Here is a 56573-nt window from a genome sequence, read left to right on the forward strand (position 1 = left end):
TCAGTGACAATCAAACTGCTCGGCTATCTGCTGTGATCAGCTGAGTCCCCGCAAACTCAACTGCCAGAACCATGGCAGTTACACCACTCGGTGGGACACGATCCCAGTGCCTACAGCGCTGGCGAGCAATGTCTATTGCAATGCCAGCTACCCCAGTTGCTCCGTACCCGTTTCCTCCCTTGCCAGATTGCTGCCCTAGTTGTCGCCCAACCTGCGAGTTCAACACAACGATTCGTCGCCCTAGTGGTGCGCGTCAACGACCAACGCCTGCAACGCTTCGCGCGGGACCGGCTGCAAGGGCTGCGAATGCCGGTCGTGCACCGGCTGCCTCTGTCGGAATGGGCGCGAGCGCACGAGCTGAAGGAGCCGGGCGGGGGCGGCGCCATATCCTCGCTGGCGGCTCTTCCCTTACTGACATCACATGCAAGGAGTTGTCATGAACAGTGCTTTCCTCGGCCAGATAGACCAGATCGGCTATCTCGTCGATGACCTGGAACAGAGCATCGGACGCTGGCAACAGCATTTCGGTGTCGGGCCATGGACCGTCTTTCGGAACGTCTCCCTGGAGGGAAATTATCGCGGTGAACCGGTGACGGTCACCATGGATGTCGGGCTCGGTTATCAGGGCGCGATCCAGGTCGAGTTGATTCAGGTGACCAATGCCGCGAAGTCACCCTATCGGGACGAGCAAGGCCGTGTCCTTCATGGAATGCACCATGTCGCCTGGATCGTCACCGATATCGACCAGGCGATAGCGCGTTTGACGGCCACTGGGCTTCGAGTGGTTCTCGAGGCGAGCAACCCGGCGACGCGCGTTGCCTATCTCGAAAACGACGCGGAGCCGGGAGTGTTCTACGAAGTCATCCAGGGCACCGGCATGCGCGAGCTGATCCAGCAGGGCATCGAGGCCGCCAGGACCTGGGATGGTTCCGACCCGATTCGTGTCATTGATACCGCTGTGTGAGAGAACTGCATGTCGAAGCGATTGGAAGGTAAAGCAGCCTTGGTGCTGGGGGTTGCGCCCGGCAATATCGGCGAGGCCATCGCCCGTCGTTACGTCGAGCACGGGGCCCGGGTGTTGGTGTCGGGGCGTCGCCCCGATGCGCTGTCGGCCGTTGCCGATGCCCTTGGCGTCCCCTGGCGGGTTTGCGATATCACTTCACAGGCCGAGGTCGCGGATCTCGTTGCCCGGAGTGAAGAACGGCTCGGCAGGCTCGATATCGGTGTCAATGCCACCGGTTGGGGCCTCCTGAAGCCCTTTCTCGAGCACAGCCAGGAAGACCTGGACAGGATGAACGCGGTCCAGTTCACCGGACCGTTCCAGTATTTCCAGGCGCTGCTGCGCCACATGCCCGAGGGCGGCTCGATCATCCAGGTTTCGTCGGTGACCGCCAGCATCATGTTCGACGACCATGCCGCCTACATGGGGACCAAGGCAGGCATCGACCATGTCATCCGTTGCATCGCCCACGAATTCGGCCAGCAGGGTATCCGTGCCAACTCCATCGCCCCGGGTGGCGTGGCCGACGCGCCGATGTCGGGGGGCGGCCTGATGCATCCCGCCATTGCCGCCCTTTATCACCGCGAGATTCCGCTGCGGCGTAGCGGCATCGCGGCAGAGGTCGCCGATGCCGCGCTCTGGCTGGCGAGTGATGAGTCCAGCTTCGTCACCGGTCAGGTCATCCATGTCAGTGGCGGCCAGACACTGCGTCGCAACCCATCCCTTGCCGAGGTATACGCTGCCGCGTCCGGCGCACCGCAGGCCAGTTGAAACCGCAGCGAGAAGAGGAACATGGGACGGCGGCCGGGAGTACCGGCCGCGCGTTTTCGATTGCATCGAGCAATACCTGGCCTCTCCCGGTTGATCCCCTGACCCTACAACCACTCCAGAATCTCTTTCTTGCCCAGCTCCTCCTTGAACAATTCGATCATTCGTTGGCAAACGGGGGAGAGGTAGCCCTGGGCCCGCGTGACGATGCCGACGCGCCGATCGAGCTCAAGTTCCCCGGGCCTCAGATCGATTGCCGCCAACCCTGTCGCCAGGAATCCACGTCCATAACGTGCCAGCGTCAGAAGCCTTGTCCCTTCAATCAATTGATAGAGCGTCTCGCTACTGAAGTCCGCCTCGGCCCGCCACAATGGCGAAGGCAGTCCGCGTTGACGGCAGTGCTCCTCGAGCATCTGCCGGACGCCCATGTTCCCGGCTGGCAACAACCACTCTTCCCCATGCAGTTCCGAGAGGGTGATCCGTTTCCGTGTGGCCAGCGGGTGACTCGGGTCCACGGCCACCACCAGGCGATCTTCATAGAGGAGCTGCGTGCTGAACTCGGCGCTGCTTGCCGATATGGGAACGAACGCCATATCGATGTCTCCGGCATCCAGAGATTCCAGTAGCTCCTTGGCCAATCGCCAGTGCAGACGAAGCTTGGCGGCGGGCCGTTCGCGCATCAGGCGGCGGCTGGCCGCAACGACCAGCGCATCGGGGAATGTCGGGGAGTAGCCAAGTCGCACGATCCCCTGCTCGCCCTTGCTGATGCAGCGCATTTCCGCAAGCGCGTCCTCGAAGTCACGGTGCAGGTGCTTTGCCCGCTCGAGAAACAGTGCACCAACCTCGGTGGCCCGCACGCCCTGCGGGAGACGCTCGAAGAGTTGAATCCCCAACTGCTGTTCGACCCGGCGTAGCGCCTTGGTCAGTGCCGGTTGGCTGATCCCCAGGAGCTCTGCGGCCTTGCCGATTGTGCCGTGCTTCTGGATGCAGACCATGTATTCGAAGTCGCGGGTGTCCATGGCATTCCAGATGGTTATGGGTTTTGCCTGTTTGGTTCTTTGTGTTTATGTCTGAATCTCTCACAGACTGGCGCCGCACCACAACAGTCGTGATCTGCCCGGGAATTGATCGTGGCAAGGTCCCGAACTGCCCGGACCACACCGTCGGACACAATAACAATGAACAACCAGCCAACTTTGATCACCGCACCATTCAAACGTGTTGCTTCTGCCTGTCTGTTGCTCACCGGCCTGGGTTTGCAATCCGCGTTCGCGGAAGGCGGACTGGACGTCATGCAGGGGTTCCCGCCGCCTGCCGAGCAGCGAGTGACCAAGGCCAATGCCTTTCAATCCCCCTACCTGCGCTGGGCCACCAGCCATGCGCGAGAGTTGTCGCCCACCCGTAACGTCGCCCGGGCTGAATCGCCCCTGGTGTTGAAGAATGGCGAGCAGCAGGCACTGGGCGATCTGGCCTTTTCCGTTGGCGAGCAGACACTGACGCTCTCCCGATATCTGGAAGAGACCACCACCGATGGCTTCCTCGTCCTGCACAAGGGGAGGATTGTCTACGAGCGCTATCTCGACCGCTTCACTGCGCGTCAGCCGCATATCTGGGCGTCGATGACCAAGTCGGTCACGGGCCTGCTTGCAGCGCAGCTTATCGCCGAGGGCAAACTGGATCCGAACGCACGGCTTTCCAGTTATGTACCCGAGCTGGTCGACACCCCCTTCGGCGACGCCACGCTCCAGCAGAACCTGGATATGGCGGTTGCCGTCAGCTATCCCAGCGACGTGCCCCCGGACATCGGGCTGTTCGCTGCGACGGGCATTGTCCCTCGCAAACCCGGCATGCCTGCCAGCATCTACGACTTCCTCAAGGTGACGGGTAGCGATGCGGCGCAGGCGGGCAAGCCGCTGTTCTTCTACCAGAACGGCTCGCCTGAAGCGGTCGCCTGGGCCATCAGCCGTGTCACCGGGCAGAGCTGGAGCAAGCTGGTGTCGGAGCGGATCTGGTCGCGGTTCGCGGCAGATGACGCCGACATGCTGGTGGATGAGCAGGGCATCGAGATGGCCAGTGGTGGGTTGAGCAGTAGCTTGCGCGATGCCGGACGCTTTGCCGAAGCGGTTCGCCTCGCACTCGGCGAGGACTCCCGGAAAGACCCGTTCGCGCGAGCCGTGCAGCTGAGCTTCGCACCCCACGACAATCGGGACCTGGTTGCCGCGGGCAGCAGGTCCGGAGAGCGCTCGGGCTACTCCTACCGCAATTACTGGTACCAGAAGAACGACGGCAACGGATCGCTGGAAGCGGCCGGTCGTTTCGGCCAGAAGATCTACATCAATCCAGCCCGCGAACTGGTGATCGTCAAGCTGGCCTCCGCCATGGACCTGGCACCCCGCGCCACGCAGTCCGGAGCCCGTCAGGCCCGAGGCCCCAGGCCGGTTGATTCGCAGAAGGCGTTCAACAATCTGGTCACCGCCGTGCTCCGCGTCATGCCCGACTAACCCCAGGGCGGGGACTGGCAGTCCGTCCCTGCACTCGATCCGGCCAACTTCCCCTGAAGCTCGCGCCATCGCTGGCGTGGATCGGGTTCGCTCGCGCCGGTTTCAGGCCAATCGAAAACCTCACAGAACAACTAATAAGAGGGTAGCGTCATGATTCACCAACAGTCCCGCCGTCACCGACTGGTACGGGCCTCGCGGGTCCTTTCTCCCCTGGCCCTGGCAATCTCGATGGGCAGCGGGGCCGCCGAGATCCAATGGGGCGAGGTGAGTGGCCGTGCCAACGGCAGCCTCAGCATCGGTGCGATCTGGAATGCTGAAAAGCCTGACAGTGACAGCATCTTCCAGGGGAACGCCGACAGTATCGGTTATGGCGCGCCCGGCCAGTTCAATCCCAGTGGCGGGCGTACCGGCGACGATGGCCGCCTCAATTTCCGCAAACGCAACCTGGTGTCGTCGCCGGTCACCCTGCTCGGCGAGATGGAACTGAACTGGCGCAACTATGGCGCCTTCATCCGTGGAAAGGCCTGGTACGACTACACCCTGAGCAATCGCGAGGTGGATTTCGGCCATTCGTCCAATGGCTACCAGCCGAACAGCAAACTCGACGACAGCCACTTCGACGAGTTGGCCAAGTTCCAGGGCGTGGCCCTGCTCGATGCCTATGTGTTCGGTGATTTCACCATCGGGGACCACCCACTGCATGCCCGAGCCGGTAACCAGGTGGTCAACTGGGGCGAGGGCCTGTTCTTCCAGAACGGTATCAACGCGGCCAATCCCATCGACGTGGCGGCGCTGCGCCGACCCGGTTCGCAGCTCAAGGAAGCCCTGCTGCCGGTGCCCATGCTTTACGGCAACCTCGGCCTGACCGACGCCTTGAGCCTGGAGGCCTTCTACCAGCTGGAATGGAGGCGGACCGTGCTGGAGGGCTGCGGCACCTACTTCGCGACCAACGATTTCATCTCCCAGGGCTGCTTCGGCGTTCCGCGTGGCGGTGCCAACGACCCGGTCAGCTTCGGCAACGATCAGATCATCCGCCGCGCGGGGGACAACGAACCGTCCGACGCCGGGCAGTTCGGCCTGGCCTTGCGCTATTTCGCCGACCAGATCGGCACCGAGTTCGGTGCCTATGCGCTGAACATCCACTCGCGCACGCCGTACTCCAGCATCCTCACCGATCTGCGCCCGGGTGCGGGGGCCGGCTGGCTGCCGGGCAAGCAGGACACCAACGGACGCTATTTCGCCGACTTCCCCGAGGACATCCGCATCTTCGGCCTGAGCTTCTCCACCAATCTCTGGGGCACCTCGATATTCGGCGAATACAGCTACCGTCCGAATCAGCCGGTGCAGTTGGCCACCGGTGACCTCATTCCTGCGTTCGCCGGCAACCCCGGGGCGACGGCCGCGGTGATCGGCCAGGATATTACCCTCGGCCAGGACGCCATCAACGCCACGCCGGGCTCGGTCTACAACGGCTATGACCGCCGCGAGATCTCGCAACTGTCGCTCGGCTTCATCAAGTCCATTTCCCAGGTGTTGGGCGCCGACAGCCTTGGCCTGACCGGCGAGGTGGGCATGAAGTACATGCACGATCTGCCGGGGCTGGACAAGCGCCGCTACACCAAGGGCGACCTGTACGGTTCCGACCTGGCTGACGGCAACGCTGCCGGTTGCCTCGTAGGCGCCGCGGCGCAGTACCGGAAGTACGCCTGTTCCCGGGACGGCTATGCCACGAAGTTCTCCTGGGGATACCGCGTGCGCGCGCAGCTCAATTACCCGGCGCTGTTAGCCGGGGTCAACGTCTCGCCCTTCGTCGCCTTCGGCCAGGACGTCCAGGGTTGGTCCTACGACGGCAACTTCGTCGAAGACCGTCTGCTGGGCTCGGTCGGCGTCAAGGCCGACTACCTGCAGAACTACTCCGCCGAACTCTCCTGGTCGGGCACGGGCAATACGCCGTTCGGTGCCACCGACCGCGACTTCATCGCCCTCAGCCTGCGCATGGGCTTCTGACACCCGAGGTAACTGCCATGAACAAGCATCTGTTCTCCGCCGCCGTGCTCGGCGGTTTGCTCAGCCTTGCCAGCGAGATCGCCCTGGCCAAAGCGAGCGCCGAAGAAATTGCCCGCCTGGGCAAGGATCTGACTCCCACCGGTGCCGAGAAAAGCGGCAATGCCAGCGGCAGCATTCCAGCCTGGAGCGGCGGCCTTGCTACGCCACCGGCCGGGTTCGACGCCAGCAAGGGTTATGTCGACCCCTTCGCGGGTGAGAAGCCACTCTTCACCGTCTCCAAGGCGAACATGGCGCAGTACGGCGACCAGCTCAGCCCGGGCTACCGGGCCCTGTTGGAGCGGTACCCGACCTACCGCATGAACGTCTATCCGAGCCACCGCACGGCGGCCTTGCCCGCGACCGAGTACACCCAGATCGCCCGCGAGGCCGCCCAGGTGGACTTGGCCAACAACGGCAACGGCCTGGTCGATTATGAAAGGACCAGCGTGCCGTTCCCGATCCCGAAGTCGGGGATCGAGGCGATCTACAACCACCTCGTGCGTTACCGCGCCGGCGGCTACCTGTACTACCCCACGGAGATGGTGGTGCAGGCCAACGGCAGCTTCACCCCGGTACGCAGGGAAGTGAAGGCCGTGATGGCCTCGGCCATGGGCAATCCGGAGCCGAACCGGCTGTTCTACTACCTGGGCAAGGTCACCTCTCCGGAAAGTGTCGCCGGCGGCCAGACGCTGATTCACGAACCGCTGGATCAGACCCGCGAGAGTCGCCTGGCATGGGTCTACAACCCCGGCCAGCGTCGCGTGCTGCGCGCCCCGGAAGTCTCTTACGACTCCCCGGTCAGTACCTCCGATGGCCTGCGCACCAACGACATGATCGACCTGTTCAGTGGCGCACCGGACAAGTACGACTGGAAGCTGGTCGGCAAGCGCGAAATGCTGGTGCCCTACAACACCTACAAGCTGGCCGACCGTTCGCTGAAGTACGGCCAGATCGTACAGGCCAACCACCTGAACCAGGATCTGGTCCGCTACGAGCCGCACCGCGTCTGGGTGGTCGAAGCCACGCTCAAGCCCGGTGAGCGGCATATCTACGCCAAGCGGGTGTTCTACCTCGACGAGGACAGCTGGGGCATCCTCGCCGCCGACCTCTACGACGGCCGCGGCGAACTGTGGCGCGTACAGGAGGCCCACAGCCTGCAGCGCTACGACGTGCTCTCGGCCATCCATGTCAGTGAAGTCGCCTATGACCTGCAGGCCCGACGCTATGTGGTCTACGGCCTGGAGAACGAAGAGAAGCTCACCCGCTTCGGCATCCGCGCCACCCTCAAGGACTTCAGCCCCGCGGCTCTGCGCCGCTCGGGCCGCTGAGGTCGCGCGCAGGGAGAAACCATGAAGACGACTATCCGTCCGAGGCTTTGCCTTGTAATCGGCCTGGGCGCCAGCATCCTGGCAGCGTCCGCGTTCGGCGCCCCTCTCGCCGACCGCCTGGAGCGGCCGGCGCACCTGTCGACCAATACCGGACACCGGCTGCTTACCGATGTGCAGCGAGTAGGGGAGCGGCTGGTTGCGGTCGGTGAAAGCGGCCACATCCTGCTACGCGAGCCTGATGGGCGCTTGCAGCAGAGCAGCGTGCCAGTCGACCTGCTGTTGACTGCCGTGCACTTCGTCGGCGAACGAGACGGCTGGGCGGTCGGCCATGACGGCGTGGTGCTGCACAGTGCCGATGGCGGCAGGACCTGGAGCAAGCAACTCGATGGCCGCGCCATCAGCCAGTTGATGGTTTCCTGGGCGGAGGCGGAAGTCGCCCGGCTCGAGGCCGCCAGCGCGGCCGCACCGGGTGATGCGGCACTGGAAAGTGCTCTGGACAACGCCAATTTCGCCCTGGATGACGCCAGGGCCGGCGCCGAGGCGGGTTCCTCGCGTCCGCTGCTGGATGTCTGGTTCCGCGATGCGCAGGAAGGCTGGGCGGTGGGCGCCTACGGCATGATCGTGCACACCCGCGATGGCGGAAAGACCTGGGCCTTTGTGCCCGGTCTGGAAAACCCTGACCGATTGCACCTCAACGCCGTTCTGGGACTGGCCGCTGGCAACCTGCTGGTGGCAGGGGAGGGTGGCCACCTGTACCGCACCAACGATGCTGGCCGGCATTGGCAGAGGATCCAGCCCAGTACCCCAGCCTCGCTGTACAAGCTGATGCAACTTCGCGACGGCCGTGTGCTGGCTCTTGGTTTTGGCGGCACGCTGCTGTCCAGCCAGGACCAGGGCGACAGTTGGCAGCAGGTGCCCTTGCCGGTTCGCGCCGGGCTTTATGGGGGCGTCGAGCTGGACGACGGCAGCCTGCTGCTGGCCGGACAAGGTGGCGTGCTGCTGGCCAGCCGCGACGGCCAGCGCTTCAGACCCTGGTCATCTGCGAACAAGGCGGCGCTGCTCGGTGTCGCCGCAATCGACCCCACTCAATTGGCACTGGTCGGTGGCAGGGGACTGCAGGTCTTGCCCATGACGGAAATCCGGGAGCAGTTGCAATGAATGCGGCGATGCCACACGAAACACTCAAGGTCGGCAGCCGGTTGACGCGCCTGGTCGGTTACACCGAACGCACCCTGTTCCACTACCGTCCGGCAGTGCTGGCGTTCTTCATGCTCGCCTTCCTGCTGCTCGGCTGGAAGGCCCTGGAGCTGCGGCCCGACGCCAGCTTCACCCGGATGATTCCCACCAGCCATCCCTATATCCGGAACTACCTGAAGTTCGAGGACGTGCTGCGGCCGCAGAGCAACGTGCTGCGCGTACTGGTGGAGAACCCCGAGGGTGAGATCTTCACCCGCGCGTTCATGGAAACGCTGCGGGAAGTCAACGACAAGGTCTTCTATATCCCCGGTGTCGACCGCGGCAACCTCAAGTCCCTGTGGACGCCCAACGCCCTCTGGAGCGAGGTGACCACCGAAGGCCTGCGCGCCGGCCGGATCATCCCGGATGGCTACGAGGGCAGCCCGGAGGCGCTGGCCCAGGTCAGGCAGAACATCCTGCGTGCCAACATGCTCGGCAGCTTCGTGGGCAACGATTTCCGCTCGGCGATCATCCGCGTGCCGCTGCTGGAGAAGGATCCGGAGACCGGCCAGCCGCTGGACTACGGTCAGTTCGCCCTGGTGCTGGAAAAGGAGGTGCGCGAGCACTTCGCCGGCCAGGGCGTGCACATCCGAGTGATAGGTTTCGCCCAGATCATTGGCGACCTGCTGGCCGCCGCCGGCGACATCGCGTTCTTCTTCGCTCTTACGGTCGGCCTGATCAGCCTGTTGCTGCTTGCCTACTGCCGCTGCTGGCGCAGCACCGCGGTGACAGTGCTGACCTGTCTGCTCACCGTGGTCGGCCAGCTCGGCTTGCTCAGCCTGCTGGGCTTTGGCCTGGACCCGTACTCGATCCTGGTGCCCTTCCTGATCTTCGCCATCGGCATCAGCCATGCGGTGCAGAACATCAACCTGATGATGAGCGAGATGGGCAGCGGGGCCACGCCGCTGGAGGCGTCCCGGCGCACCTTCCGCGCGCTGTTCATTCCCGGCTCGACGGCGCTGCTGGCCGATGCCGTCGGTTTCATCACCCTGCTGGTGATCGATATCGGCGTGATCCAGCAGCTGGCCATCACCGCCAGCATCGGCGTGTTCGTCGCTATCTTCACCAAGATGTTCCTGCTGCCGGTGCTGATGTCCTATGTCGGTGTCAGCCCGCACGGGCTGCGCCAGCAGCGCAGGCGCGCCGATTCTTCCTGGCCGGTGTTCCGCCGCCTGAGCCGCGTGGTCGAGCCGCGCATCGCCGTGCCGCTGGTGCTTGGGAGTTTGCTGCTCCTCGGGTTCGGCTACCACGCACGGCAGGACCTGAAGATCGGTGACCTCGCTGCGGGTGCTCCGGAGTTCCGCCCCGAGTCCCGCTACAACCAGGACAACGCCTACCTGCTGGATCACTACAGCACCAGTACCGATGTCTTCGTGGTGATGTTCAGGACGCCACCCGAGCAATGTGCACGCTTCGCCGCCGCCGACCTGGGCAACCAGCTGGAACGCCACTTGCTGGAAGTGGAAGGGGTGGAGTCGGTTCAGTCGCTATACGGCGCCATGCGCTTCGGCATCCTCGCGCGTAACGAGGGCAATCCCAAGTGGGCCGAGTTCTCCCGCGACCCCTACGTGATGAACAACGCCCGCGCCGGCGCCTCCTCGGAACTGGTGGATGCCAATTGCAGCGTGGCGCCCGTCAGCGTCCATCTGGCCGACCACAAGGCCGAAACCCTGGCCCGTGTGACTGCTGCTGCAGAAGCCTTCGCCAGACAGTACCGAGGCGGCGACTTCGAGGTACTCCTGGCAGCCGGCAATGCCGGCATCGAGGCCGCGACCAACCAGGTCATCCAGCGTTCGGAAAAACAGATGCTGATGCTGGTGTTCGCGATCATCTCGCTGGTGGTGCTCTGGGAGTTCAGATCGCTCAAGGTCACCTTTGCGCTGATGGCGCCGCTGTACCTGTCCACCGTGCTCTGCGAGGCGGTGATGGCGCAGATGGGCCTGGGGGTGAAGATCGCCACCTTGCCGGTGATCGCCCTTGGCGTCGGCATAGGCGTTGACTACGGCATCTACCTCTACAGCCGCGTGGAGGCCTTCCTGCACCAAGGCCTGGCGTTTCGCGCGGCGTTCTTCGAGGCCTTGAAAACCACCGGCACCTCGGTGGCCTTCACCGGCATCACCCTGGCCCTCGGCGTCGCCACCTGGTCGCTCTCGGCGCTGAAGTTCCAGGCCGACATGGGCCTGCTGCTGGTCCTGCTGTTCATCTGGAACATGGTCGGCGCGCTGGTCCTGCTGCCGGCCATCGCCTCCTTGCTTACCCCGCAACGATCCAAAGAAAGGAAACACCCATGAGAGTCTCTGCATCGAGGAGCAGCCGCTTCATGGCGCTGCTCAGCGCCATTGCGCTGCCTGTCTGCGCCCAACCGAGTCTCGCACCCCAGGCAACGACGGACGACACCTTCCTTGCCAGGCCGACCGCAGAACGGCCGAACCAGGAGCCGGCCATCGTCCGTCCCGCCCAGGAGAAGGTTGCAGCCGAACGCCTGGACGAGTTGAGAAGGCGGTTCGGCCATGCGCCGAACATCGTCGTCGTGCTGATGGACGATGTGGGTTGGGGAGACCTCGGTGTCTATGGTGGCGGCGATGCCGTCGGTGCGGCCACGCCGAACCTGGACCAGATCGCCCACGCCGGCCTGCAGTTGACCAATACCTACTCGCAACCGTCCTGCACCCCCACACGGGCCACGATCATGACCGGCCAACTGCCGGTGCGTACCGGCCTGCTGCGCCCGATGCTCCCCGGCGAAGGCGCGAACGGCCGTGGTCTGGACGCGAAAACTACCCTGCCGCAGAAGCTCAAGGAGGCCGGTTATGTCACCCGGGCGGTCGGTAAATGGCACCTGGGCACCTTCAAGGAGGCCCAGCCGCAGAATGTCGGTTTCGACCACTACTACGGCATCCTCACCTCGTCCGACGACTACACGGCCTGGCGCGAGCCCTGGCGCAACCCCGACCTGGTCGGCGATCCTGTGCGCAAGGCCTGGGCCGCCAAGGGCGAGACCATGGCCATTGTCGAAGGCAGCAGCGGCGAAGAAGCGAAACCGGTGTTCCCGATCGACAACGACTCGATCCGTTTCGTCGACGAGAAGCTCACCGAGCACGCGGTGCGCTTCATCGAACAGAGCACGGACGCCAAGCAGCCATTCTTCCTCTACTTCGCCACGCGCGGCGCCCACAACGACAACTATCCGCACCCGGATTTCGCCGGCACGTCGCTGGCCAAGTACCCGTACAAGGACGTGATGGTCGAACTGGATCACCGCGTCGGCGAGATTCGTGACGCGCTGGAGCGCAGCGGCCAGTTGGAGAACACGCTGATCTTCATCACCAGCGACAACGGTCCCTTCGCCGAAGCCTTCCCCGACACTGGGCACACACCGTTCCGCGGCGCGAAAGGCACCGGCTACGAGGGCGGGGTGCGCGTCCCCGGGATCGCCTACTGGAAGGGCACGATCAAGGAGGGCCGCGTGTCGGCCGGACTGTTCGATCTGACCGACCTCTATGCCACCGCACTCACGCTTGCAGGTGCAAGCGACAAACTGCCCGGCGACCGTTTCATCGACAGCATCGACCAGTCATCCTTCCTGCTGGCCGACAGTGGCGCCTCGCGCCGACGCACCCAGTACTACTGGGCAGGGAACGCCTTCATGGGCCTGCGTATCGCCGAGTTCAAGGTGCTGGTGCGCGACCAGGTCTATCAGCACGACGATACCTGGCCGCGCAACAGCCCGTTCCAGAGCACGATGCAGGGTTCGATGTATGGCGGCAAGCTGTTCAACCTGCTGATCGACCCCAAGGAAGAGCACGCGATGGCCCCGCTGAAGCAGCCGCACATCCCGGTCCTGCTGCAAGCCGCCAAACAGCACGCAGCCACCTTCAAGGCCTACGCCCCGCCGGTGCCGATCCAGCTGCAGTAGCGACGCTGAACCCGCACGGTTGCCTTGATGACGGCAGGTGGAAATAGCCGGCAGGAAATTCCGCCTGCCCGTCTTCCATTTGCAGGCAGGACCGAATCGACGCGTCCGGGAAATTACCTGGTGCCGTCAGTCGGAGCCCGACTGCGCTCGGGGAACCGTCGTATCAGTAACGCGGCAGCTGCGGGTCGCGGCGCATGAGGATCCCCTCCGTGCGTGCCTTGAGCGCCTCATCGAGCAGTTCCGGTTGGGGCAGCAGCCAGTAGCGGCCTTCATTGATGCCGGCGAAGACTCGCTGGGCGAACTCGTCGGGAGACAAGCCGTTTTCCCGCAACATACCGCGCAGTTGCTCCACGAAGCCGCGGACCGCCGGTTGCTCGGGGGCATCGCCGAAGGGGTCGTCGAAGATGCCGCTCTGCACCGGCCCGGGCGCCAGCAACGAGACGCCAATCGGTGCATCGAGCATGCGCAACTCGCCATGCAGCGATTCGGTCAGCGCCACCACGGCGAACTTGGTCGCCGAGTATGGGGACATCAGCGGGCTTGGCAGGAATCCGCCGATCGAAGCCGTGTTCACGATACGGGAGCGGCTGCCTTGCTTCAGCAGGCGGGGCACGAAGCTGCGGATACCGTTCAGCACGCCCTGGACGTTCACCGCGAAGCTGTGTTCGAAACGCTTTTGCGAGATTTCCCAGGTGAATCCGGTAGCCATGACGCCCGCATTGTTGAACAGCAGGTCGACGCTGCCGAATCGCTCCCAGGCACGCGCGGCCAACTGGTCGACGGCTGCCGCGTCGGTGACGTCGGTGGGTACGGCGAGTATCTCGGTATCGAGGGAGGCGCCAAGCGCCTCGAGTCGTTCCCTGTCGATATCGGCAAGCACCAGGCGCATGCCCAGTTCGGCTGCCCTGCGCGCGAGCCCGGCGCCGATGCCGCTGGCTGCGCCGGTGATGACGGCGGTGGCGCCCTTTCGGCAGATAAGTTCGCTCATGACCAGATTCCTCCGTGGTGTGCAAGGTGGAGCGAAGGCGGTGGGCTTCATGAAACCCACGAATTAACGCCTGCGAGGCTATCTGGGCGTTGGCGCGGTGTCATGGTCCGAAGCGACTAGTTGCCTTTACTCGCGCTCCGTCCGATTCGGCATCGGATCGGCCCGTCGCTTGACGGTGCCAGGGCGACCAGATGGCAATCAAGGCGCAGTTGGTGGCTGCAGCCTGGCAACCTTTTGCGGTAACCTCCCGCATCCGATTTGACCGAACCTGGTACTGCGTAAGATGGGTTTTGAACAACTTGCTGAACTGAGGGAGCGTCTTCGCGCTCAGGCTGAACAATCCAAACCGGCCAAGCCGAAGCGCGCCGCCGCCCCGAAGCAGCGCCGCGAGCCGGTATCCCCGGAAGTGGAAATCATCTGGCGCCTGCAAAAGCATTTTCCCCTTGCGTTTCCGCGGAATCCGGCACCCAAGGTCCCGCTCAAGCAGGGCATTCTCGAAGACGCCCAGCAGCATCTCGAGACCCTTGGCGTGACAGCGGAGCAGCTGAAGCAGGCCATCGGCGCCTGGTGCCAGGGTGGCCGCTACTGGGCCTGCCTGGTGGAGAATGCCGAACGGGTCGACCTGCAGGGCCAGGCCGCGGGCCAGGTAACGGCTGCGCAGGCGCTGTACGCGAGAAAGCTGGCCTCGCGCCGCTCGCGGGAGCAGGCGCAAGAGCGGAAGGCCAAGCGCCCGCGACCTGACGCGTCACCGGCGCCTGCAGAGGCTGCCGAAGTGGACCCGGCACCGGCCGCAAACCCCAACTGAAGTCAGCGTCGACCCGGTTCGGGCGCGGTGCAAGGCCGCGCCCTTTTGCTTTCTGCGCGGCTCGACGGGGGCGGGCAATATGGAGTCTTCCTACAGGGCCTTTCCCCTAGGGGCCTTTCCGTTGGCTGGGTCGATGGCACGTTTGTCGAGTTGAACTTCCTGGCCAAGGCATGGCGCAGATGAACGCGGTAAGCATGACAGGGCGGCGAGTGTCTGAGTGAGGGCTACAGCCCACGGCAGGCTTGGTATCGATTCCGCCACGCCAGAGGCATGAATGGGGGACTCGAGCATTTGATCGGGTAAGGAACATTCCTTACTATTGATTCTGCAACTTATGGAGAATCCCCATGCATGACATCCACGAAGTGGCAACCCTGACCGCCAAGGGGCAGCTCACGCTACCCAAGCCTATCCGGCAAGCGCTGGGGGTCGACGCTGGTGGAAAGGTAGCGTTCGACCTGCGGGATGGCGAAATCATTGTCACACGGGCCGATGCCGGACACGTGGACCCGGCGATTTTGGCATTCCTCAACCTGCTGGAGGCTGACATCCGAGCGGGCCGCCACCTGCAATGCCTGCCTGAAGATCTGGCTGGGGCCATGCTCGCAAACGCTGGCCGGGCAGTTGATCTGGAGCAGGACATCGACGGTGACGTGGCCCTCTGATGCTACGCTACGGCTGGACGCTTCTGTTTCACGACGCCGTGATCGAGCAGCTGCAAAAGCTTCATGCGGCAGCGCTACGGGCTGAGCGGAATGACCCCGAAGGGGTCGACGGCAATGCCAACGTCAAGTTGTTCCGCGCGCTGAGCCACCTTATTTTGGACGTGGTGCCAAGCGATCCCTCCCGGAACGAATTCCGACAGGGAAGTACGCTTGGCCCCAAATTCCGGCACTGGCGCCGTGCCAAGATCGGGCGGCGGTTTCGTCTGTTCTTCCGCTACGACTCCGGTACGAAGGTGATCGTATTCGCCTGGGTCAATGATGAGCAGACCTTGCGCTCCGCGGGGAGCAAATCCGATCCTTATGCGGTCTTCGAGAAGATGCTCGGGCGGGGCAATCCCCCCGATGATTGGGCGGCCCTGGTGGCCGCCAGCCGCACAGAGTGGGCGGTAGCGGAGTAACGCTACGGAGACGGCCCTGTCTGGGCCCAAGCCGCGCCTCGATCAGAAAATGCTGTGGCTTGTTTAAGCCAACTCCGATATCGGGACGATCGTGATGAGACTTGAGAGGCGACCTGGCTGATTCGCCAGTTGTTCGGCAGCTTGGCACGCGGCGTTTGGGTTTCCGCGATTCGCTCTCAGGCCATATCCCGCTGGCGGGCCGGTGCGGCCCCGATGGTCCGTTCGGCCATCTCCTTCAATTGCTCCATGGATTCGGCCGATTCGCGGTCGATCTTGCGGCGCATCACCAGCCAGTTCGCCAGCTGCATGGCCAGGCCAGAAAAGCCGTACTCCAGGGTACGGACGAAACGCGTGCCGCTTTCCGTCCCTTCGCACTCGTAGGTCAACACCAGTTCCAGCCCGTGGGTGCCGCGGGCGGTGGCACTCCAGCGGCGGCCGGGGTTGTACTCGGTCACATCCCAGCTGAGGTGGCCCGCGCGGCCACCGGCGTGGATGTCTTCCTCGAAGTGACTGCCGGCGGGCAGCGGCCCGGCGGGGCCCTCCACGCGCAGGGAGGAGGGGTGCCATTCCGGCCAGCGGGTGGCGGTGCTGGCGTAGGCCAGGACCTGTTCCGGGCCGTGGGCGATTTCCACTTCGTGCAGCATGCGGGTCATGGGACTCTCTTGTTCCAACGGTTCCCAGTGCAGGCTGCCTTTGAGCCAGTCCATCAGCGGGAAGACCAGATTGAAGTTGTGGCTCTGCATCAGGTCGCGACGATGGTGCAGTTCGTGGAGCCGGCGCATGTGGCGGATCCACGGCAGGCGCGAGATCGGGTGGTTGGCGGGCAGGTGCTCGCACGCATGGAAGACCTCGTAGCTCAGGTAGCCGGCCAGCAGCGTGGCGGCGAAGAGCGCGGCCGCATTGGCGTTGATGAAGGACAGCAGCCACCAGGCGGGGAACAGGGTGGCGCTGAAGAGGACGATGAGCCAGGCGGGAAACAGGATCACCCGCCAGTCCCGGCCCGATTCCCAGGTCATCTGCCCGGCGACGAAGAAACTGTGGTGATCGCCGGTGTGGCGCTTGTAGAACATCGAACCGAGCCGGGTCTTGTGGTGGCCAAGGTGCTTGTGGATGGCGTATTCGCCCCAGTTGAAGAACACCAGCGCCGCTGGCACCACCAGCCACTCCAGGGCTTTCACGTCATCCAGGCGGCCAATGAAGAAGGCGAGGCAGGCCGCGCCGTAGAACAGCACGAAACCACCGTGCAGCCAGACGTTGTAGAGCGGGTGGATGCCCGCGCGATAGCGATCGCGAAAGGACTGGGTGTCGTGGCTCATCGCTGCTCCGGCAGTCTTGTTGGTGTGCTCCCGCAGTCTAGTGATGGTTCCCGCCTTTTGAAGCGGGGTTCCCGATTATTGGTGAATTTTGGCAGAAGTGGCCGCCCCGCGTGGCGTTCGCGGGAGCCGGTTCGGCTGCGTTGGAGTAGCGGGGTGGAGTCCTTCGCGGCCATCTAGCAGGTCGCGCGGAGTGGTTTCAGCGGGTGTCCTGATGGGCGGTTCGCGCCGCTCTAGGCTCACGGCGGTAGCGGGTCTTGCGTGGGGGTGTCGGGCGGTGCATTTAGTTAGCTAGCGAACTAACTGTGCTGGGGTCGGTCCTATTTTCCGGAATTGATCGCCGCTCCCTGGCCATTCAGGCATCTACTGGTGCTCCAGTCACCTAGGTTGATCGAGGAGACCCCTGCCGATCTTTTCCGCTGTGCTTTTCTGTTGTCCGGAGATTGATTATGAAATCTGTTATCGCCCTTGCTTCCGCCCTGACCATCGTCCTTTCGGCCAGTTCAGCCATGGCCGCAGGCGGCGGCGATCGTACGACTCAACGCTGGCAGGCCCGTCTGGCCCAGGTCCAGCTGAAAGAGCAGAAGCAGCAAGAGGCTGTGGCTGCCAAGCAACGCGCCGAACAGGCCCGGCAGGGTTGACCGGGGGCGCCGGCCGGCGCCCTCCTGCGTATTCGAATCCCATGAAAAAGGCCTGCCCGGTAATGCCGAGCGGGCTTTTTTTCTGCAGCCTCGTTGCTCATTCGCGCGGGCGACGTAGCAGTGGCCAGGCGCCCAGCAGCATGGGCACGCCCATGCCGAGCCAGGCCAGGGCGTCCCACCAGCCATCGCCCAGCAGGGCGCTGAACAGCCCCAGGACGCAGAGCAGGCCGATGATCGTGGGCAGGGTGAAGGTAGATTGCCGCCAGTTCATGCCGTGATCTCCTCGGTCGCTCGTTGCCCGACGGCGCGGCGCTGGCGTACCCACCAGAGGTACAGGCCGCTGCCCAGCACGATGATGGTGAGGATGTCCAGGCCGGCCCAGAGCAACTGCATGGGCCGGCCGCCGTAGTCACCGAAGTGCAGCGGCTGTGACATCGCCAGGGCATCCATGTACCAGGGGCGCTGCGCCACGGCGGTGACCTCCAGGGTTCGCGCGTCGATCAGCACGGGCGTCCACAGGTGCGCAGTGAGGTGCGTGCCGCCGGCCATGAACACCGTGTAGTGGTGCTCGCTGGAGAAGCGGGTGCCGGGGAAGGCGATGAAGTCCGCCTGCATGTCGGGCAGCGCGTTGGCGGCGATCTCCAGTACGTTGTCCATGGGCGCGCGCCCGGTCAGCGGCGGCGCGTTGCGGTAGGGCTCCACCAGTGCGGTCAGGGCGTCCTCGCGCCAGGCGCTGATCAGCAGGTCGGCGCAGGCGCTGATGACACCGGTGACCCCCACCACCAGGGCCCAGGTCAGGGTGACGATACCGATCAGGTTGTGCAGGTCCAGCCAGCGGGTGCGTATGGAGCGCTGGTGGCGCACTTCGGCGAACTTCAGACGGCGCATGAAGGGCGAGTAGAGCACCAGGCCGGAAAAGATGGCGACCACGAACAGGGTACCCATGAAGGCCAGCAGCAGCTTGCCGGGCAGGCCGGCGAACATGTCCACGTGCAGCCGCAGGATGAACATCAGCACGCCGCCGTTGGCGGCCGGCATGGCCACCGGCTCGCCGGTACGGGCGTCGAGCATGAAGGTGTGGGAGGCGTTGGGTTCGGTGCCGGCCGTGGCGGCGGTGATGGCCACCACGCCGTTGGGCTCATCTTTCTCGTAACCCAGGTACTGCACCACCTCGCCCGGACGATGGCGCTGGGCACTCTCCACCAGTTGCTGCAGCCCCAGGCGTGGCGTGTCCGGAGCCATCTCGCGCAGTTCGGGCGTTTCACCCAGCAGCTGTTCCAGTTCGTGGTGGAAGATCAGCGGCAGCCCGGTGAGGGCCAGCATCAGCAGGAACAGGGTGCAGATCAGGCTGGTCCAGGTATGGACCCTGGACCAGCGGCGGATGGTGCGGCTTTGCATGGCGAATCCCGGTTGCGGGGCTGCCCGCGGTGGCAGCCCTTGTTCGATTTGGCGCGAGGCTCAGAACCTGTAGTTCACGCTGCCGACCACGGTGCGCTCGTCACCGTAGTAGCACCAGTAGCCATCGCAGGTGGACAGGTACTCCTTGTTGAACACGTTCTTCGCGTCCACAGCCACGGAAAGGCCGCGCAGCGAGCTGTCCAGGCGGCCCAGGTCGTAGTGCACGGAGGCGTCGTAGACGGTGTAGGAGCCGGTGTGGCCTAGCCAGGTGTTGGCGGTGTTGCCGTAGCTGTCACCCACATAGCGCACGCCGCCGGCAACGCCGAAACCGTCGAGGATGCCGCTGTGCCAGGTGTAGTCGGCCCAGGCGGTGGCCTGGTTGCGCGGTACCTGGGCCATGCGGTTGCCCTTGTCCGGACCTTTCCGGATTTCGCTGTCGGTGTAGCTGTAGGAGGCCACCAGCTTGAGGTTCTCGGTGACGTCGGCGGTGGCTTCCAGCTCCAGGCCGCGAATCTCCAGCTCGCCGATCTGGCGTGTCACGCTGCCTTCGGTAACGCTGACGTTGGTCTGGTTCAGGTCGTAGACCGCGGCGGTCAGCATGGCGTCGGTGCCGGGCGGCTGGTACTTGATGCCGACTTCGTACTGCCTGCCTTCGGTGGGTTCGAAGGAAACGGTGCTGTCGACGTTGGCGCCTATGGCCGGCTGGAAGGATTCGGCATAGGAGATGTACGGGGTGATGCCATTGTCGAACAGGTAGCTCAGGCCCAGGTTGCCGCTGAAGGCGGCGTCGCGCTGGGTATTGGTGGCATCGTTCTTGTTGTAGAACTCGGTGCCGGTGTGCACCCAGTCTTCACGGCCGCCGAGGGTCAGTCGCCAGTTGTCCAGGGCGATCTGGTCCTGGATGTAGAGGCCGGTCTGGTGGGTCTTCTGGTTGAAGTCCTGCATGGTGAAGTAACTGACACCGGACAGGTCTGCGCCGTAGATCGGGTTGTTGACGTTGATCGGCGGTACGCCCATGCCGTAGAGCCAGCGGTAGTTGGTGTTCGCGCGCTGGTGGTCGAGGCCCAGCAGCAGGGTATGGTCCAGCTCGCCGGTGCTGAAGTTGGCCTGGAAGTTGTTGTCCACGGCGAACTGGCTGATGTCTTCGTCGACGATGCCGGATTCGCGGTTGACGTTGCCGTTGGCATCGACGGTGTTGAAGGTGGCCACGTTCACCGCCTGGAATTCCAGGTCGCTCTTGGTGTAGCGCAGGTTCTGGCGGAACTGCCAGACATCGTTGAGGCGGTGTTCGAAGGAATAGCCCAGGGCGTAATAGGTGCGGTCGTAGAAGTCCCAGTCCGGCTCGCCGAGGTTCTTGTGGTGGGAGATCTTGCCGAACGGCGAGTCGATCCTGGTGCCCTGCAGCGGCAGGAACTGGCCGGTGATGCCCGTGTCGTCGCGGGTGTACTGCGAGAGGAAGGTCAGGCGGGTGTCGTCGTTGATGTTCCAGGTCAGGCTCGGCGCGATGTTGTAGCGCTTGTCCGGGATGTGATCGACAGGTGAGTTGCTGTCACGCGCGGTGCCGCTGACGCGGTAGAGGAGCTGGCCCTCGTCGTCGATCTTGCCGGTGCTGTCGAAGTTGATCTGCTTGTGCTCGTTACTGCCGGCCTGCAGTTCCACTTCATTGGCCTGCTCTTCCTGGGGGCGGCGGCTGACCATGTCGAGCAGGCCGCCAGGCGGGGTCTGGCCGTAGACGGACGATGCCGGGCCACGCAGCACGGCGATGCGCTCGAGGTTCCAGGGTTCGACCTTCGGGTTGGCGAAGGAACCCACCGGGAGCGGCAGGCCGTCGAGGAACTGGGTGGGCACGAAACCGCGCACCTTCAGCCAGTCGGCGCGGGAGTCGGAGCCGTAGCCGCTGCTCATCACGCCGGCGGTGTAGCGCAGCGAGTCGTTGAGGTTGAGGGTGGGGCGCGAATCCAGCTGCTCGCGAGTGATCACGGAGATCGAACGGGGAATCTCGTTGATCGCGGTGTCGGTCTTGGTGCCGGCGGCGGTGCGGGTGGCGACCATGCCGGTGGTGGGTCCCCAGGCGGTCTCGAAGTTGCGGCTGCCGTCGATGTTCACATCCGGCAGGCTCATCGCTTCTTCGGCCACGGGAGCCAGGCTGTAGCTGTCGGCGCCGTTCTGCACCAGGCGCAGGCTACTGCCCTGCAGGGCCTGGGACAGTGCCTGCAGCGGGGTGAGCTCGCCCTGCACGGCGGGCGCCGTCTTGCCGGCGGTCAGGGCTGGATCGATGCTGAGGACGATGCCTGCATCCGCGGCGATGCGGTTCAGGGTGCTGGCCAGCGACGCCGGCGGCAGTTGGTAGGTTTCCGCCAGGGCCTGGGTGGACAGGCCGCCAAGGGTGATGGCCAGCGCCATCAGGGTACGCCGGAACGGGGCAGAAGCAGGATGCATTGCGAACATCTCCTAAGTGAGAAATCGTCTCAATGCCTTCTTGCCGAACCAGAATCGAAAAGTGACAGGGGGACGCTGAAAATTTTTCTGGTCCGTCCCTGGACTCGTCATTTCGTGGGGTGAATCGATGCGTCCGGCCATTACCTGGCGTAGGGTCCGGAGGCTTTTGAAGGGTGGATCGAGGTGCGAAACCCATCGTTCGGGGCGATGGGTTTCGTTCGGCTCAGTCGTTGGCGGGTACCACGCGCACCCACCAGTCGCTGAATCGCTCGATGCGCACCGGCAGGCTCGGGGGGAGGGCGGCCAGGGCCTTGTCGCTGTCGTTCAGCGGGAATACGCCGCTGATGCGCAGGTTGGCCAGGGCCGGGTCGAGACCCAGGTAGCCGCTGCGGTACTCACCCAGGCTGTCGATCAGCACTGCCAGCGGCAGGTCCTCGGCCACCAGCATTCCGTGGCTCCAGGCTTCGGCGCCAACCGGCGCGGCTTCGGTGGGGCCGAGGTGTTGCCGATCGATGCGTACCTGCTCGCCGGCCCGGATGATGCGTTCACCGGACGCGCTGCGCGGCTCGGCGGCGACAGCCGATTCGAGCACGATCAGGCGGGTCGACTCGCCCTCGCGTCGCACCAGGAAACGGGTGCCCAGCGGCTGCAGGCGGCCCTGGTCGGTTTCGACGATGAATGGGCGCGGATCGGCGTGGCCGGTCTTCACCAGGATTTCTCCGCTGCGCAGGTAGAGCCGGCGTTGCGGACCGTCGAAGTCGATATCCAGCGCCGTGCGGCTGTTGAGTTGCACGACGCTCTTGTCCGCCAGGCGCAATTCGCGGTGTTCGCCGCTGGAAGTCATTTCATCGGCCAGATAGTCCCCCAGGGGGCGTTGCTGGGCCAGGAAACCAAGGCCCAGGCCCACCGACACGACCAGGGCCAGGGCGCTGCCGGCGACGGGGTGCAGGATGCGTCGCCGCACGCCACCACTGCGCAGCAAGGCTCGGCGGGCGTGGACGGGAGCGGCTGCGCAGAGCTGCTGGTCGATACCCCCCAGTTGCTGCCAGACCTGCGCGTGCTCCGGGTGCGCGCCCAGCCAGCGGCGGAACTCGTGGCGTTCCTGCTCAGTGGCTTCGCCGGAATCCAGGCACAGCTGCCAGGCGATGGCTTCGTCCAGGGCTCGTGCGGATACCCGGCTCATGTCGGTTCTCCGTAGAGCGCGATGTAGCACTGGCGCATGCCCTGGGCCAGGTACTGACGCACGCGCGAGGTGGAAACCCCCAGGCGTTCGGCGATCTCGGCATGGCCAAGGCCGTCCAGACGGTTGTGGAGGAAGGCGGCGCGTGCCTTGCTGGATAGCTGGCCGAGCAGGTGGTCGATCTCACGGAGGCTTTCCAGGATCAGTGCCTGTTCCTCGGGGCTTGGGTGAAGGTCCTGGGGGGCTAGGGCAAGTTCTTCCAGATAGGCGCGTTCCAGGTCATTGCGGCGGAACTGGTCCACCAGCAGGCCACGGGCGATGGTGGCCAGCAGGGCGCGAGGTTGGCGGGGCGGTTGCAGTTCGGCGCGGGTGAGCAGGCGCAGGAAGGTCTCCTGGCTGACGTCTTCGGCACGGTGGGGACATTGCACCGTCTTGCGCAGCCAGCTGAACAGCCAATCACGATGGTCTCGGTAGAGCAGCCCTACCAGATGCGGGTTCGCGGGATCACCGGCCGACACGCTGACCTCATTGAGAATAACTGGAAAGAGTGTTTAAGAATTATTCGCAATTATGGCAGAGGGTGGCGCCGTGTCGCAATCGGTGCGGGGCAATGGGCGATGGATGGTGGTGCTGGGCAGGAGGGTGGGGAGGGGCGGCGGAGGCACCGCCCCGGAGGGTTCAATGCTTGCTGCCGTCTTCCGGCAGGGCCAGCAGCTGCTTCTCGCGGTTCCAGTCGAAGGGCTCGCCGTTCTGCTCGGCTTCAAAGCGGCGCTCGTCCAGGCGCTGGAAGAGTTCGATCTCCTCGTCCGGCATGAAGTGCAGGCAGTCGCCACCGAAGAACCAGAGCAGGTCGCGGGGCACCAGGTGGGCGATCTGCGGGTAGCGGTGGAAGACCTGGCTGATCAGGTCCTGGCCCAGGTACTGGCTGCCTTCGGGGTCGCGCGGCAGTTCGCTCATCAGCTCGTCGAAGCGCTCGACGAAGAGGGCGTGGTTTTCCTCCGGCACCTGTTCGGCCTCGCCCAGGGCGACCAGGATGCCGCGCAGGTGAGCGAGCAGGGCGAGGTGGTGGTCGAGGTAGGGATTGGCCATGGCGGATTTCCTGAAGCTGGATCGGGCGCGGGAGTATAAGGCCCCCGGCGCCCGCTGTCCTGCCCGCGGGCTCAACGGGTCTTGCCGGGGGCGGGCTGCAACTCTTCCTTGGCGAAGTCGTCGACGTCGATGACCTTGCGCCGGGCCGTTTCGGCGTCGCGCAGCTGTTCCGCTTCCGCCGCATCCAGCACGCCAGCGGCCAGCCCAACTGCTATGGCGTCCTCGCCCGGCGCCGGGGGCAGCAGGCCTTGCTTCAGCGCCTGTTGCAGCTTGTGCCGGGCGGGCTGGCCGGCATTGGCGAGGTCGATGGCCCGCTGCAGGGCCGCTACCGGGTCCTCGGCCGATTGCGGGCGATGGCAGCCGGCGAGCAGCTCTTCCAGGGCCGGATCGCCGCGGTCGCGGCCGATCACCCCGGCCACTTCGGCGTCCAGCTTGTCCGAAGGGCCGGGATGGCGGCGGCCGAGGGGGAACACCAGTACCCGCAGCAGGCCGCCCATCAGCGCGTTGGGGAAGTTGTCCAGCAGCCCGTCCAGGGCCTGCTCGGCCTTGCCCAGGCATTCCTCCAGGGCCCAGCGCAGCAGCGGTTGCAGGTGCTCGGCGTAGTCGCGGTCGTGGTAGCGCTTGAGGGCGGCGGACGCCAGATAGAGATAGCTCAGGGCGTCACCGAGGCGCGCCGACAGCCGCTCGCGGCGTTTCAGTTCGCCGCCGAGCAGCAGCATGCTGCAGTCGGCCAGCAGGGCGAAGGCGGCGGCCAGGCGGTCGAGGGCACGGAAATAGGGACGGCAGAGGTTGTCCCCCGGCGCATCGCCGAGGCGTCCGAGGCTCAGCCCGAGGAGCAGGCTGCTGGCAGCATTGCCTGCGGCGAAGCCGATGTGCTTGAGCAGCAGCCGGTCGAATTCCGTCAGCGCCCGATTCCGGTCTTCATCGCTGGCCAGGGCCATTTCCGCGAGTAAGAACGGATGGCAGCGGATGGCCCCCTGGCCAAAGATCATCAGGTTGCGCGAGAGGATGTTGGCGCCTTCCACTGTGATGGGAATGGGCGCGCTCTGCCAGGCGCGGCCGAGGTAGTTGTTGGGGCCGAGGATGATGCCCTTGCCGCCGTGCACGTCCATGGCGTGGCCGATGCACTCGCGGCCGCGCTCGGTGAGGTGGTACTTGAGGATGGCCGAGAGCACCGAGGGCTTCTCGCCCTGGTCCACGGCGCTGGCGGTGAGGATGCGCGCGCTGTCCATCAGCCAGGCGTTGCCGGCGATCCGCGCCAGGGCTTCCTGGATGCCTTCGAAGGCCGCGAGCGGGACATTGAACTGCTCGCGGAGGCGCGCGTACTGGCCACTCACCAGGCAGGTGAACTTGGCCGTTCCGGTGGCCGCCGCCGGCAGGGAGATGGAGCGACCTACCGAGAGGCAGTTCATCAGCATCATCCAGCCCTTGCCGAGCATGGCGCGGCCGCCGATGACGAAGTCCAGCGGCACGAACACGTCCTTGCCGGAGTTGGGGCCGTTCATGAAGGCCGCGCCGAGGGGCAGGTGGCGCCGGCCGATTTCCACCCCGGGGGTATCGGTGGGCACCAGGGCCAGGCTGATGCCCAGGTCTTCCTCGTCGCCCAGCAGGTGGTCCGGGTCATAGGCCTTGAAGGCCAGGCCGAGGAGCGTGGCGATGGGGCCGAGGGTGATGTAGCGCTTTTCCCAGGTCAGGCGCAGGCCGAGGACTTCCTCGCCCTGCCACTCGCCCTTGCAGACGATGCCGACATCCGGCATGGCGCCGGCGTCCGAGCCGGCCAGCGGGCCGGTGAGGGCGAAGCAGGGGATGTCTTCGCCGCGGGCCAGGCGCGGCAGGTAGTGCTGGCGTTGCTGGTCGGTACCGTAGTGCAGCAGCAGTTCGGCGGGGCCGAGGGAGTTGGGCACCATGACGGTGGAGGCGAGGTCGGCGCTGCGGGTGGCCAGTTTCATCGCCACCTGGGAGTGGGCCTGGGCGGAAAAACCCTTGCCGCCATATTCCCCGGGAATGATCAGGGCGAAGAAACCGTGCCGCTTGATGTGCGCCCAGGCCTCGGGCGGCAGGTCGAGCTGCTGGCCGATTTGCCAGTCGCTGACCATGGCGCAGAGTTCTTCGGTGGGGCCGTCGAGGAAGGCCTGCTCTTCCTCGGTCAGCTGCGGGCGGGGGTAGTCCAGCAACTGGCGCCAGTTCGGGCGGCCGCTGAACAGCTCGCCGTCCCACCAGACGGTGCCAGCCTCGATGGCATCGCGCTCGGTCTCGGACATTGGCGGCAGCACCCGCTGGAACCAGGCGAACAGCGGCGCACTGAGCCATTTGCGGCGCAGGTCCGGCAGCGCCAGGGGCAGGGCAACGGCCAGCCAGGGCAGCCAGGGCAGAAGCAGCAGCCAGCCCGGAGCGCCGCTGAACAGGGCCATCAGCACGAGATAACCGGCCACCAGGCCCAGGGCGGGGAAGGGGGCGGTGCGGCGGTGGCACAGCAAGGCGACGCCCAGGACCAGGGCGAGTAACCAGAGCACGAGCATGGTCGATCCTCCTTGATGGTGGCGCGGCGGCCGTCAGGAGCTTAGCCGCCTTCCATGGCGACAGGGACGGCGAGCTTGGCCGGATCGTCGTTTTCCCGCCGGGATGCCCCTCGCTAGACTGGGCCGATGCACAAGGAGGAAGCCCCGATGCAAAGTTACCTGGAACCCGGCCGCTTCGTTGATAGTGACCATCCCCTGGTGGTCGAGTTCGCCGAAGAACACCGCGGTGCCAGCCGCGCCCCCATAGACCAGGCCGTCAGCCTGTACCTCGCGGTGCGCGACGAGATCCGCTACAACCCCTATGTGTTCAGTCGCGATCCGCAAACCCTCAAGGCCAGCCATGCCCTGGCCACCGGTGAGTCCTACTGCGTGCCCAAGGCGATAGTCCTGGCCGCCTGCGCGCGGCATTGCGGCATCCCCGCGCGCATCGGCCTGGCCGACGTGCGCAACCACCTGGCCACGCCGCGCTTGCTGGAGCTGCTGCAGAGCGAGGTGTTCGCCATGCATGGCTACACCGAGCTTTACCTCGACGGGCGTTGGGTCAAGGCGACACCGGCCTTCAACCTGGCCCTGTGCCGGCTCTTCGATGTTCCGCCCCTGGAGTTCGATGGCCGTCACGACAGCGTCTTCCATCCCTTCAATCGCCAGGGTGAGCGCTATATGGAATACCTGGCCGACCACGGCCAGTTCGCCGATCTGCCGGCGCAGCTGTTCTTCGAGCATCTGGCCGGCGTCTACCCGCACCTGTTCCGCGAGGGAGCGCCGTTTCTCTCCGGCGACCTGCATGCGGAGGCCGGCACAGCGAGCTGACGCACAGTTTCATGAGGAAAGTTTGCCGGGCACTTTGCCGTCGCCCGGCCTGCCAGTAGCATCGTCGCATTGACCAGGGAGCGACGAATGCGAAACAAACTGGATGCCTGCCTGCACGCGGTGAACCAGGTGCTGCTGGGCAAGGAAGCGCAGGTGCGCCTGGCCCTGACCTGCCTGCTGGCCCGTGGGCACCTGCTGATCGAAGACCTGCCCGGCATGGGCAAGACCACCCTGGGCCATGCCTTGGCCAAGGTGCTGGGGCTGAGCTTCCAGCGCATCCAGTTCACCTCGGACCTGCTCCCCGGGGACATCCTCGGTACCTCGGTGTTCGACAAGGACAGCAGCCAGTTCGTCTTCCACCCCGGCCCGGTGTTCGCCGAACTGGTGCTGGCCGACGAGATCAACCGCGCCACCCCCAAGAGCCAGAGCGCCTTGCTCGAGGCCATGGAGGAAGGGCAGGTGACCATCGAAGGCGCCACCCGCCCGTTGCCGGAACCCTTCTTCGTCATCGCCACCCAGAACCCGGCCAGCCAGGGGGGCACCTTCGCCCTGCCGGAGTCGCAGCTGGACCGCTTCCTCATGCGCCTTTCCCTCGGCTACCCGGCCAAGGCGGCGGAGAAGGCGCTGCTCCAGGGGGCGGCGCGCCGCGAGCTGCTGCCGCGCCTGGAGCCCGTCTTCAGCCATGCCGAGCTGGGGCTGATCCAGGCGGAAGTGCCGAAGGTGGTGGCCCGTGACGCCCTGGTGGACTACGTCCTGCGACTGGTGGACGCCACCCGCAGCCAGCCGCAATTCGCCTGGGGCCTCTCGCCCCGGGCCAGCCTGGCGCTGCTCTCCGCGGCCCGCGCCTGGGCCCTGCTGGCGGGGCGCGACTATGTGATCCCCGAGGATGTCCAGGCCGTGCTGCCCTCGGTGGTCGGCCACCGCCTGCGCGAGCGCGCCGACCCGTCCGGCCACGGCGGCGGCGCCCTGGTGCAGTGGCTGTTGCGCGAAGTGCCGGCGCTCTGATGCTCGAACTCCAGGTCGACCGCTGGCTGGACCGGCGGATTCCCCCGGCCGCCCAGGTGCGCCTCGACCAGCGGCGGATCTTCATCCTGCCCAGCCGCGCGGGCGCCGCCTTCGGGCTGGCGCTGGTGCCCATGCTGCTGGTGGCCATCAACTACCAGAACAGCCTGGCCTACGCGCTGACCTTCCTGCTGGTCTCGGTGTTCCTGGTGGCCATCCTGCACACCTTTCGCAACCTTTCCGGGCTGACCCTCAAGGCCGCGGGGGGCGCGCCGGTCTTTCTCGGCGAGCAGGCGCACTTCCGGGTCGTCCTCGAAAGTGCGCGGCGCGAGCACCAGGCCGTCGCGATCGGCTGGCCGCCGCTGCCGATGCAGGTACAGGACGTGCCGGCGCAAGGCACCTGCGAAGTCGAGCTGCATGTGCCCACCCGGCATCGCGGTTGGCTGCGGCCGCGGCGCCTGCGGGTGGAAAGCCGTTTCCCCCTCGGCTTGCTGGTGGCCTGGAGCTGGGTGGACCTGGACCAGGCCTTGCTGGTCTACCCGCGCCCGCAGCCCGGGGACCTGCCGCTGATGGCCGGCCAGGGCGATGAGGATGATGACGAAGGTCAGCACGTGCTGGGCGCCGGGGCGGACGACTACCAGGGGCTACGCGCCTACCAGCCGGGCGATTCGCGCCGGCGCCTGCACTGGAAGGCCTATTCGCGGGGCCAGGGCCTGTTCGTCAAGGAGTTCGCCGCGCTTGCCGGGCGAAATCTCTGGCTCGACCTGGAGCAGCTGGAGGGCGGACTGGAGCAGCGTCTGGGGCTGCTCTGCCACTGGGTGCTGCATTTTTCCGCCCGCGGCCAGCCGTTCGGCTTGCGCCTGCGCGGCGAAGAGCTGGCACCGGATATCGGTGACGCCCACCGCGAGGCTTGCCTGCGCGCGCTCGCACTGTTCGGGACGCCGAAATGAAGGCCGGCCAGCCCATCACCCGGATCGGCCTGACCTGGCTGCTGGTGGCCCAGGTGCTGGTGATCCTGCCGCATCTGTTGCACCTGCCCTTATGGATCATCGCCATGTGGCTGGGCTGCGCCGCCTGGCGCATCCAGATCTTCCGCATGCGTGCCCAGTACCCCCGCGCTCCGGTCAAGGCGGCGCTGATCCTCGCCGTGGCGCTTGGCGTGTTCGTTTCGCGGGGCACCCTGGTGGGGCTGGAAGCCGCGGTGGTGCTGCTGGTGGCGGTGTTCATCCTCAAACTCGTGGAGTTGCGCAGCCAGCGCGATGCGTTGGTGCTGATCCTGCTGGGTTTCTTCACCCAGGTCACCGCCTACCTGTTCAACGACGGCATGCTGGCCGCCCTCTACAGCCTGTTGCCACTCTGTGCGTTGCTGGCGGCCCTGGTGGGGTTGCAGCAGAGCCCCTTCGCCGAACGGCCGCTGGTACCGCTGAAGGCCGCCGGCAACCTGCTGCTGCAGGCGGTGCCGCTGATGCTCCTGCTGTTCCTGTTCTTCCCGCGCCTGGGGCCGCTCTGGTCGTTGCCGCTGCCGAACGACCAGGGCATCACCGGGCTTTCCGACAGCATGAGTCCGGCGGATATCGCCGAACTCAGCCGCTCCGACGAACTGGCCTTCCGCGCCAGCTTCGAGGGCCCGGTGCCGCCCGTCAGCCAGCTCTACTGGCGTGCCCTGACCCTGGAACGCTTCGATGGGCGCCGCTGGTCCCAGTCCATGGGCTACGAACGGGAGCTCGTCGCGGATTGGCGCAAGGCTGGAGAGCCGCTGCGCTACAGCATCGTCATGCAACCCAGCGGCAAGCCCTGGTTGTTCGGCCTGGACGTGGCGCAGACGCAGGAGGAGGGCGTGCGCACCATGGCCGACTTCCGCCTGGAAGGACGTCGGCCGGTCAACCGTTCGCTGCTCTACCAGGTCACCTCCTGGCCGCAGGCGGTGCGCGAGCCCGACGGCAATCCGCTGGCATTGCGCCGGGCGCTGCAGCTGCCGCCCCGGGGTGACGCACGCACGCGTGCCTGGGCGCAGGAACTCAAGCAGCGCCACAAGGACCCCCTTCAACTGGTGGATGCCGTGCTGGCGCATTTCCACCGCGAACCCTACGTCTACACCCTGAAACCGCCCAGGCTCGGGGAGGACAGCATCGACGCCTTTCTCTTCGACAGTCGTCGCGGTTTCTGCGCCCATTACGCCGGCGCCATGACCTTCGTCCTGCGCGCGGCCGGCATTCCCGCGCGGGTGGTGGCGGGTTACCAGGGGGGCGAGCTGAACCCGGCGGGCAACTATGTGCTGGTGCATCAGTTCGATGCCCATGCCTGGGTGGAGTACTGGCTTCCCGGGCGAGGCTGGACCAGCGTCGATCCGACCTTCCAGGTGGCGCCGAGCCGCATCGAGCGAGGCCTGGAAGAGGCGCTGGCCGGCGAGCGGAGTTTCCTCGAGGGGGCGCCCCTGTCGCCATTGCGCTACCGCCAGCTGACTTTGCTGAACGACCTGCGGCTGGCCTGGGACAACCTCAACTACGGCTGGCAGCGCTGGGTGCTGGGCTATCAGGGTGAGGTCCAGGTGGAACTGCTGCGACGCTGGTTCGGCAACCTGGACAGTCGCCTGCTGGGCCTTGGCCTGGTCGGGGCGGGCGGGCTGCTGATGGCGGTGCTGGCGCTCTTCCTGTTCGCCCCCTGGCGACGCGAGCGCGACCCGCAGCTGCGCCAGTTCCAGGCATTCGAGCGCCTGCTGGCGCGCCACGGCCTGGAGCGCGGCAAGGGCGAAGGGCCGAGGGCCTTTGCCGAGCGCGCCAGCCGCGAGTTGCCCGGGCAGGCGGCGCAGATTCACGCCTTCCTCGCCGCCTTCGAGGCCAGTCGCTATGCCGGGCGTTCAGCGGCCGACCCTTCCGCTCCGTTGCGCGCCTTGCGCAAGGCGTTGCCCTGGCGCCTGCGGGCAGTGCGTCGATGAGCCATGCTAGATGAACGCCCGCCCGCGTCCGGGCCTCAAGTCTGGGGAGCCTGAAATGGCCAGATTGCTGGACGACCTGATCGCTTCGGTCATTCGCCTCGACATTCGCCTGCGTGCCTGCGTGGCGCGCATGGAGGCCGGGACCGATGAAGAGGCGTTGCACGACCTGCGGGTGGCCACACGGCGCTTGCGAAGCCTGCTGCGCCCGCTGCGCGGCCAACCCGCGGCGGATGTGCTGAGCCAGGCGGCGGCGGACCTGGCGACCCTGAGCGGGCCGCTGCGGGACCTGGAAGTGCTGATCGCCGAGTTGCGCAGCCATGGCCTGGATCGTCTGACCCATGAGCGGGAGAAGGGACTGCGCATCGGTTATGCCCAGTTCCTCCTGGCCCCCGAGCTGGCGCGCCTGTTCCAGGTGCTTGAAGCCTGGCCGCACCTGATGAGGGTGTCCCATCGGGAAGGACTGCTGAAGGGGCTGCGCAAGGCCATCGAGAAGTCCCTGGCGAAGAACCGCAGCCGTCTGGAACTGGCCCTGCGCGACCCAGCCCATGACCGCCATCGCCTGCGCCTGTTGATCAAACGCATGCGCTACAGCCTCGAGGCCTATCCGGGCGTCCTCGACCTGTCACCCAAAGCCTTGCGCCTGCTGGTGGGGGCGCAAACCGTGCTGGGCAGATGGCATGACAATTTCCAGTGGCTGGCGCGGGCGCGGCTGGAGCCGGACTTGCGGCCCCGGGTGCGGGCCTGGCAGGTGGCCATGCACGCCGCCGAAGTGCGCTCGGACCGGGTCCTGGAGAAGCTGCTCCGGCAGCTGGGCTGAGCCGCCCTTGGCGTTTTTCCCCTGCGCCTTGGCGCGGCAGCCCTGCCGTGCGGCTTTCGAGGGAGCGAGGCAATGCCATAAGATCGCCGCCTAGTGATTGATGACAGGGATTCCCGATGAACTTTTCCGAATTGATCCAGGCGGCTCGCAGCAATCCCGCCGAAGTGGTGGTGCCCGCGACCTGGGGGCAGGGACGGGCGGTGTTCGGTGGCGTCGTCGCGGCCCTGGCCTTCGAAGCCATGAAGGCGAAAGTCGAAGCGGGCCGGCCGGTGCGTTCCCTGGCGACCACCTTCGTCGGGCCGCTGGAGCCGGAGGTTCCGGCCAATTTCGAGGCTGAGTTGCTGCGCGAAGGCAAGGCCGTGAGCCAGGTGTTCTGCCGCGTCCTGCAGAAGGGCCAGGTGGTGGCCCTGGTGCAGGGCAGCTTCGGTGGCTCGCGCCAGTCGGTGGTGCGCATGGACGCCGAGCCCGCCCCCGAGATGAAGGGGCCGGAAGACTGCTTCGAACTGCCCTATGTCCAGGGCGTGACCCCGGAGTTCACCCGTCACCTGGCCATGCGCTGGGGTATCGGCGGGATGCCGTTTTCCAACAGCCGCGAACGCGAGATGGGCGGCTGGGTGCGTTTCCGCGGCCAGGTGGACAAGGAACCGCTCGGCGAGGCCCATCTGCTGGCACTGGTGGATGCCTGGCCTCCGGCCACCGTCCCCCACCTGCCGGCGCCCGCGCCCGGCAGCACCCTGACCTGGACCATCGAGTTCGTCCAGCCGCTGCCGCAGCTGGATACCCATGACTGGTGCAAATACCTCGCACGCATCGAGCATGCCCGCGACGGCTACGGCCACGCGGTGGCGGCCCTGTGGACCCCCACCGGCGAGCTGGTGGCGATGAGCCGGCAGACGGTGGTGGTGTTCGGCTGACCCAACTTGTGGGAGCGATTTCAATCGCGAATGAATTCGCTTCCACAGGGCCCCGCCAAGGCTGACTCCTGCACGGATTGTAGGGTGGATCACGCTTCACCGATCCACCATCGGTGTTCGGCCTGGCCGACGCTGGTGGACAGAAGAGCGCTGTCCACCCTACGGCCTGCGCGGCCCTTTCGCGAATGAATTCGCTCCCACAGAATTGCCCCGTTGGGCCACGAAACCTTGTGGGGGCGAATTCATTCGCCAAGGGCAACGCAGTTGCCCCCTTGGACCGGCTACGACCTACCCATTCCGCACGGACAGCTCCCTTTCCCGCTCGCGGGAGAGAGGCGGGGAGAGGGCAAAAAACCACAAAACCCCACTCCACCAGGCGTCGCAGGGCTCAGTCGTAGGGTGGATCACGCTTCACCGATCCACCATCGGTGTTCGGCCTGGCGACGCTGGTGGACAGAAGAGCGCTGTCCACCCTACGGCCTGTAGCCCGGATGCAATCCGGGAACAGCCATGAACGTCGGCAAATCCCGCCAGGCAATCCACAACTCCCCCTGCCACTTCACCACCCCGATCTGCCGGTCGGCCCAACTCATGAAGGCGCGTCGCGGCGTCGCGTCCGGGTCACGGTGATAGTCATGCAGCGTCGGCACCAGCACCTCGCTCAGCCATCGGCCGATATCGCCATGATCAGGCCGGGCGAAGCGATACAGCGCCTTGTACGCGCCGGCATCGTTGATCGCCTCCACCTCCTCACGGAAGCCATTGGTGTACTCCAGCAGCACGGACCGCTGCTCGTGCGGGGCCAGGGCGCTAATCAATCGGCGGGGATGGCGGGCACCAATCAACTGGGCGAAGTCATGGGCGACGAACCAGGGTTGGTTGCCGATCATCACGGTGCGCAGGCGCTGGTTGTGGCGGTAGAAAACGAGAGGGGTGTATGCGTCATGCATGGCGAAGCTCCTGATGAGTTAGGAAGCTGCCACCATTCGCTGTCATTCGAAGGGTGGCAGACCGCGCAGGGTTGACAGACCGGCATCAGGAACCGGCAGACCCGAGGGTCTCCCCGCGCGATCCGCCATGGAGCAGTGCAGCTAAAAGCTGCATGCGAGCAAGAGCCTGCAAAAAACGTTCGCCGTTTTTCGCATGCACCTTGCGGCGCACTCGCGCCTGATGATTGGGCTGTCAAACCCGGCCACGGGATTGACCGTGGCCGGGGCAGGATAGGGATGGAGCAGCAGCAGGGCAAGGGGAGGGCGCAGCGGGTGCAGGCGAAGTGGTTGCTTTCGCCGTCGTTGCTACCGGTAGATGCGGGTAGAAGTCGGCCAAAGACTGCCTGCTGGAGCCGGCTGAAATCGATCCACTGCAGCCATTGTCAAACGCTCGGTCGAACAGGCTTTAGCCACATCCAGTGTGAGAAGCGAACGAGCCATTAACGCAAGTTCGGTATGTTGGCAGTCAGAATACGAGCGTTTCATTGCTGCCATTCAATATTTATCTCGTATCTTTTCAGCCGATCCGTCACCCTCCGGTTGTTAACGTATTTCTTCTTCAATTCTCCAATAGCTTGATCGGAACCTTTGCAATAACGCTCAAGCTGGCTGGCAATGAACGCTCTGCGTTCCTTTTCTTCGACTGATCGCCCCTCTGGCCACGGCTCTTGACGGAAATGCTCACACAACTCGCGACGCTCAATGAATTGCGCAACGTCGGGCGGGTAAGCGTCAGCTGCCAATGAAGCTTCTGCCAATAGGACGCCGATTAGTAAAACTGTTTGAGGCACCATTGCTCACCAAAGTCCTCTTCTGCCCTGCAGCGCGCTGTTTGCGAGGGAGCGGAGTTCAGAGGCTCATGCACCATGACGACAGGTCCCGGGGGTAATGTTTAGTAGCGTTGGGGCTAGTGCGGATGTGAAGACGAAACAACTGGAACGGTAGTCGCAAATCCGGCTGTCTGGGACAGAAAGGAGTCGATTATTTTATCGAATGCCCGCTGCTGGCCGGTTTCTGCCTGCTATCACCGGCAGCTTCGGGCCGGGAAGCGACAGGCTGGCTGCGCGGCTAGAATCCATGACCACTACCAATCGTGGAGAACCAGGATGATCAGCAAAAACACGATATGCCTCTGGTATGACGGCACTGCGTTGGATGCTGCGACGTTCTATGCCGAGACGTTCCCGGACAGTGTGGTGGGCGCTGTCCATCGCGCGCCTGGCGACTATCCTGCCGGCAAGCAGGGCGATGTCTTGACAGTCGAGTTCACGGTGATGGGCATCCCTTGCCTTGGTCTGAACGGAGGGCCGGCGTTCAAACATAACGAGGCATTCTCGTTCCAGGTTGCGACCGATGACCAGGCCGAGACCGATCGCTTGTGGAACGCAATCATCGGTCATGGTGGCCAGGAAAGCGCATGCGGATGGTGCAAGGACAAATGGGGCCTCTCGTGGCAGATCACACCACGCGTATTGACGGCCGCCATTACCAATCCTGATCGAACAGCGGCCAAGCGCGCGTTCGAAGCGATGATGGGCATGCAAAAGATTGATATCGCCGCGATCGAAGCTGCGCTGAAGGGTTAACCAGCGCTCAGGGCCGGTTGGTCTTGCGCTTTCTTGCGCTCGCCAATTTGACGGCAACACGCCATGGGCGTGCAGAAACTGCTTATTGAAGTGCGACAGATCGGTATGCCCCCAGACATGGAGTTGCGTTGGTTAACCGATATGCGTAACGGAGGTGGACCGCAGCAGATCCATCAGGGCCAGGACGATCAGGGTGGCGACGACGAACCTGGAAATGGCGATGAAGGTGGCCGGCAGCAGGGGCAAGTCGAGGAGCCGGCGCAGCAGGGCGATCTGCGAGAACAGGTACCAGATGCAGGCGAGGATGGTGAGCAACATCGCCAGCGCGACCTGGATGCCCGCCAGCAGGTTGGCCGCGATCAGCACGATGGAAAGAGGGGCGGCCAGGTAGCACTGGATATAGAAGGGCTCGCGCAGGGTGGTGCGGCTCACGCGGACTCGTCGCACCCGCAGCATGGCCATGGCCGGCATCAGCGCGTACAGGCCGTAGCTGAAGCTGCGCACCAGCAGCGTCGGCAACTCGCCGGAAACCAATGGCGAAGGTCGATCCGGTATGGCGAAGCCGAGGAGATGGGCAAGGACGATGGACAGGGCCAGCATCTGCGGTGGGCTGAGCATGCCGCTGAAGCGCCGGTCAGGCGGCTGCTCGAGCTGTCGTCGGGTATAGAGCGAAACGGCGATGGGGTTGCGTAGCACTCGCCAGAGCGTTCGCGGAAAGCAAACGGGCCAGGTCGCGACCTTCCAGAGGAATGCTTCGAGCGATTGCAGGCTGCGCAAGAAGACCACCCTCCGACAGGCATCTGGAGTGGCTGGAAGGTTGCCACGCGGCCCGTTCCAGGGACATCACGGGCAACCCACAACTGATCTGCGCGATGCGATCGAAGCAGATCCGGTTCACCTGAGCATAGCCGAACCCCCTCCGGTATTCGTTTCACCGCCAGCCGGGAAGGGCGCCCGAGAGCGCTCCTCCTGAACAACCCGGGCCTTGAACGGTTTGGGTAAGAGCTTCGTTGGGGCATGGAAATCCTGACGTCAAGGACGGTCGCGTCAGCTTGAAAATACGCGGACACCCTCGCCCTTGATGCTGGAGGGCGGAAGGTGATGGCCATGAGTCATGGGCAAGGGCCAAACGGCCCGCCGTCACTCGGGCAACCCGGCCAGCCGCAGTCCATCCGCGAACCGCGCGAGATCCTCGGGCCGTTGGATTGGCAGCCAGTCCTTCAGGTTGGAGACGCGCAAGGATGGATCCAGCTCGCGTAGGCGCTGCATCGCCTGCTCCGCTTTGTCCATTCGCCCGCTGAGCGCATGACTGGCCGCCACCAGGGCAGCCGGGGCCAGGAGACTGGGCAGGCTCCCCAGGGCCTTTTCCGCCCAGGCCGAAGCGGTATCGAAGCGCCCGGCGAAGAAATGCGCGAGCGCCATCCCGACCTGCATCCTGAACATTTCCGGATCCAGCGGACTCAAGCGAGCGGCATGCGCCAGATTCTCGATCGCGGCGTCCGTTTCGCCGCGCAGGGCGCGCAGGATACCGCCGAGGAACCAGGCGGGGGCGAGGTTGGGATTGAGCAGGCGTGCCCGGTCGAGGAGGGCGATGCCGCCGTCGATATCGCCGGCGAGATGGCCCAGTGCATGTCCGCCTCGCGTCAGCGCCACCGCATCATCGCGGCCGAGCTCCACCGCCAGGCGTGCGAGCCGCGCGCCCTCGGCGATCTCTCGCGGTCGATCGGTCATCCAGCCATTCACCTTGCGCCAGAAGTGGCACCAGGCCGCCATGCCATAGGCCGAGGCGAACTCCGGATCGAGCTCGGTGGCCTTGTAGAACAGCGGCAGCGCCTCGTCGATGGCTTCCCGGGTTCCGCTGTGCAGTTTCGCCGTGCCGCGCAGGTAATAGTCGTAGGCGTCCAGGCTTTCCGTGGGCTTGCGCTTGGCGCGCTCGATTTCCGCCCGTTCGAGCTGCGGCGCGATCGCGCCGACGACGCTTTCGGCGATCTGGTCCTGGAGTTCGAAGATGTCGTCGAGCATGCCTTCGAAGCGCTCCGCCCAGATATGGGTCCCGGTCGTCGCTTCGATCAGCTGCCCGGTGATGCGCACCTTGTTGCCGGACTTGCGCACGCTGCCTTCCAGCACGTAGCGCACGCCGAGCTCCTGGCCGACGTCCTTGATGTCCACCGCCTGGCCCTTGTAGGTGAAGCTCGAATTGCGCGCGATGACGAACAGCCAGCGGATACGCGACAGGGCGGCGATGATGTCCTCCACCACGCCGTCGGCGAAATAGTCCTGCTCCGGATCACCGCCGAGGTTCTGGAAGGGCAGGACAGTGATGGAGGGCTTGTCCGGAAGGACCAGCGCGGAGGGAGGCGCTTCCGTCTGCTCGACGGGCGCGTTTTCGCCGATGCCTGGCCCGTCGGGCGCTCGCGCTGCCCCGATTTCGCTGACCCTGATCTCGCCGACGAAGCGGTAACCCTTGCGCGCGACCGTGCGCACGAGGCGCTGTTCCTCGCCGGTATCGCCGATGGCCTTGCGAACCGCATTGATGTGGCTGGTGATAGTGGACTCCGAGACGATCCGGCCGCCCCACACCGCCTCGAGCAGGTCGTCCTTGCTGACGACGCGATCGCGGTTGGTGACCAGTTCCAGCAACAGATCGAAGACTTGCGGCCCGATGGCCACGACTTGCCCGCGCAGGGTCAGTTCCCGGCGCTCCTGATCGAGCACGTAGTCTTCAAACACGAATTGCAACGTCGGTATCCCCTGGCTGAGCGCCCTGGGCTCCGTGTCCGAGGCGACTGTCGATCAGTATCCGATAGCGATGATACGGCAGCGCTTACCTGGCCGCACCTGCCAGTCGAACCGCTTGCTTGGACGAAAAACCAGGCTTGGCCGAAGGGAAACTCAAGGCCGGCACAAGGACTTCCCTGGAGCGCGAGCGCACTCTCCATCTACACCGACAGCAATGGTTGCCGTCGGTAGAAGCGGAGAGAAACCATGAAGATCGTCGTCATCGGAGGCACCGGCCTCATCGGCTCGAAACTTGTGCAGAACCTCCGCGAGCGCGGCCATGACGTGCTTGCGGCCGCCCCCAGCACGGGGGTGAACAGCATCACTCGCGAGGGCCTGGCCCAGGCGATGGATGGTACGGAAATCGTCGTCGACGTGGCCAACGCACCGGTGTGGGAGGACCAGGCCGTTCTCGACTTCTTTGAAACCTCCACCCGCAACCTGCTGGCGGCCGAAGCCGCCGCTGGCGTCCGCCATCACGTCGCACTCTCGATCGTCGGTACTGAACGTCTTCCCGACAGCGGCTACTTCCGGGCCAAGGTTGCGCAGGAAAACCTCATCAAGGCCTCCGGCATCCCTTACACCATCCTGCGTGCCACGCAGTTCTTCGAATTCGTCGGCGGCATTGCCCAATCCTTCGCCGTCGGCACGGAGCTGCATGTGTCACCGGCGCTGATCCAGCCGATAGCGTCCGACGACGTAGCGGCAATCCTTGCCGACGTCGCCCTCGAAGCGCCGGTCAATGGCACGCTCGAAGTCGCCGGCCCCGAGGCCATGCCCATCGACGAACTGATCCGGCGCTTCCTGCAGGGCACGCAGGACGCGCGCAAGGTCGTGCCGGACGTACATGCCCGCTACTTCGGCGCCCTTCTTGACGATCAATCGCTGACCCCGGGCAAGAACCCGCGCCTCGGTGCGATCCGTTTCGAGGACTGGCTCGGTCAGTCCGTTGCCCAGGCGGAGCGCTGAGGCTCACAAGGGCAAATCGCGCCCTGGGGACAAATCAGGAAGGCATCGAGCCGGTACAGGTCGCGCCTTCACGACACATGCACGCGTAGGAGAATTGTCATGTTCACAAGAGTCTTCCTGGCCGCTGCCTTTGCAGCGCTTTCGATCACCGCAGCGTCGGCCGGCGACCGGCCCCCGGGCAAGGTGACAGTGGTATTTGATCGCCCCATTCCGAACGTCCCTGGCAAGAGCATGAGGGGCGTGCTCGTCGAGTACGTGCCGGGCGGCGCGTCACCGTCCCACACCCATCCGAAGTCGGCCTTCATCTATGCAACGGTCCTTGAGGGCGCGGTCCGCAGCAAGGTCAACGACGCGCCGGAGAAGGTCTACAAGGTCGGCGAAAACTTTGTCGAAGAGCCCGGCTCCTTTCACGGCGTAAGCGCGAACGCCAGCGACACGGAGCCCGCACGCCTGCTGGCCGTGTTCGTCCTCGACAGCAGCGAGAAGGAGCTCGTCACACCTGCAAAAAAATGACCGATCAACGCGCTGATCGATGCTCGGCAGCCCCAGGATCCTTCCGCCTGGGGCTGCTGGAGGTCATCGGCATTCAACAGGTAATGAGAAAATGAACGCGCGTGAGGACAAGGTCGCCAGCGCCACCGGCGCAAGCTCCAGGATCGCTGTATCAGTGGTGCGGCAAAGCAAGAGAAAGATGATTGGCTTGCTGCTGTGCGCAGGCGCCGCGGCGGTCGTGGCTGCCGGATTGGCCATGGCGCTTTCGAGCGGCCAAACGTCGACCGACAACGCTTATGTGCGCGGGGACGTCACCTCGCTCGCGGCTAAGGTTTCCGGCTATGTCACCAGGGTAGAGGTGGCGGACAACCAGACCGTCCAGGCGGGTGACGTCCTGTTTCGGATCGACGACCGGGACTACCGCGCACGGCTGGCGCAAGCCGTGGCCAATGTCGAGGCGGCCCAGGCCCGCCTGACCAATGTCGATGCGGAGACCCAGCTTCAGCACTCCCTGATCCGACAGGCCGAGGCCCAGCGACGTTCGGCCCTGGCCGCGATGAATCTGGCGACCAAGACCCACGATCGCAGTCGCAAACTCATCCGCAGCAATGCGGTCAGCCAGGCCCTCGTCGATGAAAGCGACGCGGCACGATCGAGAGCCGAGGCGACGGTATCGGCCGCTTCGGCAACGGTAGAGGCGCAACAGCAACGCATCGCCGTCCTTGTGGCCCAGCGAGAAGCTGCCGTTGCCGCGGTGTCGCAGGCCCAGGCCGCGCGCGATCTCGCCCGGATCGATCTCGAGAGCACCGTGGTACGCGCACCTGTTGGTGGCGTCATCGGCAACCGCCAGGTCCGCGTCGGCCGGTTCGTTGCGCCGGGCGTTGCCTTGCTCGATATCGTTCCGGTCAATGATGTGTGGGTCGTGGCGAACTTCAAGGAAACCCAGCTCGAACATATCCGCCCCGGCCAGAGCGTCCGCATCACCATCGATGGTTACCCGGACGGGACACTCGAAGGCGTGGTCGACAGCTTTGCGCCGGGTAGCGGGTCGGCGTTCAGCCTGCTCCCCACGGATAACGCAACCGGGAACTTCGTCCGTGTCGTCCAGCGCGTTCCGGTAAAGATCCGCTTCGCCAGCAATCCGTTGCCGGGGCGGATCGTTCCGGGCCTGTCCGCGCGCGTCGAGGTTCAAGAGGGGGGCGGATCATGACTACGGCGGCCATCTTCCTGCCGGGCAGGGTCAGCTCTACGGGCGGGGTTCTGCTTCTGGTGGGTGTAGTGCTCGCCACGCTGACGGAGGCGATCGTCAGTACCGTTCTGGCGTTCGGACGCAGCGACATCATCGGCGACACCTATGCAACGCCTGATGAGTTCGCCTGGCTGGATATCGGCTACACCGCTTTCAAGCTCATCGGGTTCATGACCGTCCCTTGGCTGACGAAGCGTTTCCAGCCGCGCAATGTGATCATCGGCTCAACCCTGGTCATGGGCCTGGCGTGCGGTATTGCCGCCATCACGGCTCGGTTGGACCTGCTGGTCGTTCTTCGAGTCATTCAGGGTTTCGCCGGCGGCACCCTGCTGGTCGCGGGCCAGACGATCATTTTTCTCGCCTATCAGCGCGCCCATCAGCCAATTCTTCAAGCGCTGTTCGCCATGGGGGCCGTTGTCGCGCCCGCGACCATCGCCCCGGCCCTTCAGGGGTGGTTGATCGATAGCCAGTCCTGGACAGGGATCTTCTTCAGCGTTGTTCCGATGGCCCTGGCGGCCACCGGACTCATGCTGGTCGCAGACGTTCCGATGCCCGCCAGGACCTGGCACCGTCGGTTCGACTGGATCGGCTTCGCACTGCTCGCGGCGGCCCTTTTCTGTTTTGCCTACGTCCTCAGCCAGGGCCATCGATGGGACTGGTTCGAGGAACCTCGCATCCTGTGGCTGACCGTGATCGGCGCAGCCAGCTTGCTGGCATTTCTCGGCCAACAGCTGTGGACCAAGGGCCGAGGTCTGCTCGACTTCACCCTGTTCGAGTCGGCCGATTTTTCCTTCGCCTTTATCGTCAGTTTTGTCGCCGGCGCCGCGTTGTTCGGCAGCGCCTTCCTGATTCCGACGTTTGCCCTGTCCGTCCTCGCATTCACGCCTACCGATGCCGGCCTGCTCCTGTTGCCCAGTGGCGCGCTGTTCATCGGCGCGCTCCTCATTGCGGCTTTTCTCATGCAGGTCCGTCGCGTTCCTCCAGTCGCCACAGTGCCCTTTGGAATTCTGATGATCATGGTTGCGATGTGGATGCTGTCCGGTTCGACCAGCGAAAGCGGCACGGACGACATGATGGCGGCCATCCTGTTGCGCGGCCTGGGCCTTGGCTTCCTGTTCCTGTCGATCACGCTGATCGCCTTCAGCAACCTCAACCGCCGAAACCTCGCCTGCGGAATAGGCCTCTTCAATACGGGCCGCCAGCTGGGTGGCCTCATGGGGGTCGCGGCACTTCAGACATTGATCGACCACGACCTCGCCAACAATGTCGTGGTCCTCGGCACTAGCGTCACCGCAGGGGGGCATGCGGTCATCGAGAGGCTGACGACCACGACAATCATGCTGACGGCGAAAGGGATGGATGCATCGGCCGCAAGCCAGGCGGCGACGGGCCTCCTGGGCAGGGCTGTGACAGGCCAGTCCACCGTGATTGCCTTCGACACGGCGTTCGCCGCAGTCGCACTGCTTTTCGTGATCGCCGCTCCCGTGCTGGTCGGCATCAAGATCGGGCTCTCGCGCTACGCGAAAGCGCGCGCTGCGCGGACCATGGCCTGAGTCAGTCCTAGCCAGCCGCCTGTGCTGATTTGGCACCTATACTGTCTTCGCCGCCCGGGCTTGCTGGTCGTGTCGTACTTCTCCACGGACCCTGCCGCAAAACCAGCAGTAATTCCCCACCGCTATTCGCCCACCAAGAAGACCACCAATGAAAAACCTAACTGTCCTGTCAGTGGCCTTTGCCATCATTCTCCCAGGTTGCACTTCAGACTCATTGAAGCTCGAGCCCGGTACCGCACACACGGAAGTCTGCAAGGCAACCAGTGAGCAAGAAATCTCGTCCTTGTTCGACCGATGGAATAGCTCACTGCAGACCGGCGACCCGCACAAGGTCGTCGCCAACTATGCCGAGCGCTCCGTCCTTCTTCCCACGGTCTCGAACAAACCGCGACTGACCCCAGCCGAAAAGGAGGACTACTTCCATCACTTCCTGGAAAACAAACCGGTGGGCAGGATCGACTCGAGAATGATAGAGATCGGCTGCAATTCCGCGGTTGACGCCGGCCTCTATACGTTCACCTTTGGTACCAGTGGTACCCAGGTAAAAGCTCGCTATACGTACACCTACAAGTGGGACGGGCAGCAGTGGCTGATTACCAGCCATCACTCTTCGGCAATGCCAGAGAAAGATTGAGGCGGCGAGGGCGCATGACACTTGGGTCGAGTCGACATTCAGGTGACTGCGCCGGGACTTGCTTTTGCCCTCTATAAGGGGACGTCTCGGAGCAGGCGGCCAAATCGTAGCCCGGATGAAATCCGGGAGCGGCGGTTGGATTTTCCCCGGATGTCATCCGGGCTACTGACTGCCGCATAGCTCCCGCAGGATGGGTCGGGCGGCGTTCCTCGAGCTTGCGATACCCCTCAGTGTCCGCATGGGTATCGCTCCGCTCCACCCATCCTACGGACTAGCCAGACGACTTGAGTCGTAGGCGGTTGGATTTTCCCCGGATCGCATCCGGGCTACCGACTGCCGTATAGCCCGTAGGATGGTTTATCAAGCCCAAGTAATTCCGTCCCTGTTTCGCTCGCGCACTTCGGGCGTCCATTGGCACGGTGTTGCTGGTACTGCCGTGCGAGAAGAAGAGGCTCAGGCAGAGACCCTGTCGCATTTTGATCTGCGGGTATCGTTCATGCGCAAGTCGCAGCTCACCTGGCGCGCGACCATTGCGGGCAAATGACTATCGCCCGCTTCGGCAGGTTCCACACCTAACAAGAAGAAAGGCATTCAAAGCTTGAGGAGGCCTATGCAAAAGACACCTGTATCACCTGTCGACAAGGTCGTTTTCTGGGGGGCTGTCGCGATTTCAGCCTCGTTGGTTTTCTGGGGCGCACTCTTCCCCAAGGCCATGTCAACGGCGGCGCAAACGCTGCTGGACACCATCATCGACTGGTTCGGTTGGAGCTTCGTCCTCTCCACCGCGTTCTTTCTGGGCTTCGCGCTGTTCCTGGCTTTCAGCCGCTTCGGCCGAATCAAGCTGGGCAAGGACGAGGAGCAACCCGAGTTCAGCACTTCATCGTGGATCGCGATGATGTTCAGCGTCGGCATGGGCATCGGGCTGATGTTCTGGGGTGTGGCCGAGCCGATCACGCACTATTCGACCCTATCGCAAGAACCGGGGCAGTCGCACTCCAGGGAAGCGGCCAGGCAGGCAATGGGGTACGCCTACTTTCATTGGGCATTCCATCCCTGGGCGATCTACGCCATCGTCGGTCTGGTGATTGCCTACTTCTCGTTCCGCAAGGGGCTGCCGAACCTGATCTCCAGCGCTTTCACGCCGCTGATCGGCGAGGCGGGCGTGCGCGGGCCGCTGGGCAAGTCGATCGACGTGCTGGCGATTCTGGCCACTCTTTTCGGCACCGCCACCTCGCTCGGGCTGGGTGCGCAGCAGATCAACAGTGGCCTGAACTACCTCTGGAACACGGGAGAGTCGAACAGCATCGCGTTGGCGATCATCGCGGTGATGACGGTGCTCTTCATCCTCTCCGCGGTATCCGGCGTGGGCAAGGGCGTGCAGTTCCTGAGCAACCTCAACATGGTGGTCGCAGTGCTGCTGCTGCTGTTCCTCGCGGCAGTGGGCCCCACTGTGTTCATCATGAACACGCTGGTCGCATCGATAGGCGAATACCTCCGCGAGCTGGTACCGATGTCGTTTCGTACCGCGGCCTTCAGTGATGGCAAGTGGCTCGCCGGCTGGACCATCTTCTACTGGGCCTGGTGGATCTCCTGGGCACCTTTCGTGGGCACCTTCATCGCGCGAATTTCGCGCGGCCGTACCATTCGCGAGTTCGTCATCGGCGTCATCTTCATTCCCAGCGGGGTGACGATGGTGTGGTTCGCGATCATGGGCGGCTCGGCCCTGTACTCGGAGCTGGCAGGCGCTGGCGGCATCGCCGCAGCGGTGAAGGACCAGGGACCGGCAGTGGCGCTTTTCATGCTGCTGGCCCAGTATCCGGCCGCGGCGCTGACCTCGTTTGCGGCCTGCGTGCTGGTGGGCGTGTTCTTCATTTCGGGGGCCGACGCGGGCTCCATCGTGATGGGCATGCTGTGTGCCCGCGGCAACCTGAAGCCGCCGTGCTGGCTGGTGGCGCTGTGGGGCGCGTTGACCAGTGCGGTGGCCGCGGTGCTGCTGGTGATGGGTGGCCTGGGGGCGCTGCAGACCGCATCCATCATCTTTGCCGCGCCGTTCCTGGCGGTGATGGTGGGGTTGTGCGTGTCGCTGTGGAAGGCGCTGCTGGATGACCGGCCGGTTGGCGCCACGCGCGACCCGCTCGCCGGCCTCCGCAAACCAGTGCGTGCCGCTGTGGATTAAGGGGCCAGAGCAGCGGACAATGAATCTGTCCCCTTGGACTCTGGTGGAAGCGGCCCCTGGCCGCGCGACAAGCGCGGACAGGTCCGCTCCCACAAGAGCGAAGGCAGGTTTTACAACGAGCCGAAGCGCACCTCCACGTTCAGGCTGCCCAGGTTGTCGCGCAGGCCGACGCCGTAGCGGCCATCCAGGTCATCGTTGATGCACAGTTGCAGCTCGCCTTTCTGGCCACGTGGCAACTGCCCCTGGGCGCCGATCAGGAAAGGCGCGCCGTTGCTGCCGATACGGCCGATCAGGGCACCTTCGTTGGCTCCCGGCAGGGTGTAGCCGGGCTTGGCGATCAGCCCGACGTGACCGTTGCCGCCGACCATGCCGGTGGCCGGGTTGGCGGTCCACTGCCCGCTGCGGCACACCGCCAGCTGCCAGTTCTGCCCGTTGACCTGCACGCCGGTTCCTTGCCAGGCCTGATTGGCCTGCACCTGCACGGTAACTGCAAGCAAATCGCTGGCCACCGTGTCCGCGGCCTGGAAGGCCAGGGCGGTGATGGTCAGGGTCGGGTTGGCGGTGCCGGTGCTGGGGAACACGCCATCACCGACCAGGAACAGGTTGCGGTGATCCCAACTGCGCTGGTCCTTGTCGACCACTGAGGTCTTCGGATCGTCGCCCATGCGGTAGGTGCCCATCAGGTGGCCGGCGCCTTCATAGGCATAGGTATCGCCCTGATAGCTGAAGACACCGGGCGGCGAGTTCTCGATGGATGGGTTGAGATTGGTCAGTTCCTCGGCGCCGAGCAGCTCGGTGATGATCTGCGTCGCAGCGTTGCGTGCCTGCTTGAAGCCCTCCTTGGTGTAGTCGGAAAAGTCGTAATGGATTTCCGGCCGCGGGATGCCGAGATGGTCCTTGTACTGCTGCGACGGCACCACCCGGCACAACGCCTGCCCGGGGTTCTCCTCCACCTGCTCCACCAGGAAGCCCATGCGGAACTGGCGGGTGAGGATGCTGTTGAGCTTCTGCACCAGCGCGGTACCGAACAATGCCTGGGACGGCTGACCCTGTTGCGACGGCAGCGGGTTGGTGCCGCCGTTGTTGGTGCCGTCGATGTAATCGCAGACGGTGGTGTAGGGATCGTTCTCCGACCAGTTCCAGCCTTCGTTGCCGATCTCGATACGCCAGGCCGCGCGTTGCCGGCGAAATGCGCCGTCGCGCAGGCTCTCGATCCCCGAAGTGGACAGCGGCCCGCGATAGGGGAACAGCGGCTTGCCCTCCGGCATCAGCCCCCAGGCCAGGTACACGGGGTGGTCGGCCAGGCTGCAGCCGACCTGGCCGCTGCTGTTGGCAACCCCCTTCGGGCACTGCGGCGAAACCGAGTTGAGCAGCAACTTGGGCGTTTCGATGGCATGGGCGGCGATCACATAGCGCTTGCCCTGGGCCAGGCCGGTGCCGGTCGCCGGACCGTCGCCGGTGGCGTACTGGATGAACTCGATGCCGCTGACCTGGCCATCGCTGCCCACTTGCACGCGGCTGGCCACGCTCTGATAGAGGATGCGCACGTTGCCGGTGTCCAGCGCCTTGTTCATGGTCACCGTGGCATCGTACTTGGCCTGGATCGGACAGATCGGTGTGCAGCTGGTGTTGCCGGCGCAGACCCGGCGGCCGTTGTCGTTCTGCGAGTTGCGCCCGGCCGGTGTCGGGCTGACCAGCAGCGGCAGGTTCTGGAACGACTTGCCGTTCACCGCGGCAGCCAGCCCCTGGTCCACCAGCGAGGGCGGAATCCCATGCATCGGGTACTGGTAGCCGGGCGGGAAGGTCACGCCCAGGTAGCTCTGCGCGGCGACATCGGCGGACACGCCGATTTCCGCTTCGGCACGGCAATAGGCAGTTTGCAGGTCGTCATAGCTGAGCGGCCAGTCGACGCCCACACCGTAAGCTGTCTTCATGCGGAAATCGTTCGGCAGCAGGCGCAGGGAGGTGCCCATCCAGTGCCACATGGTGCCGCCGCCGAGACGCTCGTAGGTGCTGCTGAAGGACAGCGGCCCCTTCTGCACCAGGTAGCTCTTCTGCGGGTCCTGCCAGCCGTTGATCAAGTCCGCGATGGTGGCGCGCGGCGCATTCTGCTGCGCCGGGTCCTGCGTCATTTCGCTCGGCGGGTAGGGCGCCTCCGGAGCCTTGAGGATCGCGGTATAGAAGCGCTCCAGGTATTCGCTGCGATTGGGCGGGATCGCCGGGCCGGACTCCAGCACCAGCACCTTCAAGCCGGCCAGGCCCAACTGATAGGCCATCACGCTGCCGGACATGCCACCGCCGACCACTATCACATCCGCTTGTTCAGTGTTCATACGCTGGGGCCTCCATTGGCGGGCACACCGGTAAAGTCTTCCAGGCTCGGTGGTTGCTCGGCCCAGTAACCGAAGTGGAATTCGCTGTAGCCCATGGGATGCGCCTGGGCGATGCGCCATGCCCAGCTTTCCTTGTAGGCCTGGTCGGAGACCACCTGTTGGTCCCCCTTGTGCTGGGCACCCTGGTCGTACGGCTGGTACCAGATGCCCAGCAGCCAGAGTTTCATGATCGATCGGGCGCCCTGGGCGGTCTGGCTAGCCGGGTCGGCCAACACGGCGGCAGCGATCTGATCCGGCGTCTTGCCTTCGCCCTTGAGGGTGGCGTACTGCTCCAGCAGGCTGCTCAGCACCGCCGCGCCCAGGCCTTGCTGGGCGGTATCGAAGAACAGCGGCGGGAGATTGATCGGATCGATGGACGGGGCGAGCTTGCTCGACGCCAGACCGGTGAGGGCCGAGGACAAGTCGACGAAGTTCTGCAGGTTCTGATCGCTCATGGCATCACTCCTTGACGCTGGTGGACTGGGCGCGTTCGAGCAGGTAGGTGAAGTCCGCGAAACTGGTGCGGGGTGATTGCGTCACCTTGGTCGTGGCGTTGTTGTGGCACTCCATGCAGCTTGACGAGGCTTGCGGGGTGGTGCCCTGGATGTAGGTTTCCAGCGTGGTGTTGGCGAGGAAGGTGGGCGCCGGGGTGCCCAGCGGGTTGGTTGGCGATGGCACCTGGCAGTCGTTCGCCGGGTTGGTCGGCCACTGGGTGCTGACCAGTTGGTAGTTGGCCCATACCGTGCCTTGCAGCGCGGCCTGGAACTGCGCGTTGAGCTGCTGGGTCGCGGCGTCGATGGGAATCTCTCGCACGATCTGCGACGGCGTGGTCTCGACCGATGGATTCCACGGCCGCGGCGGCGGCTCGTTGACCGGTCGGCCAGTGGCGTGGGGGTCGTAGAAGAGGTACGGCCCCTTGCGTTCATTCACCGGCGTGGTCTTCTCCGGAACGTTGCGCACGTGCTCGAAGGTCGACCATACCCACTGCGGCGCATCGGCGGTCTTGTGCACGATGTGCAGGCCGACCAGCCCGACCCTGGCCGCGGTGCACGACTCGGGGATGATCGGCCCCTTGTCCGGGTCGTCGTTGCCCGGCGTATAGACCAGCGCATCGGCAGTATGGAACTGGTCCTGCCGGTCGTTGCCGTCCAGCAGCTTCCAGGATGCCTTGACCATGATCGAGCCGACCTGCTGGGTCTGGTTCGAACCGCAGCTGAAGGCCACCCGGTTCTGGGCGTTGGCGAAGAACTTCTGCTGGCCCTCGACGCTGTACAGGCCGTTGTCGACGATGCCGTCGAACATCGCCTCGTTCACCATGATTTCATTGCGCGCGTACTGGCCGCTCTGGTCGATCAGCGGGCCCGTCTTGAACGGCTGGATGAATTCGTCCAGGACATCCGGCACCTTGCCCACCTGTCGCAGCACGCGTTCGCCCTTCAGCCCCTGGCAGGCGGCCGGTGGCGGCGAAGGCTGGTTCCAGCCAGCCGGCGTCTGCCCGTTGGGCAGGAAGATCTGATAACTCTCCTTCCAGGACTCCCACACTGTCGGCGCGTCCGGCTTGCCGATCTGCGCATCGGTATCCGGGTTGCCATTGGCCAGGGCGGGCCAGTTGACGGCGACGAAGGTCTGCCAGGAGAGCACATCGAAATCGTGCTGCAAACTCTGCAGGCTGACCGGGGGGACCACAGTGACATCGAAAGGGATTTGCGGTGACAGTGGGGGCGTGTCGGCTATGGCAGGCAGGGCGAGAACACTGGCGACGGTACAGCTCCAGTACGCCATGCGTCGGGGGCTTTTTTTCATTGTCGTCTCCTCAGCAAGTAAAGCGCCAGGAGACGAGGCAACCCATCATGGGCTCGTGACTTCAGCGCAATCCCTGGCGCCAAAATTCAGACTAGTTCGGCCGAAACACTCGTCCCGGGGATTCCGACTAGTGGTCGGGGAAGAGCCGACCCGGTAGGGTGCGCCGTGCGCACCAGGGGTTGAGCGAGGCGCACTACGTCGCTGGTCGCTTCAGGACCTGGCCGAGGCTTCCGCCAGCGAAGCGAGAGCGGGTGTTTCCGGGCGCTGCGCAAAGCGCTGGGACAGGACGGAACACACCATCAACTGGACCTGGTGAAAGAGCATCAGCGGGAGAATGAGCAGCCCGATGCTGCTGCCGGCGAACAGGACCTGCGCCATGGGAACGCCGGTGGCCAGGCTTTTCTTCGAACCGGCAAAGAGAATGGTGATGCGGTCTTCGAGATCGAACCCCAGCCATTTGCCCAGCAGATTGACGACCGTGAGCACCAGGGCCAGCAACAGGCAGCAGCCGGCCACGATGCCCAGCAGTTTCAGGGGCGGAACCTGCTGCCAGAGTCCACCGATCACGGCGGCGCTGAATGCGCTGTAAACCACCAGCAGGATGCTTCCCTGGTCGACGTATTTCAGCCAGCCCTTGTTGCGATTCACCCAGTTGCCGATCCAGCGGCGGGCGATCTGGCCGGCGACGAAGGGCAGCAGCAGCTGGATGCTGATCTTGCGGATGGCCTCGACCGTCGAACCACCATCGCCATGCACCCCCATCAGCAGGGCGACCAGCACCGGCGTGATGAATATGCCGAGCAGGCTGGAGGCCGCAGCACTGCAGATCGCCGCCGGGATGTTGCCCCGGGCCAGTGAGGTGAAGGCAATGGCCGACTGTACGGTGGCGGGCAGGGTACAGAGGTAGAGGAAGCCCGCGTAGAGCTCGGTTCCCACCATGGGCAGCAGCACGGGTTTCAGCGCAAGGCCCAGTAGCGGGAACAGGCCGAAGGTGCAGAGGAAGACCAGCAGGTGCAAACGCCAATGGCTGGCGCCGGCGATCACGGCCTCGCGGGACAGTTTGGCGCCGTGCAGGAAGAAGAGCAGTCCGATGGCCATGTTGGTGATCCAGCCGAAAGCCACTGCGACCTGGCCTTGAGCGGGCAGCAAGGTGGCGGCGGTCACGACGGCGACCAGCGTCAGGGTGAAGTTGTCAGGTAGCAAGCGCGGGCGGGCCATGGCTGGATCCACTTGTTGTCATTGAGGACCGGCCTAATCTAGCCTTGCTCCGGTATGCCGACTAACGCGACAGGGGCAATGAATGTCTGAAAACGGACAGGCTCGGTGGTCCGAGCGTCAGATCCCGCGACTGGCGAAGCTCCCCAGGCCACTCTTCGCCCGCAATGAATCGCTGGCCAATGCGACGGGTACACCTCGCCACACCCATGATTGGGTGCAGTTGTCCTACGCCATTCGCGGTGTGCTCCATGTGCACACGCGGGAAGGCAGTTTCGTCGCGCCCCCGCAGCGGGCCGTGTGGATACCGGCGCATACGGAGCATGAGGTGTTCAGCTCGCCTCACACTGAAATGCGCAGCCTGTACCTGGACTCCGCTGCTGCAGGTGGCGAGCTGGGCAGCTGCCGGGTGATCGAGATAGACGCCCTGACGCGCGAGCTGATCCGGCGCTTTTGCGAACTTCCGGCCGAGTATGACGAGGCCGGCCCCGACGGCCGCCTGGCGCAGGTTCTGCTGGATCAGTTGCTGGTCGCCCGCGAGGTCAGCCTGTCCTTGCCCCTGCCCAGCGATCCGCGGCTGCTGCGCCTGTGCCGGGGACTGCAGGCGGCTCCGGACGATTCCCGGACGCTGCTGCAATGGAGCGAGCAGCTGGGCGCGTCGGAGAAAACCCTGCGGCGGCTATTCCTGCGTGAAACCGGGCTGACCTTCCGCGTCTGGCGCCAGCGACTGCGGTTGCATGGCTCGCTGGAGGCGCTGGAGCGGGGGCAGCGAGTCACGGAGGTCGCCCTGGCCTACGGTTATGACTCCACCTCCGCTTTCATCGCGGCCTTTCGTCAGCACTTCGGAGTGACGCCCGGAGATTTCTTCCAGCCCTGAACCGGGGCGTCCACTGCACCTGGTTTCATACCGGGTTGCGCTGCCACTTTCCTCCGGGGCCCCAAAGCATTCGCGCACGCTCCTGTCGCTCGATTTAAGATTGGCGTCAGGCTCAATCTGATAGAGGAACATCCAGAGCATGAAGATCGGAGAACTGGCGGAGCGCACCGGCCTTGCTCCTTCGCGCATCCGCTTCTACGAAAGCATCGGCCTGTTGAAGGCGGTCCAGCGCCAGTCGAACGGCTATCGGGCCTATCCGCCCGAGGCGGAGTTGGTGCTCAACCTGATTACGACCGCGCAGAAGGCGGGCTTCAGCCTCGACGAGTTGCGTATGCTGCTGCCACCGGATCTTGCACAGTGGGAGCACGGCTCCCTGCTCGAAGCGCTGCACCGCAAGGTGCGGGACATCGAGGCGCTGGAGGCACGGCTTGCGATGAGCAAGGCACAACTGGTCGGGCTGATAGCGGAGATCGAGGCGAAGCCGGAAGATATCGACTGTGCCACTAACGCGAGGAGGGTGCTGTCGCGGATGCAACTGGGCGAGATGGAAAGCCCGGCCATGATGAGCGAAGACGCCAAGGCACTCGCCAGGACAACCCGGCGCCGGCCAGCCAGGCGTCACTAGGCGGGCCGGACTGACCCAGCCGGCCGCCCGGGTGAGCACGGAAATGAGCCTGCATGTGCTCGCCTACAACTTCAAACGGGTGCTGAACCTGCTGGGCAATAGTGCGCTGATGGCCGCGATGAAGGCCTGAAGCCCCATTGGCGGCCCGCTGAATTCGTCGCACAGCGTCGCGGAACCCAACCTGTTGAATGCCTCGGATCGACACGCCAGGCGCCCCCAGGCCTCAGGGCGCGGCTAAAACCATTCAACATCCAGCTACTCATCACCCGCTGCGTTTATACACGGCCTGGGCCAGAAGCGGACGGAGTTCATCCCGCAGGAGTAAAACCGTGTACCGTAGTTTTTGGGCAGCATGATGCCGGTGCGGTTCTGTTACTTGCCTTTCAAGTTTCGTTCTTCCCACCAGTCAAAAGCTTGAAGTGCTCTACGGGCTACTCGGCCACCGAAATACGAAAGCCTGTCGCTCGGCATGGGGATGGATTTTCTGTTTACGATCCAGAAGTCCGTCAGTTCGGTTTTTCTGCCATTGAGCAGGTCTGCGATGGTTCGGCCGTTGAGGTGCGTCAACGCTACGCCGTGACCAAAGCAACCGCCGGAATAGATGATGCGTTCGTCATCGACGAAGCTGATCTCGGGGACCATGTCGGTGTTCACCGAGACAGGGCCGCCCCATCGATAGTCGATGCGCACGTCCTTCAGCTGAGGGTAGATCCACTTCAAATGGGCTTCGCAGTGCTGCCAGCTCATGGGCGAGGGCACTTCGTCCATGGCGGGCGTCCGGTATACGATCGCGTCGCCCCCACCCATGACGATGCGGCCATCCACCGTGGGGCGGAAGTAATGCAGCAGTTGCCGGTTGTCGCCGAACGCCTGCCGGTCGTTCCAGCCGATGCTCGCCCATTGTTCCGCCGTGAGGCGCTCGGTGACGACCTGGTAGGTCCAGAGGGGGACCTGCCGGTTCTGCAGTCTGCGGGTGTCCGGCACCTGGCGGGAGTAAGCGTTGGTGGCGATCACCAGCTTGTCGGCGGTGACCTTGCCACCCGGGGTCTTGAGCGTTATGGCCGAGACGCTCCTTTCGATGTGGGTGACCGGGCTGGTTTCGTAGATTGAAACGCCAGCCGATTCGGCCAGGCGCTTGAGTTCGCGAACCTGCTTGCAGGGGTTGAGGTAGCCGGTGTTGGACTCATAGATCCCACCGATGAAGCGCTCCGAATGGAAGTCCTGTTGTACCCGGGACCGGTCCTGCCACTTGAGATCGCCATCGATGCCCAGTTGCTGGTGCAACTGATAGGTCTTCTCCAGTCGGCCCAGCTGTTTGCTGGAGTAGCTGATGCGAACCATGCCGGTATGGCGGTAATCCGATTGCAGACCCTGCGCCTCGATCAGGTCTTTCGTGTGGGCGACCGCCTTGTCCAGGTAGTGGTGGGCGTCGATCAGTTTCTGCTTGCCCCAGCGCAGCAGCACCATCTCCGGTTCGAGTCCGAAGAGCCGGGTACTGAAACCGGCGTTGCGGCCGCTGGCGCCGAAGCCGATGACGGCGGCTTCGAGCACCACCACGCGCGCATTGGGGTTGTCCCGCTGGAATTGCCAGGCGGTGTTCAGGCCGGTGAAGCCGCCGCCGATGATGGCCACGTCCACCTTCAGGTCTTCCTTCAGGGGGCCGTTGGGCGAGTAGTGCCCGTAGTCGTGCTGCCAGAAGGACGTGCTGTCCAGGCGCGGGTCTTGGTGGGGCATGCTGTCAATCTCCGCTTGGCGGTCATGTGTTTGGGAAAGCGACGGCGTCATGGTTTGCAAGGGGCCATCAGCGCTCAAGTATCAGTTTGATGAGCCTTTCAACGCCTTTGCCGTAGGGCGGATTCCGACTCGTGTTGGCGATGCTCAGGGTAATGGGCCGCTCAAGCGGTGAATTGGCAGAGGGTGCCAGAACTTTCAGCAGTTCGCGCCAAGCTGGCGCCGCTGCAGGGGCCGCGCTCGTCAGGGCGTGGAGCAGGCGCGTGGCTGGGAAGTTTCAGGAGAGGGGGCGGTTGGCGGCGCGATACTGTTGCGGCGATTGCCCGGTCCAGCGCCGGAAGGCCCGGGTAAAGGAGCCCGACTCGGAATAGCCCACCAGCAAGGAAATCTCCGTCATGGAGTATTCCGAATCCTTCATGTAGGCGAGTGCCAACTCTCGGCGTACATCCTCCACCAGCGACGAAAACTCGATCCCTTGATCCTTGAGGCGACGCTGCAATGTCCGCCGGCTGACGCCGAGCTGTTCGCAGATGTCGACCAGGGAGGGCACGCCGCTGCTCATGTCCGCTGCGATCAGGCGGGTGATCTGCAGCAGAAGCTCGTCCGGTATGTAGCGTTCATGGCGTTCCTTTTCGAGGTAGGGCTCCAGTGCCTTGTACAGGCGCTCATTGCCATGCGACACCGGCAGGTCCAGCGTCTCGATGGGCAGGTAAAGGCGATTCGTGGGCTGATTGAAGTAGAGCGGACACTGGAAGATGTGCTTGTGCTCCGACAGGTCGGCCGGGCGGTCATGCTCGAAGTCGATGCGAGACAGCCTTATCGGGCTGTTGGTGATCAGGTTGAGCTGTCGGAAGGCGGACGCAATGGCGAATTCGGAGTCCTGCCGCCGATGAATGACGGTCGGGTCGGTCACCTGGTAGTCGACGTAGACGTAGCGGGAGTCCGTCTCGTAGGTGAATGTCGACTCCTGGGCGAAGACCACGATGAACTGGTGAAGCGTCTTCAGGACCTTTTCGACACTGGTTGCGCAGTGCAGGGCATGTCCGAGCGCGCCGAAATCATCCGCTTCGGTCTGGTTGCCGAGCACGAGCCCGATATTGGGGTTCGTCTTGCCGGCGGCCTCCCAGAGCGCCACGTACTGCTCACCGGGAATCTCCACGTCCGCTCTTTCGAGTATCCGGGTGTCCAGTCCGACCGCGTCCAGATGTGGCGCGAAGACTTCACTGAATCGACGAAAGAAGTTCTCGGAGAGGACCGTACGCACTGATCTCATGTGTTCCACAGCCTGTCTGTTTGTGTCGCCGCCGATCCCTCGTTGCCAGGCATGGGTAGCCGGCGCGGATCATCCACTGCCCGTCGCCGAAGGGCAATGAGTCGTGGTGGTGCCGGTGCCCCTTTCTGACCCTCCGTGAAACCCATGGCGCCAGATGCCAAACGGGCTGGCGCGAGCGGGCAATCCTTGGCGCCGGCCTTCCAATAGTTTTGTGCCCAAGGCGAGCCTGAAGATTCTGGCCAGCTCGCCCACCCGAACAAGAACAAGATTAGCGGGGCCGGTTCCATGACCGCAACGACACCCAGTACCGACTCCATGCCGGTATTCACGCAGCACGTCCCTTCCATGCCTCGGGCCTCGCCCTCTCGCTGACCCTTCGTGTCCGCGGAGTGCCGCGTTCCTGAAAGACCACAAGAAAAACCTCAGGAGAAACCGATGAGATTCTTCCCGCGTTCCTTGCTGGGCGGCGCACTGTGCGCGCTGTTCGGTGCCACCGGCCTGCAGGCCGCAACCTCGGTCGACGCCACCCGTCTGGAGTCCCCGGACTGCCACCTGCTGGGCGGCGACAACGGCGGCTGCAACACCGGCACCCGCAACGAGCTCGGCCGCTTCTACAACCTCAGCCGGGGCAATGGCTACGCCAACGCCGATATCAATTACAGCAACGCCGACGACGGCAACCTGAACTACCACAAGCACGACGTCTTTTCCCATGTGATCAAGGGCACCCATGAGCTGAGCCTGAAGTTCGGTGACGGCTGGAGCGCCCTGGGCCGGGTCGCCTGGGCGAAAGACTTCAAGATGGATGACACGCGCCGCACCGAGCTGGACGACCAGGCCGAGCGCGATGCCACGGAGCGCTTCGACCTGCTCGACCTGTGGGTGGCGAAGGCCTTCGACCTCGGCGACATGCCGGCCAAGGTCAAGGTCGGCAACCAGGTGATCAGCTGGGGCGAGGAGATCTTCGTCCCCGGCGGCATCAACCAGATCAACGCCCTCAGCCTGCCCAAGTACCACACCCCCGGCACCCAGCTGAAGGAGGTGTTCATCCCGGCGCCCATGGCGTCCTTCAGCCTGGGCCTGACCGATACCCTGAGCCTGGAGGGTTACTACCAGTTCAAATGGAACGCCTATGGCCTGGACCCGGTGGGCACCTACTTCTCCACGGCGGATGTGGTGGGGGAGGGGCGGCGCTCCATCTATTACCCCAGCGGCTATGTGGACGGCATCCTCGGCGCGGGCACCTGCGCCGCCGCCACGCCCACCGGGCATTGCGGCGATCCGCTGGTGAGCGGCCTCGACGACGCCACCCTGGTGGCCGCCGGGCTGGCCATTCCCTATGGCGGTGAACGGGCGGCAAAGAACAGCGGCCAGTACGGCCTGGCCTTGCGCTGGACCGCTGAATCCATCGAGACCGAGTTCGGCTTCTACTACCAGCGCTACCACGACAAGCTGCCCTTCGTCGGCTACACCGCGCTGTCCA

48 protein-coding genes and 1 pseudogene (1 of these 49 running past the window's edge) are annotated in these 56573 nt (G+C 64.6%); 29 read left to right on the plus strand and 20 right to left on the minus strand.

Translation table 11 applies throughout. The annotated features are described in order from the left end of the window. Positions 1–436 precede the first annotated feature (436 nt). Together ACFPU0_RS27850 and ACFPU0_RS27855 are read left to right on the plus strand one after the other, a co-directional pair. Entirely contained in the window at positions 437–964 is a 528-nt protein-coding gene (locus ACFPU0_RS27850; protein ID WP_377696530.1) for a VOC family protein, read from the plus strand. A 9-nt stretch (positions 965–973) separates the two neighbouring features. Continuing rightward, complete coding sequence (locus ACFPU0_RS27855; RefSeq protein ID WP_377696531.1) at positions 974–1771, plus strand: SDR family NAD(P)-dependent oxidoreductase; 798 nt, start codon at positions 974–976, stop codon at positions 1769–1771. Positions 1772–1875: 104 nt separating this feature from the next. Here the strand turns inward: ACFPU0_RS27855 and ACFPU0_RS27860 are convergent, their stop codons facing one another. Further along, positions 1876–2787 (minus strand): LysR family transcriptional regulator, encoded by a 912-nt coding sequence (locus ACFPU0_RS27860; RefSeq protein ID WP_377696532.1) that lies wholly within the window; start codon positions 2785–2787, stop codon positions 1876–1878. A 159-nt stretch (positions 2788–2946) separates the two neighbouring features. Between ACFPU0_RS27860 and ACFPU0_RS27865 the strand changes: the two genes are divergently transcribed. The 6 genes from ACFPU0_RS27865 (at position 2947) to ACFPU0_RS27890 (ending at position 12795) form a co-directional block, all read left to right on the plus strand. Beyond that, positions 2947–4269, plus strand: coding sequence for a serine hydrolase domain-containing protein (locus ACFPU0_RS27865; RefSeq protein ID WP_377696533.1), 1323 nt, complete (start codon positions 2947–2949; stop codon positions 4267–4269). A 150-nt stretch (positions 4270–4419) separates the two neighbouring features. After that, on the plus strand, positions 4420–6276 hold the full coding sequence (locus ACFPU0_RS27870) for a DUF1302 domain-containing protein (protein WP_377696534.1): 1857 nt from the start codon (positions 4420–4422) through the stop codon (positions 6274–6276). 17 nt (positions 6277–6293) lie between these two features. After that, positions 6294–7643, plus strand: a complete 1350-nt coding sequence (locus ACFPU0_RS27875) for a DUF1329 domain-containing protein (protein ID WP_377696535.1) — start codon at positions 6294–6296, stop codon at positions 7641–7643. Positions 7644–7664: 21 nt separating this feature from the next. Then, positions 7665–8801: a WD40/YVTN/BNR-like repeat-containing protein gene (locus ACFPU0_RS27880; protein WP_377696536.1), complete on the plus strand. Its 1137-nt coding sequence runs from the start codon at positions 7665–7667 to the stop codon at positions 8799–8801. Between the two features lie 8 nt (positions 8802–8809). Then, on the plus strand, positions 8810–11170 hold the full coding sequence (locus ACFPU0_RS27885; protein WP_377696537.1) for an efflux RND transporter permease subunit: 2361 nt from the start codon (positions 8810–8812) through the stop codon (positions 11168–11170). Continuing rightward, entirely contained in the window at positions 11167–12795 is a 1629-nt protein-coding gene (locus tag ACFPU0_RS27890; protein WP_377696538.1) for an arylsulfatase, read from the plus strand. Before ACFPU0_RS27885 ends, ACFPU0_RS27890 begins: the two co-directional genes overlap by 4 nt. Before the next feature lie 163 nt (positions 12796–12958). Here ACFPU0_RS27890 and ACFPU0_RS27895 read toward each other — a convergent pair whose 3' ends face one another. Next, the gene (locus tag ACFPU0_RS27895; RefSeq protein WP_377696539.1) at positions 12959–13783 is read right to left on the minus strand and encodes an SDR family NAD(P)-dependent oxidoreductase; all 825 of its coding nucleotides are present in this window, start codon (positions 13781–13783) and stop codon (positions 12959–12961) included. Between the two features lie 283 nt (positions 13784–14066). Between ACFPU0_RS27895 and ACFPU0_RS27900 the strand changes: the two genes are divergently transcribed. From ACFPU0_RS27900 to ACFPU0_RS27910, 3 genes are all read left to right on the plus strand, one after another. Then, the gene (locus tag ACFPU0_RS27900) at positions 14067–14588 is read left to right on the plus strand and encodes a ProQ/FinO family protein (RefSeq protein WP_377696540.1); all 522 of its coding nucleotides are present in this window, start codon (positions 14067–14069) and stop codon (positions 14586–14588) included. Between the two features lie 347 nt (positions 14589–14935). Beyond that, a complete protein-coding gene (locus ACFPU0_RS27905) occupies positions 14936–15253 on the plus strand; it encodes a type II toxin-antitoxin system PrlF family antitoxin (protein ID WP_377696541.1) in 318 nt (105 codons plus the stop codon). Then, complete coding sequence (locus ACFPU0_RS27910) at positions 15253–15711, plus strand: type II toxin-antitoxin system YhaV family toxin (protein WP_377696542.1); 459 nt, start codon at positions 15253–15255, stop codon at positions 15709–15711. The genes ACFPU0_RS27905 and ACFPU0_RS27910 overlap by 1 nt, the downstream gene beginning before the upstream one ends. A gap of 176 nt (positions 15712–15887) precedes the next feature. On the opposite strand, the gene ACFPU0_RS27915 is transcribed toward ACFPU0_RS27910, so the two are convergent. After that, a complete protein-coding gene (locus tag ACFPU0_RS27915) occupies positions 15888–17027 on the minus strand; it encodes an SRPBCC family protein (RefSeq protein ID WP_377696543.1) in 1140 nt (379 codons plus the stop codon). Positions 17028–17473: 446 nt separating this feature from the next. Between ACFPU0_RS27915 and ACFPU0_RS27920 the strand changes: the two genes are divergently transcribed. Continuing rightward, positions 17474–17665 carry a hypothetical protein gene (locus ACFPU0_RS27920; protein WP_377696544.1) on the plus strand — a complete coding sequence of 64 codons (192 nt, stop codon included), beginning with the start codon at positions 17474–17476 and terminating at the stop codon, positions 17663–17665. A gap of 97 nt (positions 17666–17762) precedes the next feature. Here the strand turns inward: ACFPU0_RS27920 and ACFPU0_RS27925 are convergent, their stop codons facing one another. The 7 genes from ACFPU0_RS27925 to ACFPU0_RS27955 all read right to left on the minus strand — a co-directional run bounded on the left by ACFPU0_RS27925 (position 17763) and on the right by ACFPU0_RS27955 (position 26290). Continuing rightward, positions 17763–17936, minus strand: coding sequence for a hypothetical protein (locus ACFPU0_RS27925; RefSeq protein WP_377696545.1), 174 nt, complete (start codon positions 17934–17936; stop codon positions 17763–17765). Further along, positions 17933–19063 (minus strand): PepSY-associated TM helix domain-containing protein, encoded by a 1131-nt coding sequence (locus ACFPU0_RS27930; protein ID WP_377696546.1) that lies wholly within the window; start codon positions 19061–19063, stop codon positions 17933–17935. The genes ACFPU0_RS27925 and ACFPU0_RS27930 overlap by 4 nt, the downstream gene beginning before the upstream one ends. Positions 19064–19123: 60 nt before the next feature. Further along, a complete protein-coding gene (locus tag ACFPU0_RS27935; RefSeq protein WP_377696547.1) occupies positions 19124–21502 on the minus strand; it encodes a TonB-dependent siderophore receptor in 2379 nt (792 codons plus the stop codon). Positions 21503–21725: 223 nt separating this feature from the next. Beyond that, positions 21726–22685 (minus strand): FecR domain-containing protein, encoded by a 960-nt coding sequence (locus ACFPU0_RS27940; RefSeq protein WP_377696548.1) that lies wholly within the window; start codon positions 22683–22685, stop codon positions 21726–21728. Continuing rightward, positions 22682–23200, minus strand: a complete 519-nt coding sequence (locus ACFPU0_RS27945) for an RNA polymerase sigma factor (protein WP_377696549.1) — start codon at positions 23198–23200, stop codon at positions 22682–22684. The genes ACFPU0_RS27940 and ACFPU0_RS27945 overlap by 4 nt, the downstream gene beginning before the upstream one ends. A gap of 160 nt (positions 23201–23360) precedes the next feature. Further along, complete coding sequence (locus ACFPU0_RS27950) at positions 23361–23771, minus strand: PA2817 family protein (RefSeq protein WP_377696550.1); 411 nt, start codon at positions 23769–23771, stop codon at positions 23361–23363. A 71-nt stretch (positions 23772–23842) separates the two neighbouring features. Then, a complete protein-coding gene (locus tag ACFPU0_RS27955) occupies positions 23843–26290 on the minus strand; it encodes an acyl-CoA dehydrogenase (protein ID WP_377696551.1) in 2448 nt (815 codons plus the stop codon). A gap of 147 nt (positions 26291–26437) precedes the next feature. Here ACFPU0_RS27955 and ACFPU0_RS27960 point away from each other — a divergent pair, with 147 nt between their 5' ends. The 6 genes from ACFPU0_RS27960 (at position 26438) to ACFPU0_RS27985 (ending at position 32768) form a co-directional block, all read left to right on the plus strand. Next, positions 26438–27100, plus strand: a complete 663-nt coding sequence (locus ACFPU0_RS27960) for a transglutaminase-like domain-containing protein (RefSeq protein WP_377696552.1) — start codon at positions 26438–26440, stop codon at positions 27098–27100. Between the two features lie 87 nt (positions 27101–27187). Continuing rightward, positions 27188–28105 carry an AAA family ATPase gene (locus ACFPU0_RS27965; RefSeq protein ID WP_377696553.1) on the plus strand — a complete coding sequence of 306 codons (918 nt, stop codon included), beginning with the start codon at positions 27188–27190 and terminating at the stop codon, positions 28103–28105. Further along, on the plus strand, positions 28105–29052 hold the full coding sequence (locus tag ACFPU0_RS27970) for a DUF58 domain-containing protein (RefSeq protein WP_377696554.1): 948 nt from the start codon (positions 28105–28107) through the stop codon (positions 29050–29052). The genes ACFPU0_RS27965 and ACFPU0_RS27970 overlap by 1 nt, the downstream gene beginning before the upstream one ends. Beyond that, positions 29049–31037 carry a transglutaminase TgpA family protein gene (locus ACFPU0_RS27975; protein WP_377696555.1) on the plus strand — a complete coding sequence of 663 codons (1989 nt, stop codon included), beginning with the start codon at positions 29049–29051 and terminating at the stop codon, positions 31035–31037. Before ACFPU0_RS27970 ends, ACFPU0_RS27975 begins: the two co-directional genes overlap by 4 nt. A gap of 55 nt (positions 31038–31092) precedes the next feature. After that, the gene (locus ACFPU0_RS27980; RefSeq protein ID WP_377696556.1) at positions 31093–31854 is read left to right on the plus strand and encodes a CHAD domain-containing protein; all 762 of its coding nucleotides are present in this window, start codon (positions 31093–31095) and stop codon (positions 31852–31854) included. Positions 31855–31970: 116 nt separating this feature from the next. After that, positions 31971–32768, plus strand: a complete 798-nt coding sequence (locus tag ACFPU0_RS27985; protein ID WP_377696557.1) for an acyl-CoA thioesterase — start codon at positions 31971–31973, stop codon at positions 32766–32768. Between the two features lie 473 nt (positions 32769–33241). On the opposite strand, the gene ACFPU0_RS27990 is transcribed toward ACFPU0_RS27985, so the two are convergent. Beyond that, the gene (locus ACFPU0_RS27990) at positions 33242–33718 is read right to left on the minus strand and encodes a Bro-N domain-containing protein (RefSeq protein WP_377696558.1); all 477 of its coding nucleotides are present in this window, start codon (positions 33716–33718) and stop codon (positions 33242–33244) included. Positions 33719–34239: 521 nt separating this feature from the next. Beyond that, positions 34240–34551, minus strand: coding sequence for a hypothetical protein (locus ACFPU0_RS27995; RefSeq protein WP_377696559.1), 312 nt, complete (start codon positions 34549–34551; stop codon positions 34240–34242). A 312-nt stretch (positions 34552–34863) separates the two neighbouring features. Here ACFPU0_RS27995 and ACFPU0_RS28000 point away from each other — a divergent pair, with 312 nt between their 5' ends. Then, positions 34864–35343 carry a VOC family protein gene (locus ACFPU0_RS28000; protein ID WP_377696560.1) on the plus strand — a complete coding sequence of 160 codons (480 nt, stop codon included), beginning with the start codon at positions 34864–34866 and terminating at the stop codon, positions 35341–35343. 132 nt (positions 35344–35475) lie between these two features. Here the strand turns inward: ACFPU0_RS28000 and ACFPU0_RS28005 are convergent, their stop codons facing one another. After that, positions 35476–36039, minus strand: coding sequence for a hypothetical protein (locus ACFPU0_RS28005; RefSeq protein WP_377696561.1), 564 nt, complete (start codon positions 36037–36039; stop codon positions 35476–35478). A gap of 444 nt (positions 36040–36483) precedes the next feature. After that, positions 36484–38082 (minus strand): winged helix-turn-helix domain-containing tetratricopeptide repeat protein, encoded by a 1599-nt coding sequence (locus ACFPU0_RS28010; RefSeq protein WP_377696562.1) that lies wholly within the window; start codon positions 38080–38082, stop codon positions 36484–36486. Between the two features lie 246 nt (positions 38083–38328). Here ACFPU0_RS28010 and ACFPU0_RS28015 point away from each other — a divergent pair, with 246 nt between their 5' ends. The 6 genes from ACFPU0_RS28015 (at position 38329) to ACFPU0_RS28040 (ending at position 45194) form a co-directional block, all read left to right on the plus strand. Next, complete coding sequence (locus ACFPU0_RS28015) at positions 38329–39090, plus strand: SDR family oxidoreductase (protein WP_377696563.1); 762 nt, start codon at positions 38329–38331, stop codon at positions 39088–39090. Positions 39091–39189: 99 nt separating this feature from the next. After that, positions 39190–39603 (plus strand): cupin domain-containing protein, encoded by a 414-nt coding sequence (locus ACFPU0_RS28020; RefSeq protein WP_377696564.1) that lies wholly within the window; start codon positions 39190–39192, stop codon positions 39601–39603. A 91-nt stretch (positions 39604–39694) separates the two neighbouring features. Further along, complete coding sequence (locus ACFPU0_RS28025; protein WP_377696565.1) at positions 39695–40792, plus strand: HlyD family secretion protein; 1098 nt, start codon at positions 39695–39697, stop codon at positions 40790–40792. Beyond that, positions 40789–42384, plus strand: a complete 1596-nt coding sequence (locus ACFPU0_RS28030; RefSeq protein ID WP_377696566.1) for an MFS transporter — start codon at positions 40789–40791, stop codon at positions 42382–42384. Before ACFPU0_RS28025 ends, ACFPU0_RS28030 begins: the two co-directional genes overlap by 4 nt. Before the next feature lie 148 nt (positions 42385–42532). Next, positions 42533–43018, plus strand: a complete 486-nt coding sequence (locus ACFPU0_RS28035; RefSeq protein ID WP_377696567.1) for a DUF4440 domain-containing protein — start codon at positions 42533–42535, stop codon at positions 43016–43018. Between the two features lie 610 nt (positions 43019–43628). Next, positions 43629–45194 (plus strand): BCCT family transporter, encoded by a 1566-nt coding sequence (locus tag ACFPU0_RS28040; RefSeq protein WP_377696568.1) that lies wholly within the window; start codon positions 43629–43631, stop codon positions 45192–45194. Positions 45195–45304: 110 nt separating this feature from the next. Here ACFPU0_RS28040 and ACFPU0_RS28045 read toward each other — a convergent pair whose 3' ends face one another. The 4 genes from ACFPU0_RS28045 to ACFPU0_RS28060 all read right to left on the minus strand — a co-directional run bounded on the left by ACFPU0_RS28045 (position 45305) and on the right by ACFPU0_RS28060 (position 50587). Then, the gene (locus ACFPU0_RS28045; protein ID WP_377696569.1) at positions 45305–47527 is read right to left on the minus strand and encodes a GMC family oxidoreductase; all 2223 of its coding nucleotides are present in this window, start codon (positions 47525–47527) and stop codon (positions 45305–45307) included. Next, entirely contained in the window at positions 47524–48021 is a 498-nt protein-coding gene (locus tag ACFPU0_RS28050) for a sorbitol dehydrogenase (protein ID WP_377696570.1), read from the minus strand. The genes ACFPU0_RS28045 and ACFPU0_RS28050 overlap by 4 nt, the downstream gene beginning before the upstream one ends. Positions 48022–48025: 4 nt before the next feature. Then, positions 48026–49348, minus strand: coding sequence for a cytochrome C (locus ACFPU0_RS28055; protein WP_377696655.1), 1323 nt, complete (start codon positions 49346–49348; stop codon positions 48026–48028). A gap of 231 nt (positions 49349–49579) precedes the next feature. Beyond that, positions 49580–50587: a bile acid:sodium symporter family protein gene (locus ACFPU0_RS28060; protein ID WP_377696571.1), complete on the minus strand. Its 1008-nt coding sequence runs from the start codon at positions 50585–50587 to the stop codon at positions 49580–49582. Between the two features lie 82 nt (positions 50588–50669). On the opposite strand from ACFPU0_RS28060, the gene ACFPU0_RS28065 reads away from it, so the two are divergent. From ACFPU0_RS28065 to ACFPU0_RS28075, 3 genes and pseudogenes are all read left to right on the plus strand, one after another. Continuing rightward, positions 50670–51461, plus strand: a complete 792-nt coding sequence (locus ACFPU0_RS28065) for an AraC family transcriptional regulator (protein ID WP_377696572.1) — start codon at positions 50670–50672, stop codon at positions 51459–51461. A gap of 139 nt (positions 51462–51600) precedes the next feature. Continuing rightward, a complete protein-coding gene (locus tag ACFPU0_RS28070; protein ID WP_377696573.1) occupies positions 51601–52086 on the plus strand; it encodes a MerR family transcriptional regulator in 486 nt (161 codons plus the stop codon). A 10-nt stretch (positions 52087–52096) separates the two neighbouring features. After that, positions 52097–52216, plus strand: a pseudogene (locus tag ACFPU0_RS28075) (hypothetical protein); the annotation flags it as partial. Between the two features lie 242 nt (positions 52217–52458). Here the strand turns inward: ACFPU0_RS28075 and ACFPU0_RS28080 are convergent. Both ACFPU0_RS28080 and ACFPU0_RS28085 read right to left on the minus strand, forming a co-directional pair. Then, positions 52459–53820, minus strand: coding sequence for an NAD(P)/FAD-dependent oxidoreductase (locus tag ACFPU0_RS28080; protein ID WP_377696574.1), 1362 nt, complete (start codon positions 53818–53820; stop codon positions 52459–52461). Between the two features lie 274 nt (positions 53821–54094). Next, the gene (locus ACFPU0_RS28085; protein ID WP_377696575.1) at positions 54095–55090 is read right to left on the minus strand and encodes an AraC family transcriptional regulator; all 996 of its coding nucleotides are present in this window, start codon (positions 55088–55090) and stop codon (positions 54095–54097) included. Between the two features lie 435 nt (positions 55091–55525). On the opposite strand from ACFPU0_RS28085, the gene ACFPU0_RS28090 reads away from it, so the two are divergent. Beyond that, positions 55526–56573, plus strand: the 5' portion of a protein-coding gene (locus ACFPU0_RS28090) for a DUF1302 domain-containing protein (RefSeq protein WP_377696576.1). Its footprint extends 710 nt past the window's final position; 1048 of the gene's 1758 nt are visible here — the first part of the coding sequence; it begins with the start codon at positions 55526–55528; the stop codon falls past the right edge of the window.

It is taken from the genome of Pseudomonas sp. GCM10022186 (genome assembly GCF_042656385.1).
Taxonomy (GTDB): domain Bacteria; phylum Pseudomonadota; class Gammaproteobacteria; order Pseudomonadales; family Pseudomonadaceae; genus Metapseudomonas.

Excerpts from the sequence above, each read along its gene's own strand:
- ACFPU0_RS27850 (WP_377696530.1), top strand. The coding sequence starts at position 437 with ATGAACAGTGCTTTCCTCGGCCAGATAGACCAGATCGGCTATCTCGTC.
- ACFPU0_RS27855 (WP_377696531.1), top strand. The coding sequence starts at position 974 with ATGTCGAAGCGATTGGAAGGTAAAGCAGCCTTGGTGCTGGGGGTTGCG.
- ACFPU0_RS27860 (WP_377696532.1), bottom strand. The coding sequence starts at position 2,787 with ATGGACACCCGCGACTTCGAATACATGGTCTGCATCCAGAAGCACGGC.
- ACFPU0_RS27865 (WP_377696533.1), top strand. The coding sequence starts at position 2,947 with ATGAACAACCAGCCAACTTTGATCACCGCACCATTCAAACGTGTTGCT.
- ACFPU0_RS27870 (WP_377696534.1), top strand. The coding sequence starts at position 4,420 with ATGATTCACCAACAGTCCCGCCGTCACCGACTGGTACGGGCCTCGCGG.
- ACFPU0_RS27875 (WP_377696535.1), top strand. The coding sequence starts at position 6,294 with ATGAACAAGCATCTGTTCTCCGCCGCCGTGCTCGGCGGTTTGCTCAGC.
- ACFPU0_RS27880 (WP_377696536.1), top strand. The coding sequence starts at position 7,665 with ATGAAGACGACTATCCGTCCGAGGCTTTGCCTTGTAATCGGCCTGGGC.
- ACFPU0_RS27885 (WP_377696537.1), top strand. The coding sequence starts at position 8,810 with ATGCCACACGAAACACTCAAGGTCGGCAGCCGGTTGACGCGCCTGGTC.
- ACFPU0_RS27890 (WP_377696538.1), top strand. The coding sequence starts at position 11,167 with ATGAGAGTCTCTGCATCGAGGAGCAGCCGCTTCATGGCGCTGCTCAGC.
- ACFPU0_RS27895 (WP_377696539.1), bottom strand. The coding sequence starts at position 13,783 with ATGAGCGAACTTATCTGCCGAAAGGGCGCCACCGCCGTCATCACCGGC.
- ACFPU0_RS27900 (WP_377696540.1), top strand. The coding sequence starts at position 14,067 with ATGGGTTTTGAACAACTTGCTGAACTGAGGGAGCGTCTTCGCGCTCAG.
- ACFPU0_RS27905 (WP_377696541.1), top strand. The coding sequence starts at position 14,936 with ATGCATGACATCCACGAAGTGGCAACCCTGACCGCCAAGGGGCAGCTC.
- ACFPU0_RS27910 (WP_377696542.1), top strand. The coding sequence starts at position 15,253 with ATGCTACGCTACGGCTGGACGCTTCTGTTTCACGACGCCGTGATCGAG.
- ACFPU0_RS27915 (WP_377696543.1), bottom strand. The coding sequence starts at position 17,027 with ATGAGCCACGACACCCAGTCCTTTCGCGATCGCTATCGCGCGGGCATC.
- ACFPU0_RS27920 (WP_377696544.1), top strand. The coding sequence starts at position 17,474 with ATGAAATCTGTTATCGCCCTTGCTTCCGCCCTGACCATCGTCCTTTCG.
- ACFPU0_RS27925 (WP_377696545.1), bottom strand. The coding sequence starts at position 17,936 with ATGAACTGGCGGCAATCTACCTTCACCCTGCCCACGATCATCGGCCTG.
- ACFPU0_RS27930 (WP_377696546.1), bottom strand. The coding sequence starts at position 19,063 with ATGCAAAGCCGCACCATCCGCCGCTGGTCCAGGGTCCATACCTGGACC.
- ACFPU0_RS27935 (WP_377696547.1), bottom strand. The coding sequence starts at position 21,502 with ATGCATCCTGCTTCTGCCCCGTTCCGGCGTACCCTGATGGCGCTGGCC.
- ACFPU0_RS27940 (WP_377696548.1), bottom strand. The coding sequence starts at position 22,685 with ATGAGCCGGGTATCCGCACGAGCCCTGGACGAAGCCATCGCCTGGCAG.
- ACFPU0_RS27950 (WP_377696550.1), bottom strand. The coding sequence starts at position 23,771 with ATGGCCAATCCCTACCTCGACCACCACCTCGCCCTGCTCGCTCACCTG.
- ACFPU0_RS27955 (WP_377696551.1), bottom strand. The coding sequence starts at position 26,290 with ATGCTCGTGCTCTGGTTACTCGCCCTGGTCCTGGGCGTCGCCTTGCTG.
- ACFPU0_RS27960 (WP_377696552.1), top strand. The coding sequence starts at position 26,438 with ATGCAAAGTTACCTGGAACCCGGCCGCTTCGTTGATAGTGACCATCCC.
- ACFPU0_RS27965 (WP_377696553.1), top strand. The coding sequence starts at position 27,188 with ATGCGAAACAAACTGGATGCCTGCCTGCACGCGGTGAACCAGGTGCTG.
- ACFPU0_RS27970 (WP_377696554.1), top strand. The coding sequence starts at position 28,105 with ATGCTCGAACTCCAGGTCGACCGCTGGCTGGACCGGCGGATTCCCCCG.
- ACFPU0_RS27975 (WP_377696555.1), top strand. The coding sequence starts at position 29,049 with ATGAAGGCCGGCCAGCCCATCACCCGGATCGGCCTGACCTGGCTGCTG.
- ACFPU0_RS27980 (WP_377696556.1), top strand. The coding sequence starts at position 31,093 with ATGGCCAGATTGCTGGACGACCTGATCGCTTCGGTCATTCGCCTCGAC.
- ACFPU0_RS27985 (WP_377696557.1), top strand. The coding sequence starts at position 31,971 with ATGAACTTTTCCGAATTGATCCAGGCGGCTCGCAGCAATCCCGCCGAA.
- ACFPU0_RS27990 (WP_377696558.1), bottom strand. The coding sequence starts at position 33,718 with ATGCATGACGCATACACCCCTCTCGTTTTCTACCGCCACAACCAGCGC.
- ACFPU0_RS27995 (WP_377696559.1), bottom strand. The coding sequence starts at position 34,551 with ATGGTGCCTCAAACAGTTTTACTAATCGGCGTCCTATTGGCAGAAGCT.
- ACFPU0_RS28000 (WP_377696560.1), top strand. The coding sequence starts at position 34,864 with ATGATCAGCAAAAACACGATATGCCTCTGGTATGACGGCACTGCGTTG.
- ACFPU0_RS28015 (WP_377696563.1), top strand. The coding sequence starts at position 38,329 with ATGAAGATCGTCGTCATCGGAGGCACCGGCCTCATCGGCTCGAAACTT.
- ACFPU0_RS28020 (WP_377696564.1), top strand. The coding sequence starts at position 39,190 with ATGTTCACAAGAGTCTTCCTGGCCGCTGCCTTTGCAGCGCTTTCGATC.
- ACFPU0_RS28025 (WP_377696565.1), top strand. The coding sequence starts at position 39,695 with ATGAACGCGCGTGAGGACAAGGTCGCCAGCGCCACCGGCGCAAGCTCC.
- ACFPU0_RS28030 (WP_377696566.1), top strand. The coding sequence starts at position 40,789 with ATGACTACGGCGGCCATCTTCCTGCCGGGCAGGGTCAGCTCTACGGGC.
- ACFPU0_RS28035 (WP_377696567.1), top strand. The coding sequence starts at position 42,533 with ATGAAAAACCTAACTGTCCTGTCAGTGGCCTTTGCCATCATTCTCCCA.
- ACFPU0_RS28040 (WP_377696568.1), top strand. The coding sequence starts at position 43,629 with ATGCAAAAGACACCTGTATCACCTGTCGACAAGGTCGTTTTCTGGGGG.
- ACFPU0_RS28045 (WP_377696569.1), bottom strand. The coding sequence starts at position 47,527 with ATGAACACTGAACAAGCGGATGTGATAGTGGTCGGCGGTGGCATGTCC.
- ACFPU0_RS28050 (WP_377696570.1), bottom strand. The coding sequence starts at position 48,021 with ATGAGCGATCAGAACCTGCAGAACTTCGTCGACTTGTCCTCGGCCCTC.
- ACFPU0_RS28055 (WP_377696655.1), bottom strand. The coding sequence starts at position 49,348 with ATGGCGTACTGGAGCTGTACCGTCGCCAGTGTTCTCGCCCTGCCTGCC.
- ACFPU0_RS28060 (WP_377696571.1), bottom strand. The coding sequence starts at position 50,587 with ATGGCCCGCCCGCGCTTGCTACCTGACAACTTCACCCTGACGCTGGTC.
- ACFPU0_RS28065 (WP_377696572.1), top strand. The coding sequence starts at position 50,670 with ATGTCTGAAAACGGACAGGCTCGGTGGTCCGAGCGTCAGATCCCGCGA.
- ACFPU0_RS28070 (WP_377696573.1), top strand. The coding sequence starts at position 51,601 with ATGAAGATCGGAGAACTGGCGGAGCGCACCGGCCTTGCTCCTTCGCGC.
- ACFPU0_RS28080 (WP_377696574.1), bottom strand. The coding sequence starts at position 53,820 with ATGCCCCACCAAGACCCGCGCCTGGACAGCACGTCCTTCTGGCAGCAC.
- ACFPU0_RS28085 (WP_377696575.1), bottom strand. The coding sequence starts at position 55,090 with ATGAGATCAGTGCGTACGGTCCTCTCCGAGAACTTCTTTCGTCGATTC.